The organism is Peribacillus sp. YIM B13472 (assembly GCF_042788005.1).
Taxonomy (GTDB): Bacteria; Bacillota; Bacilli; order Bacillales; family DSM-1321; genus Peribacillus; species Peribacillus simplex_E.
Genome location: NZ_JBHZPG010000013.1, coordinates 57,672 through 115,342 on the forward strand (window position 1 = coordinate 57,672; position 57,671 = coordinate 115,342).

Genomic DNA, 57,671 nt, shown 5'->3' on the forward strand with positions numbered 1-57,671 from the left:
AACGCTAAAGAAAGATCCAACCCCTTTGGATCATAAAGGGAACCTTTCATAACATCAGAAATAGCAACGATTTTTGCATCAAAGTTAAACCCACTACGTAGTGACTCACCTTTATCTTGTAAAATTTCAGCTAACCCTTGACCAACTACACCAAATCCAAGTAATGCTATCTTATGTGTCATATTTCAATACCTCTTCCATTAGTAATATTTTATGCTTTCAACTACAGCTAACAGGGTAATTGGATTCTAAGTAAGAAAAAGCTTGCTCTAAATCTGCTATAAGATCTTCTGTATCTTCGATACCTACAGAGATACGAACTAAACCTTCTGGGATACCAAGGGCTTTACGCTCTTCAATAGTACATTCAACATGGCTAGTCGTTCTTGCAGGCCCATATATAGTTTCAACGGCTCCAAGGTTCCCAGCTTTGTTTGCATATTTTAATTTTGATAATAAAATTTTGATAGCTTTCATTTCATCTTTTAATACAAAACTTAATATCCCACCGAACCCTCTCATTTGTTTCTTTGCGATATCATGATGTGAATGCGCTTCCAATCCTGGGTAATATACTGCGTCAACAAGCTTTTTCTTTTGAAGATACTTTGCAATTTCCATTGCACTTTTTTCTTGTTGCCGTACACGAAGCTTTAACGTTTTCATCCCTCTTAAAATAAGGTAGGCTGACCACGGGTCCATAGTTGCTCCATTAATTTCACGAAAATGATAGACTTTTTTCATTAATTTTTTAGAGCCACATACTATTCCACCTAATGCATCTGCATGTCCACTTAAGAATTTAGTTGCACTATGGACTACAATATCAACTCCTAATTGAAGAGGATTTTGATTAATTGGAGTAGCAAACGTATTATCTATGATAACTAATGCACCCACTGATTTTCCGACTCTTGCTAGCCTCTCAATATCAGTAACTTTCATAGTAGGGTTAGTAGGAGACTCTAAATATAGTACTTTACACCCTTTTACCACTTCAGCTTCAATTTCTTTATGGTTTCCGGTATTACACAATGTCACATCGACATCAAGATTGGGCAAGAATTCAGTAAAAATTTTATTGGTTCCTCCATAAGTATCTTTAACTGATACAACCCGATCTCCCGGTCTTAGAAATGTATATAATGTACTACTAATAGCAGCCATTCCTGAAGAAAAACCTACAGCTTCCTCTGCCCCCTCGAGTATCCTCAATTTTTCTTCCAGGGCTTGAACAGTCGGATTTGCCATTCGATTATAGGTATAACCAGGTTTATTTCCAAGGGCAACTTCTTGCCATTCATCCACGTCATCGTAATTGTAGGCTACACTAAGAACTACTGGAACTTGGGTTGCATTATATGCAAGAGATTCTTTTTCTCCTGCCCATACCGCTTTTGTTCCATCTTGCACATCTTTAAAGTTATTCTTACTCATATTTTTCTCACCTCAAATTTTATTATGTATATAATATATTGTATATTTTATACTCCAAAAAAACCCCCTTCCACATTACAGTTTTTACCTAATGTTTTTTTGGGTTTATTTCTTAACATTAAGGTATCTATTAATAAACTTATAACAAATACAAAAATACACTTTATATTGTATATTGTATATAGTACAGAATAGTCTGAAAATATTCTACTTACCGAATTATACAATTAACGAATCTATTTTTCAATGCTTTATTTTTTTATTCTTAAAAATTATTCAAACTGCATTATTTCTAAAGCTATAAGCTACATCAACTTGAATCACTTAAAACAACAATTCATAAAAAAATGGAAGTAGGAATAGTTTTATATCTTAAATATAATAATAAATATAGAGATATTGAAGTCTGTATAAGATGGTGCTAATATAAAAGACAAGAATTTCGATTTATATATTGTGCATAATATATAATATTAATTTTTGTCTTAGGAGGAAATGCTATCAAAAATAGATATCAATCATTAAAAGATCTCGTATATGATTATATAACTGAAAAAATTCAGAACGGAACCTTACTTCCTAAGCATAAGATAAATGAATCAGTATTATGCGAAAAATTAGGAGTAAGTAGAACTCCTGTAAGGGAGGCTTTGATACAACTAGCTTCAGACAATTTGCTCGAGTATCTTCCTAGAAAAGGATTTATTGTAAAAGAACTTGATACCAAAAAAAAGCTAGATGTTTTTCTAATTGTTAGTGTATTGGATTCTTTAGCAGCCTCATTATCTTTAGAGCATATCACAGAAAGTGATATTGAACGTATGGAAGAATTGGTTAAGAAGATTGAATTTTCAATTTCAACAAAAAACTATTTAGATTATCAAAAATACCAAAATCAATTCCATAAAGTATATATTGATAAATGCAAGAATCCTACACTAATAGATCTTCTTGATTCTTTACAAAATAGTTTTGTTAGACAAATTTATTTAAGTAATAATGAAGAAAAGCTTTTTGCCGTATTAGAGCAAATGAATGAAGATCATAAGGAAATTGTCTATTATTTCAAAAAAAGAGATAAAGAGAATTTAGAGCAACTTATAAAGAATAAACATTGGGAAATAACTCATTTAGATATGATATAGTTCTTAGTTAACAAGTTATAGGAAATAAAATACGAAAATGCCCTTTTTTCTTCTATTAAGGGCTTTTTCTTGTTCATAAAGCGAACGGTAGCTAAAATGCTATACTTCCATTTTGGAAATTTTATTCGCTAAGAAAATTCCAACCTAAAAAGTCGATCTCCTTTACGTGAACTGCACCTCAATTGTTAGACACAACTAACAATTGAATGTGCAGTTCATTTTTACTGGTCGACCTTATAATACGAACGCACCCGTTTGTTCAACAAGAATATCGTATTACAAAAATTCATAGTAACTATCTAATAATTCTTCCCATGTGTTTTCTGCTTCTTTCTCATCCATTTCCTTATCTCATTAACCATGCTGCGTAAAATTGCCCATAAAGCATGATTTTTTCCTCTTTCTGAAACTAATACTTCATAATCTCCTGTTGCAATTCTTATGTAAGGTTCAACAGTTTTATCATAAGGTGCAAAAAAAGTAGCACTTGCCAGTTCTCTTGTATCTCTAGTTTTAAGTTGATAATCCGTTTTTGATATACAACAACCCTTACAGAAAATTCCATATATGTCCGTAACCTATTGCATAATTAGCTATCTTACCGAAATTTCCTTCTCCCAAACCTGCCCCGTTAATACCATAAGAAAAAGGCTGCCTCAGCAACCTTCCTTATTGAAGTAAGGGTCGAACATTTTTTAAATGTTTCTATAAGCTAATTTATATCAGAGTATTGATGATAGATGTCTGAATATCTTTCCTATTGTAACAGGAGAGGTCTTTTTCTACCTAGAGTCGTCCCTATATCTATGAAAGGATCATTGTATTAAATGAGTTAGGTTCTAAGATAAGACAATTTGTTGTAAATCGTTTGGCTCAAGACACAGTTCCTCCGTTCTCTATATCCGTCTAAAACCTAAGAAGGGATATAATTTCTTTCAGATAAATAAGAAGAACCACTGCTATTGGCATTGGAAAGGGAGCGCGGATTTCTGAAATCATATTTTTTAATAAAAATCTGCAGGCAAACTCGCTTTTCTTCGGGTTTGCCTATATTCGTGGCGCGATTCTTATTAAAGAATCGCGCCACGAATGTTGAACTTAAATAATATAGAGTGCATTAAAAAAAGGAAAGTGGAATATGATTAAAATGTCAATCTAAGGAAGGGAATGAGAATATATGAAAAAAGCAAAAATTATATATTGGATTTTCACAGGGCTTTTGCTGGCACTAATGGTTTTGGGTTCTATTCCAGATATAATGTCTGTTCCCGATGCAGTCGCTTTATTTAATCATTTAGGTTATCCTACCTACCTCCTACCCTTTATTGGAATAGCAAAATTATTAGGTGTCGTGGCAATACTCATTCCAGGTTTTCCGAGAATTAAGGAATGGGCTTATGCAGGTTTTGTATTTGATTTGACGGGTGCTATGTATTCAAGCATATCAGTGGGCGACCCTGCCAGTGGATGGCTGCTTTTCATTATCGGATATATATTGATAGCCGGCTCTTATATTTACCATCATAAAATATTAAGATCCGCTACATCGAACACTTTGAGCAATAAGGATAGCTTAACAATATAATAAATGAAAATTAAAAGAGTCCAGATAAGGTTTACCTTATCTGGACTCTTTTTTTAGAACATAAAAAGTTGCTTATTATTAACTTATTTTTTTTGAAGACAAGTAAGCGACAAGTATATAGCGTTCAGGTGCCGCCCCGATATAATCAAAGGGATAACAGGTACTTACGGTTAGCGTTGCCCGTGGCTTTGGTACGATTACGGTCCGATCATCCTCATCCACAATTCGAACTTTGTTGACTTTGTATGTGAACTCTCCTGCCGATGTTCTTACAATCAACAAATCTCCTTCTCCAACTTGCCCGAGTTTACGGAATACCGTATCTCTATGACCGGAAAGAACGGAATTGTCATTTTCACCTGGTAGTACACTTCCTGCAAAGTGACCAACGCCTTTTTCCAATTCATCCTCGTTTGTGCCATGGAAAATAGGGAGTTTGGCCTTTAGTTTGGGTATATACAGTTCCCCGATTTCTTCACCCGTTTTAGGGCGGACAGGATATAGCTCTTTCTTTGTTGTTTTTTTACTTATTGGCTCACTACTGGGTGGTTTCTGTACAGTTTCATTCACTTGGCTACTTGGAGTATGAGTCTTGTAAAGAAAGTAGCCTTTTGCAAACTTATACATATTGGATGTGGAAAACCAAACCCCAAATAAAATGATGGCAATTGTACAAGAAAGCAGAAGCAACCGCCTTTTCTTTAATTGTTTCATATTAAGCTTTCCTAATTTTTCGATACATCAAGCTTCCAAACAAGATAATGCATAGTCCTAAAAGGGCATTAGGGATATAATCGGAAGCGGTATTTGGCAGTTTAGCCCCTTTTACGGTTTGGGTTTGATGTTCCGATTTAGTATGAGTGCTGATCTTTTGTTTTACTGGTTTAGCAACCGGTGCCTTTTCAATGGTCTTTTGCACCTCTTTAGCAGATTCCTTTATTTGTCCGCCTGCATTAGTAAGAGTGTCAGAATCCACCATATCACCTGTTATTAAAAGATCAGCCAAGAACTTTCCGTCAGTAGAGTATATTGATATTTTCAGGTTAGCACCCTTCAGTTCTTCCAATTTCATTAAATCCAAAAGTGATACAGGTGATTCCGAGCCACTTTTCACAAGTGAATAGGATACATTAAGCTTAAAGATGGAAAGTAATTCTTCATAGATTGATGCCATTTCAGCTATCTGTTCAGCTGTAAGCTCGGTTGCTACATCAAATTCCCCGAAAGCCATCATGCGGTTGCCCAATTCTTCAAGTCGCTTGACTGTTTCCGGATTGGAAAGATGGTCTTCCAAAGACATCAAGTGGTCTTCAAGCCGCTGTAGTTCCTCTTCTGTTAAACCGAGTTCTTTCTCGAAAATGGGAAGAAGATCTTCGGCAACTTCGCCATCAATCCCACCGCCGGTATGGTTCCAAACAGTTTCTTCAAGATTATCTATGTATATATAATCGTTAATATCTTCACCATTTTCTTCCAACAACTGAAGCAAGGCTTGTTTATCCAATCCATAATTCTCATTAAAATAATCTAAGTTGCTTAGGTCTGCCTTTATGACGTCACCTAAGAATTCGCTTAGCTCATCGACAGATTCGAATTCTTCCGTGCTAAAATCATAGAGTTCCAATGACGCTTCGATATTTTCTTTTGTTACTTCAAAGCCTCTTTCCTTGCTAACCTTGGCTAAATAATTGACAAATTCTTTGTCAAAGTTTGGATCACGTTCAAAATCGCCCTCTTCTGCATAGAAATAAACAGCTTCATCGAGGTCCCAGATAAAGATATAATCGTCTAGTTCTTCGCCATTTTCATGCAATAGTTGAATTAGGCTCTCATTTGTTAGATTATAATCTTCATAAATGGCATCTAAATTACTTAAATCTGCTTTAATAACCTCGCCCAAGGCATCTTTAAGATCATCAATGGATTCAAAGTTATTAATACTTTCATCGTAATAAGAAAGAGACGTTTCAATATCATCCTTCGTCACTTCAAAACCCCTAACAAGGCTTACCTCTTTTAAATACTTTGTAAGTTCTTGCTCAAAATTCTTGCTTGGTGCTGCCGATGCTAATTGGGGAAATAAGCTAATTAACAACGTAAATGAAACTAAAATGGTCCACAGTTTTTTCATACTTTTCTCCTATTCATAACATTTCATATGTTTCTAGAAAATTATAAGGTAATAACAATAATTTAACAATGAAGTTATTTTTTCCAATACGGAAAAATTTCTATCTTAATTACCTTGCTAAGAAACTTTTTAACCGCATATACACCTGTTTGCACTAATAATGAAGTATTACTTCCTATTAAAATATCGATTACAAAAAACACCCCACTTCTGTGCCTCAAAATAAAAGAATTATTAATATCGTATGCCTACTAAACTTAATTAAAGGAGATAATCTAAAATTTTCTTAACAATTAAATTACATACTTCATAAAATTCATCTCTAGTGTATAGTCCCTTCACCTCTGCCTTTAGCTTTTATTACTTACTCTATTATCGCTTGAAAATCATTTGTATCATATTAGCCTGAAGATTTAGAAAAATTTTTCTATCCTAAATTATGACACTTTTTTCAAACAAAAAAAGAGACTGTAAATAACAATCCCGGGTGATGTATGTTTTAAAAGAAAACGAAAAGCTGTTTATTGACGAGTTTCTTCTATATTTTTGAATAGATTAGAGGATATCCTAGACCCAAAAAGTCAAACCCAACTGCTGAAACCCTTACAATTTTGTAGTATCCATGCGATCTAACGACATCTGATAACCACCATTACTCCCATAATTCAATAGTTTATTTACTCTTGATATAGTAGCTGATGCGGCACCAGTTTCTGCCTCAATTCCTTCATATGTAAAGCCTTCCTGAAGCAATCTAGCAACTTCTAGTCTTTGGGTAAAAGCTTTTATCTCATTCATTGTGCACAAGTCATCAAAAAAAGCCATACACTCTTCTTGTGTCTGTAATGAAAGGATAGCCTTAAATAATTGTTTTATGTTTTTCTCAGACAATTTATTTTTGTACATAATCTACCTCCATTATATCTATTAATTATTATATATATTAGAAGAAAATTTATCGTCACAATGGGGATGCGCTCATCTTACCTACCCATGCTACACTAGGAACCAATTTCAACTGACTTGCACTTTGATCACACTTGGAAGCAGGAATGAAGGTCAAATGTTTCCTTCAATGCCTATTCAAAAGGCTCTACAAATAAAAATACAGAAAGGTTCTTTTGCTTTTTTAACCCAAATCTTTCTACCGTTTTAATAATGATTAAGCAGACTCGTCCAATCTTACGGACAGTCTGCCTTCTCACTTTTTACGCACAAGTGCATCCAAATTATTTAAATGATTCCTCTTTTTCGCTTATGTTCTCTTTCTTATATAGAGCACCATTTTTGATATACTGAGATGCTCCTTCTTTTGCCCGCGCTATGTTTTCTGGTGTAAGTTTTCTTATGATCTTAGCGGGAACTCCGGCTACTAATACACCCGGTTCAATTATCTTTCCTTCCGGAACTAGTGCTCCCGCAGCGATTAGAGAGCCTTCTCCGATTACTGCTCCATTTAAAATTGTTGCGCCCATACCAATTAACGCACCATCTTCTACAGTACAGCCATGCAGAACCACATTATGCCCGACAGTAACATTCTCACCGACTTTAATTGGAAAACCTGGATCCACATGAACTATAGCACCGTCTTGAATATTTGATCCTTTTCCTATCGTTATTTTCTCATTATCTCCTCTTAAAATGGCATTGAACCAAACGGACGTATCTTCCTTAAGTTCTATGTTTCCAATTAACTGTGCTCCTGGGGCAATATATGCGCTTGGATGTACATTAGGGTAGTGTCCTTTATATTTATGAATCATTCTTCTTTCCTCCTTTTAAAATATGTTGATTATTCCAGAATAAAACCAAAGTAACCACAATTCGGAACCTTTATTAAACACTATTAATATAGTATAAGAATCTTGAATCTGGCCTCTGTATACAACTGCCACGGTTTGTTCCCTAATATGTCTCCCCATAACTATTAACAGCCACCTATGGAATTTGTCATCCTTCTCTCCAATGATTTTGAATTCTTTTTTAGAAAGAGATTGTCCCTAAAATCACTCCTACAATGATATAAATAAGAAAAATCCCTAAAGACCATTTTGCAGCATATTTATGAAGGTCACCTAGGCTGATTCCAGTTATGTGAATCAATAAATAGACAGATGCTACGAGTGGACCCATAATACCAAAAGGAGTTCCGTATAATGCAGCTGTTCCAATTGATAAAGTATCAATGCCGTAAGTAGAAGCAGTTTCAGACAGGACTGGCAAAATCCCAAAGTAAAATCCATCAGGACCAATCAAGAATATGGCAGGTGCACTAAGAACCGCAGTAATTAAAGCCATATATGGACCAAGGTCTGTAGGGATAATGGAAACAATCGATTGTGCCATGGATTCAGAGATTGGAGTACCTTTGAAAATTCCTGAGAAAATCCCAGCAGCAAAAACCATGGTAACCACTGCTATTGCATTGGGTGCATGAGCGGCGACTCGATCTCGTTGATCATTTAAGACTGGATAATTAATGAGCAGTCCTAGAGCGGTACCAATGATAAAGAGTACGGCAGCAGGTAACCATTCTAGTACAATGGCAATCATAATAACGATTGATAAAAGGAAATTGATCCAAATTAGTTTAGGACGCTTAATGTTTGTGTTTTTTGGTGAGATATTTTCTATTGTAGCGCTTTCAATTGCAGCATCTATTATGCTAGCATCAGGCAATGATAAAGATTGTGTATTTATCTTTTTGTATCTAGCTCGTTCTTTCAAACCGATAAAATAAGCAACGGCAATAACATACAGCAAACTTGCAAGCATTCCTGGCAACATTTGAAGATATAATTCCGTTGGATTAAGATTTAACACACTCGCTACGCGGCCAGCGGGTCCACCCCAAGGAACAAGTGTTGTGATACCAATTTGCATGATTGTAATGGAGGCCAGTATGATAGGACTGATCCCCATTTTTTTATATAGAGGAAGGAAAGCTGTTACAACAATCATCATCGTCGTGGATCCATCACCATCAAATCCTATTATTCCCGCTAACACAGCAGTTCCTACGATAATCTTTAGTGGATCTCCCTTAGCTAACTGTATAATTTTTGAGGTTAAGGGATCAAATAACCCTGTATCTACCATGACACCAAAATACAAAATGGCAAATAACAAAAGGATAGCGGTAGGCGCAACATTTTGAATACCTTCCATTATCAATGTCCCTAATTCTGGTCCAAATCCTCCGATTAAACCAAAAATGATAGGTACAATTGTTAGGCCAATAAACGGAGATATACGTTTTGACATGATCAAAAATAAGAAGGTACAAATCATTGCAAATCCTAAAATAGATAACATAAACTTCCTCCCCAAGGTTCGTTATTGGTACCGCTTTCAAAAATCGCCTGGGATTTTATGTAATAATCTCTTTTTATCTCAGGTCAGAAAAAGAGCATTATAACCCCTAATAGCTTAAAGATTTTCATTCCCTTTCTACCTCTGTAGGCGCCGACAGACAGGCATGAAATTTTAAGATTTATCTAGCAATAATAAAGTACACTATTTTTGCTGATTCAATTTTTTTCCCCCAAGGAGTTCGTCGTTATGTTGTCCCAATTCAGGACCAATCCATTCAATGCTGCCTGGAGTTTCAGATAGTTTTGGTACAATTCCGGGAACCAGTACCTGCTCCCCATCCGGTAAAGTGACCGTCTGAAGCATATCACGTGCTTGATAGTGTTCATCCCTTACAATATCTTCAATATTATAAATTGGCCCAACCGGCACACCAGCCTCATCCAATATTTTTTGCACTTCTTTTTGTGAGTGTTTCCTAGTCCACTCTTCAATGACTTGATCTAGATATTCCGCATTTTCAGCTCTGCCATTATTGGTTAAATAAGTCGGATTTTCCGCAAATTCTGGTCGCCCTATCGCATGCGCAAATCTTTTGAAAATACTATCGCTATTTGCCGCAATGACGATATATTTTCCATCTGCACATATATAGGTATTTGAAGGGGCGATTCCTTCCAAGGTAGCACCAGTTCTTTCTTTTATTATTCCTTTTAAATCATATTCTGGCAGTACGCCTTCCAGCAAAGAAAATACCGCTTCAGTTAGAGCAACATCCACATATTGTCCTCTTTTTAATGGATCATTATCCCTCGCTCTTAATGCCATTAACGTACCATTCACTGCATATAAACCTGCTATGGAATCTCCAATTGCTAAACCAACTCGAACTGGGGGACGATCAGGAAATCCTGTCAGGTATCGGAGACCACCCATTGATTCGGCAACGCTGCCAAATCCTACTTTGTTTCGGTAAGGTCCTGTTTGACCATAACCAGAAATCCTTGTCATTATGATACTGGGATTAATTTTCTTAATATCTTCATAGCCAATTCCCCATTTTTCCAACGTTCCTGGACGGAAATTTTCAATGATTACATCCGCATCTTTTGCTAACTCCCGAACCATCTCCTGCCCCTCTTCTTCACGAAGGTTAAGAGTGATAGATTTTTTATTTCTTGCATGCACGTACCACCACAGGGACGTTCCGTTATGCATCACTCGCCAATTACGTAAAGAATCCCCTTTATTAGGATCCTCAACCTTGATCACTTCAGCACCAAATTCCCCAAAAATCTTCCCAGCAAATGGAGCTGCTACAAAGTTACCTAATTCTAAAACTTTAATGCCCTCTAAAGGTTTTCTCATAGGATTACCACCCTTCAATTATTAACATTTCATACTTGTTTCCGTAATAAGGTAAAATGACATTTTTAAAATTAACAGAATATTCTAATAACGTATACAATTAACTGCGGGGTTCTTTCCATTCCTAATCAATTTATACAGTTTTTTTAAAATTTCTAGTATTATTCAACAGCACAGGGAATGCTTTATCTAAATTCTTTACCTGTTCCAGATCCAAACCTGTTTTGATATTCTGTTTTTCTAAAAATTCTACTACACGACTTGCCTGAATATTCCCTGGAGACCCAGGAGCATATGGACATCCGCCTAGTCCAGCTTGGGCTACATCAACTAAATGAACACCAGCCTGTATCCCGGCCATAACATTTGCCAAACCGTATCCATATGTATCATGCAAATGAAGTCCAATAGGAATGTCCGGAAATTTCTCTGCTAAACGGCTACAATATTCATATACCTGTCTCGGTGTTGCTTTGCCGATTGTATCTCCCAGGCCTAATTCACAAATCCCATTATTAACTAGGAACTCTGCAATCCTTTCCACCTCTGAGTATGGAACGATCCCAGCAAACGGACAAACAAATGCGGTTGAAATTGCACCAATTGTTTTTCTACCCTCTTTAGTGGTTTCTTCAATTAGATCTTTTATTTCAATTAAAGATTCATTGGAACTCTTATTTAAATTTGCCTGGTTATGCTGTGTGCTCGCAGACAGGAAAAAAAGTGCATTGTGTATCTTCGAATTTAGGAATCTGTCTAATCCCCGTCTATTGGGAACCAAAGCTTCATATTCCACTCCACTAGCCATTGGCAGATTTTGTCCTAATTCATCCGCATCTTGCATAGCAGGAACCCACTTTGGATGTACAAAGGACGTGACTTCCAAACGATCAAATCCTGCTTCAATTAAATTTTTAATTTTATTTATCTTTTGATCGGTTTCTACAAAAACAGGTTCATTTTGCAGACCATCTCTCAATGTAACATCACGAATTTTAAGTTTTTCTGGAAAAATCATTTTTTCACTCTCCTTTAATTAATATTCGTCATCCTTAACACCTGAGTACATGGAAACATAAAATTGATAATCACGTTGAATATGTGCCTTCATTAACTCCTCTGCAGCTTTTCCATCCTCATTTTTTATAGCATTCCATATCGCTTTATGTTCGTCGGCACCCTCTTCTATTCTCGTAGGGATATTCAATACAGCATTTCGATAAAAAGAAATTAAGGAATTTAACTGATTCATCATTTTCATCAAATAAGGATTACCACTGGCCGCCACGATCAGGTAGTGAAATTGGCTGCTTAGGATCTTTAATTTTTCAAGCTCTTTCTTATCAACCATGAGGTTCATTTTATCAACTGAATCTGACAATTGTTTACGCTGTTTTTCATTCATACGTGAAGCGGCATAAAAAGCAGCTGTAGGTTCCAGGCTTAACCGGCATTCGTAAAGATATTTAAAATCTGAAAAGGTTGCGCGGTACACTCTTACTCCGCCTCTTGGACTGACGGATACTAATCCTTCACTGTTTAACCTGCGGATCGCTTCTCGGATTGGACTTCTGCTGACACCCGTTTCCTGAGAAACTTTTCCTTCCACAATTCGTTGTCCAGGTGGTATGTTCCCGCTTACAATTTGTTCATGTAAATATTCATATACTTGATTTTGAAGAGTTTGCGACTGTACTGTTTTTAACTTCATTTTTATCACATCCATAGTCATAATTTTCAGATAATGTATACAAAAAAATATATGTCTACCTCATCATAAATCAATTTGTTATTTTTGACTACAGTGTAATATTTATTTTGGCAACTTCATAACAGATACTCTTTTTTTATCCACCTACCCTTCACTGTGAAAATAGTGTAATTAGAGCAATTTCCTCACTAATTTTACAATTATTCTAAATATTATTATAAGTTTCCCCCTCCTGCAAGCTTATACATTAAAGCAGACATTCTGCAAAACAGCTATCTTTTACCGCGTTAAAGTTAAATAGTCTTCTCGATTCTTCACATAAAAGAGTCTGCGGAGAGCAACATGTCTACTTGTTTTAGCAATCAAGATTCTTTTGGTTAATCTTAATAATTCCATCCTCATCAACGTCAATCTCAAATAAGCCGTTTGGGGTTAAGAATAAAGAATACGTAGCCTTACTAACCTTTTCATTGTTTATCTGACGGATGGCTGAAGAAAATTTATTGATAAAATAATTCATATCTGTTCTGGTGTCATCCACTTCATTTATTAAATAATTCCGAAGATACATCATTTCTGTATTCGGAAACGTTTTATAAAAAAAATCGAGAGGATTGCCCTTTTGAAAATCATCATCTGAAGAGAAGTAAGTGACACGAGGTATACCATCAGCTGTAACCCCTGCCAATATATAAACAGTTGCATAATCCTGTTCGGGATATAACTTCTTGAACATCTCCAATGAATTTATAAAAATTCTTTGTGATTGAGCCCCGATTTCTTCAATTGAATTTGTTCCAAGTGAAAACATTTTTAGTTCTTCTATATATATATCGATGATATTTTTAACACCCGCAAAGGCAAAGATCACATTTTGATTTAGTGCTATTACTTTTTTTTCATCATCACTAAAGTTTTCGGTCCCTCTGTAGGTTATTCTTTTATCAGCTATAATAAAAACACCATTTTTAAACTTTTTACCAATTAATGCAGTCATAATTAATTTCCCTTCAGAATAAAAATAAGGCCCTACTATCATGCAATTTGGAGTAGGGCTAACTTATATTTTATCATATATATTGATCCCTTCTGAAGGCCTCAAGTTTCCGGATGGTAACAATCCTAAATATATAATTCTCAATCAAAACATCTATCAATTATCATTTTCTTATTCTTCGTTTTTACACGGTTTCCCCCAGTTTAATGTTAGCCATATATTGATTGATTTTTTTATAAAGTTCATCCGGATCGTCCGCAACAATATTTTCACCATTTATAAGTGCAAATGGGTCCATCAAACATTGACCGCAATATAACAAGCACTTATCCTCAATAACCTCCACATCGCTGCGTTCAAATAACTTTCCCTTTATAGTTTCCAACTCGTCTTCGAAATTACATGGACAGAACTTTACGTTTATTTTCATGGTTAACTCCCCTTCGATTTTGTTGCCAACATTTTAATTGGAATAACCAAAAGTTTGCAAGAGTACACTCAAACGCATATTCGCTTTAACGGTTTAAAAGACTGTTGCCATAAATACTAAACGCGTTAAAACACATATTTGCGCGTTGGATTTTTATAGATTAAGATGTGAAACATTACAGAAACTGAATTTTGAAATTTCTGTTTGTTGAAAATTAAAGATGAAAAAGGAGAGGTTAACATGGCCGAAAAAATGGTAGCATCACCTAAAGCAAAAAAAGAAGAGTTGTTCCCGGTAAAGAGTGTTCATTACGTAGAAATCTATACAGGAAACGCAAAACAGTCAGCTTATTACTATGCAAAATCTTTTGGTTTCAAACTTGTAGCATATAAAGGATTAGAAACAGGTTCCCGTGACCGTGTATCTTACGTGATGGAACAGGGCGCTATCCGATTGATTTTAACAGGCACCCTATCAGACAATACAGACGTTGCCGAGTTTATTAAACTTCATGGCGAGGGTGTAAAAGATATCGCCCTCCTCGTAAAAGATCTGGAAAAAACATATGCTGGTGCGATTGAACGAGGTGGCATCGCTCTTCGGGAACCATGGGTGGAAGAAGATGAAAACGGCAAGGTGAAAAAAGCGATTCTAGGTACATATGGGGATACAATTCATACGCTTGTTGAACCAATCGATTATAAAGGCGTATTTATGCCAGGGTTTGAATCTCGCGATAACACCCTTGCCTCTCAACCAACCGGCTTAATTGGTGTTGACCATCTTGTCGGTAATGTGGAAGTTATGGAAGAATGGACAAACTATTATGAAAATGCATTCGGTTTTACAGTTCTGAAGCATTTTGATGATGAAGACATTTCGACCGAGTACTCTGCTCTGATGTCAAAAGTCATGATGAATGGAACAGGACGCATAAAGTTCCCAATTAATGAGCCTGCGGAAGGAAAGCGCAAGTCTCAAATTCAAGAATACCTAGATTACTATAATGGACCAGGTGTTCAGCATCTTGCCCTGTTGACAAACGATATCATCGGCACAGTGGCGGCCCTCAAAGGAAATGGTGTGGAATTTTTAAATACCCCTGAGACTTATTATAAAGAACTCGCCAATCGGGTAGGAGATATTGATGAAGATGTGAAACGGCTTCAAGAACTTAATATTTTGGTAGATCGTGATGATGAAGGCTACTTGCTACAAATCTTTACTAAACCACTTGTTGATCGTCCGACGCTGTTTATCGAAGTCATTCAGCGTAAAGGTGCACTTGGATTCGGCGATGGAAATTTTAAAGCATTGTTTGAATCGATTGAACGCGAGCAAGAACTTCGCGGAAATATTTAATTTGGAACGGTCATACCGTTGTCTCTCGCGGTATGGCCTCCTTTAATAGGAGGTGTGAGATTGTTGTTAACTAAAGTAAATGTAAGGTGGAGGGAAGAAGCGGTCAGTCATTTTATGACCGAACTTATTGATTATGCAGGACTATTTCCACCGGCCGCGCTTCCGCTTCCAGAAGCTATTTCAAATTTTCATGCATACATCCATGATTTGGACAGCTGGATGCTCGGCCCGTTCGTTATTCCTGCTTCACGATTGGGTGAACTTAAACCATTTAAAGCCCAGTTCAATGATAAATATCCACTTAGGTTATCTGTAATTTTAACGAAATCCGAAGAAATCGAAACCGAAATGAAAGCTATTCACCTTTTTTTAGAAACATATAAAATAGCGGGAACGATAGAAGCAATCGAGTTCCCGCTTCCACCACAGATTAATTCTTCCTTCTTAGAGAATCTAGAAAAACAAACAGGGAATTATCCCTTATATTGTGAAATGACAGGAACGAATGATCAACTTCTAAACACATTGGATACTATCCATTCGATTAACCAAAAATCTCCGAAACGTATAGGTATCAAAATGCGCATGGGTGGGATCACGGCTAATTTGTTTCCTTCTGTCAATCAAGCAGCATTCGTTATTCACGAATGCCAGAAACGAGAACTGCCACTTAAATTCACTGCTGGACTGCACCATCCGATACGCCAGTACCGAACAGAAGTGAAAACACTCATGCATGGTTTTGTTAACGTATTTACCGCTTCTATTATGGCATATAGCCGTTCGGTCAATACATCAGCCATTCAAGCCATTTTGCTTGATGAAGACCCAACAAATTTTTCATTTACAACAGACTCGCTTTCCTGGCGCGATTTGACAGTCAGTTCGGCCGATATCATCAAAGCGCGCAGTTTCTTTGCAGCTTCATATGGAAGCTGTAGCTTTAATAAGCCTCGGGAAGAACTAGGAGAGCTTACTATTTTTCATGGGGAGGCAGTGCGATGAAACATTCCTTTATCGAGACAACGCCAGAATCACATTTTCCAATTCAAAACTTGCCATACGGCATTTTCCAAAAAAAAGGTCAAAGCCCCCGTGCCGGTATAGCCATCGGTGATTATGTTCTTGATTTATCTGTAATCGAGGAAGTTGGATTGCTAAGTGGGACCGGTGCAGAAGAAAAAAATGTCTTTACCTCTTCCTCACTTAATCAATTTATGTCACTTGGACGTCCGGTCTGGACTGCTGTACGTACCAAACTTCAATACCTTTTGGATTCGAAAACGCCTGATTTACGTGATAATGAAGAGCTGCGTTTGAAGGCGTTTCACCCATTGACAGATGTAGAGATGCTTCTTCCTGCAGATATTGGAGACTATACAGATTTCTATGCCTCAAAAGAGCATGCGACCAATGTGGGGACAATTTTCAGAGGGAAAGACAATGCCCTCATGTCTAACTGGACACACTTGCCGATTGGATATCATGGACGGGCCAGTTCCATCGTTCCAAGTGGTACCCAGGTGCGGCGCCCTTCTGGACAACGCAAACCAAAGGATGCAGATTATCCGGTATTTGGACCTTCCATACAACTTGATTTCGAACTTGAAATGGGCTGGTTCATTGGACCTAGCAACCCTCTTGGAGAACCAATTCCAGTTAACCAGGCTGAAGATCATGTTTTCGGGCTCGTTCTCGTAAATGACTGGAGTGCACGTGATATCCAAGCATGGGAGTACCAGCCTCTTGGCCCTTTTCTTTCAAAAAACTTTGCTACATCCATTTCTCCATGGGTTGTGCCGCTAGAAGCGCTGGAACCTTTCCGTACTGCTGGACCTCAACAGGATCCAGAGCCTTTTCCCTACTTGCAGCAAACAAAGGATGGAGCATTTAATATTAACCTTGAAGTTCATTTGACACCAAAAAATACAGAACAAGCAACCCTAATTTCGAAGACCAACTTTAGCTATATGTATTGGTCAATCGCTCAGCAAGTGGCTCACCACACCATTACAGGCTGTAATATACGTCCTGGTGACATGCATGGTTCTGGAACTATCAGCGGTCCAAGCCGTGAAGAACGAGGCAGCCTCCTTGAACTTTCATGGCGCGGCACAGAACCGCTTCAACTAAACGGCGGCGGCGAACGAAGCTGGATTGAAGATGGGGACAAGTTGTCTATCAGCGGGTGGTGTCAAGGAAATGGGTACAGAATTGGATTTGGAGAAGTAAGCGGTCAAGTTTTGCCAGCCCTTTCGGAGGCACAGATTTTAGGTACTCAAAAAGTGAAGATGTGAGCAACAAATATACGTAAAAGACAGTCAATGGAAGGAGTTTAGGCAATGACACATTATGTTAAAATGGGCCGCATTCCCCATAAACGTCATACTCAGTTTCGTCAGGAGGACGGAAGCCTATATTATGAGCAATTGATGGGCACGAAAGGTTTCTCGAGTATTCAGTCACTCATTTATCATATCAATCAACCAACACAAGTAAAAAAAGCACAAAAAATTCGTGATGTTCGTTATGAATATGAAGAAAAAGATGCATTAAAACATCGTCATTTCCGGACATGGAATACGGAAGTTGGCGGCGATTTTCTTGAAGCACGCAAAATTTTCATGGCAAACGATGATGTAGCAATTGGCGTTGCTCGCCCTAACCAGCAAATGGATTACTTTTACCGAAACGGTGAAGGTGATGAAATGTTGTTTGTCCATGAAGGTCGAGGCAAAATCGAAAGTATTTTCGGTGAACTAAGCTTTGGGCCAGGTGACTATCTCATCATTCCGATTGGCACCACGTATCGCGTCGTCTTGGAATCAGAAGAAGCTCGCTTTTTCATCCTTGAATCAAATTCATCAATTGTACCACCAAAACGCTATCGCAATGAGTTTGGCCAACTTCTTGAACACTCACCTTATTGCGAGCGTGATTTCAGGACACCAGAAAAACTGGAGCCTAAAGATGAAAAAGGAGAATATGAAATCAGAGTGCGGGCACAAGGCATGATCACATCCTATACGTATGATTTTCATCCGCTTGATGCGGTTGGATGGGATGGTTACCTCTTCCCTTATGCATTCAGCATTCATGATTTTGAACCAATAACCGGACGCGTTCATCAGCCACCGCCAGTACATCAGACGTTTGAAGCACATAATTATGTTGTATGTTCATTTGTACCACGTATGTATGACTATCATCCGGAAGCCATCCCCGCTCCTTATGTCCACAGCAATGTGGAAAGTGATGAAGTGCTATATTATGTGGATGGAGACTTCATGAGCCGCCGCGGCATTGAAACCGGATCGATTACCCTTCATCCAAGCGGCTTACCTCATGGACCACATCCAGGTAAAATTGAAGCAAGTATCGGTAAAAAAGAAACACGTGAATTAGCAGTCATGGTCGATACATTCCGTCCGCTGTATATTGTTAAAGAAGCACACCCTATAGAAGATGATGCATATATGAGCAGCTGGCTGCCAATATAATGGCTGAGGTTTCCAATACATTTTTTTATAACAAACCGTGAACGATTTTCTCCCTTTTGGCAGGTCAGTTCCTCTCAATATCATTCATGAAATAAAGCCGGAGCCAGAATCCCACTAGCTCCGGCAACTTTAAGTGTCTTAATAGTTCTTCAGCAATTAAGCCAGTTTTCCTCTGGTTCTTTATTTTCTAAAAATCCTTCCTGGAATGGGCTTTCTCTATATCTCAAAACCGTTATTTGGCTAAATCCAGGAACAACTTTCCTCATTTTTATTTCACGAATATCCAATGAAGGAGTTTATTAATTGAGGCAACTAGCAACTCTTTGGCCGACGTTCCTTGTAATTTTTCCTTTCATTGATTAGCTCAATCGATTTAACCAATATCAAAGGATCAGGGCTGATTTTTTCTCCTATCCCTGGAATGGATTGGATCACTTATATTTCATCTACGATTAAAACTACCAGGATAACTTAAAAGTTTCTTCACCCGTTTTCTTTTCCTTAAATTAAAATTAAAGTTATTCTACCTTAACTTTAATTTGATCAATGGCATTATACCCATAACCTTTTTTATTCCAAAAAGGTAAGTTAGGTTGAATTTGACCAAATGAATCTGTTGCTCTGGATCTAATCGTATACTCACCTTTTTCTAATATAGTCCATTCAAATGACCAACTAACCCATCCATAACCAATATTCTTACCAGGTATATATCAGCTTTTCCCTGAGTATAGCCATCATCAATACTAATTTCTAACTTGGTTATTACTCCTTTTCCAGTCCATGCAATTCCTTTTATTAAATGCTTACCAGTATTTATAATTTCCATATCCAGCGGTTTTTGAATAGTAGAATTGATATTCATTGGACTAGCCGGCACTAATCAAAAAGAGATGGTAATAAGAAGTCTGGTTGATCGGTATTTAAATTGCGTACATGCAAAAAACTACACCTTAATTCGTTTTGATATTATTCAAGGACTTAGGAATTTGTTTAATGAAATTAAAGATGAAGAAATAAAGCAAATCGCACTCGATTTAGTTGAAAAAGAAGAGGATGCAAAATATCAAAAAAAGTATGCAACTGTATGGAAAAATGCGTAGAGAACGCCAACGCTGTATCATTATTAAATTATGCTGAACAACCATCGATTGCTTTTATTGAATAAAAAGGAGAATACATATCGTACGTTTATAATATGAATTCTCCTATTACTTCTTGTTAGACAAAGCACCATTATGGATGCATTAATCTTTAGGATATTAATCCAATTGCATTTTTTAGTACTTTCGGTGCCTTTTTAATTCCTTCCGTTCCAATAAAGCTGCTCGCACTTGCTATTATTATGCTGGAAGAAATGAATTTGACCACATAAAAAATTCCAGATCCAATAATTAGATCTAGGATTAAAAACCTTTTAATTGTTGAACCTTTTATTATATAAATAACGATTTGGTCGTTTTTCTTCATACTTAGAATTGTCACACCCTTATCTTTTTCTAAACTTTATGACATAGAGGGGTTGTCATATTCTTCTGCAACTTGTCTTTACTATTTAATAAAAACTGATTTCTGTTAGTGTCGGGCATAACAAGCTTCTAAAAAACATATTTTTTTGCTGCAATTTGTGACGACTCCTAAAACAATCCAGTTCTCAATCTAATGGATATCAAAATCGTCAAAAGGCCGATATGAATGTCTTTCATTTCACCAACCTAAATATCCTTTACGAACTGAATGGGTTCGCCAGATGGACCCTCTTCTTCTAATTTGTTCAGAATTATGTTTTATTGACAATTAAGACCTTTCGTTATATTTCTTAATACAAGAAACGCTCCAAAAAAGCCTCTGGATTGCTGATCGTTCTATGATTTTTGAAGAAAAAAACAAAGTGAACAAAACTACTCTACCTACCCAAGTTAATAAAGAAGAGCTATACTTATGGATCATACTTTTAACTATCATTGGCTCAATTTATATTGTCTTATTGCTCCTTATCATTCACTAGAGGAAACTAATATTATCGATGTAAGCATTAATGCTATAGTCGAAATTGTTATGAATATTATGTTTGTCCAATACTTTTAGAAGATATATAACTAGGAAGCACCTATTTTGGTGCTTTTTTTAATTTGACTTCACAATTTCACTTCTTCCTAACAGCTTCATTCGTAATTTATAGGTATCACATTTCATTCCTATTAAATAAACAAACGAGAATCAGAAATGAAAAAATTTTGCCCTCTTATCACGTTCTTAGTACTAATCTCTTTTTCTCCTAATAAACTTAATAAACTAACTATTTAGGAGGGGTATAATGTTTAATCAAAAGCTGGATAGTAATAGTTCACTTATTTATAAAATTAATGACGTCACTTACCAAAAGTACAAACTATATAAGAAACCATACAATCGGGAAGTATTCGTCATAAAAGATTACGGTGAAGACCGCGGTATTACCAATAAAAGTATTGCATTATTCGAAGCAGTCAAGGATCATTTTGACCGTTTTAAAATTGCCAAAATTACTAAAGAAATTAAAAAAGATAATATTTTGCTCGATAGCGACCTCATCCTTATAGACAAAAAAGGAAATGAGCTACACCTTTCTGGTTGTAGTTGCGGGTATGCTGGAACTGGTTCACATGGGACAGTTGAAATTTTGAATAAGGCTGGATTCGAGATAGATAGAAGGTTTGTGTTTTGTTCTAAAGGCTTCACTCTTTTTCATCCAAATGAAGAAAAAGAACTTTATGGCGAACGTTTATAAATAGACAACTGTTTATATCTATCACTACCTAATCTCCTCAGCAAGATATAATATGGAAAGATATGAAATAATAATAAAAAAGCCTTGGGAACTGAGAAATCAGCAATACCAAGGCTTTAAAGCTATCAATACATTGAAATTAATGGGAGATTACCAACAAAACTCGGAATATATCTCCGAAAACAGCACTATATACATTTCACTGTTATTTACAAAACCTGTTATTCCTCAAGCATGCCCTTCACTCGCTTTACTTTGTCTTCCATCCTGCGTTCTTTATCACGACGGTCATCGATTCGGATATTCGTACAAACTCTAGCAAGACCATTTTCAAAAGGTACTTCATGCATCGCTTGGATTACTTCAAACAATTTAGGCAGGTCGCCTTCAATGATTGTATTCATGGGTGTCAGTTGAAAGCGGATTTCTCCCTTATCTTCATATTGCTTTAATACTCTTTGAATATCCGCCACATAGCTGCTAACACTTGGAGTTTGTGTACCGACAGGAATTACCGTAACATCAACTATTGCCATTCTTATTCACCAATCCTTTATATGTATTTCAATCAAGAAGCTTAAAATTATCCATCCTATATTACTGATGTTTTTTACTATTATAACTCAAACTTCGCACCTGTGAAATTTGATATGGGCTTTGTAGCTTGCGATTCGTAAATCAAAGCACTTCTACTGGCAAGAAAATTACTGTAAAATCGGTCAAATAAAAAAGAATTATTGATTTTTGACACTTGTCCTGCTGACTAGGTCATTAGCTGCTTTTGTTATACATCCCTTATATGCGTACGAGTAGAATTGGTATTTCCAGTAAACAAATCCACCTCTATTTTAAAAGAGGTGGATTTATTTTTAAATAGATTTATTATGCCTTATCTTTTCATTTATATAATCCTTATAAACTAACACAGCAACCACAATAAAACTTAGACTAACAAACCTGAAGATCATCTCTAAACTGATCCATTCAGCTAAAATACCTAATACAAATGCGCTAACTCCAACACCAACGTCAAAACTGGAAAAAAAGGTTGCGTTGGCTGATCCCCTTTTTTCTTCACTTACCTTTTGAACAGTCCATGTTTGTAAACATGGCATAACAGTTCCATAACCTGCCCCAAATAAAATCGCCGCAATGATAAGTTGAGATTCATTTGACGTATATGACAGGATAACAAGTGAAAAGAATCCTAACACAGCTGACATAATGATAATAGACCAAGGTCCTTTTTTGTCATACCATTTTCCGGTAAACGGACGCAGTAAAGTTGAGACAGTTGCATTGATAAGGAAGAATAGAAAAATATGATCTACTTCTCTTTGCTTTCCAAAAAGAACCAAAAATGTGATGATAGCCCCAAAACCTAGTGTTGTAATAACCGTAAGTAACGCTTGGAACCATACGTCTTTTTCAAAAATCATATCCAAAAAGCGAAATGGTTTCTTCTCACGCTTTACAATAGTAGGTGAATTGGCAAATTGAAGTGAAATTACTGCCAATAAGCTCAATACTGCTGATGACCATACCAAAATATCGAAGGAAAAAGAGTCATAGATAAGGATACCTATACTCGGTGCAACGATAGCCCCGACCGTTGTGGATATAGAAAAATACCCTATTCCTTCTCCTAAGCGTGTCTTAGGAATAAAATCCACTACCATTGTACTATTAGCTGTGGTAGATACCCCCCAGGCTGCACCATGGAAAAGCCGTAACAATAGAAGAAGCCATATCATATTAAGAAACGGATATAGAATGGTAATGACCATTAAAGCTGCACTTGCACAAATGGCCAGACTTTTCCTCTGGTTATCAATTAAATAGTAACCTACAAAAGGCCTGATTAAAACAGCACCTATCGTAAATAATGATGTGACTAGACCAACTTGAATGGAAGATGCATTCATGCTTAACAAATAGGCAGGCAAAATAGGAAGCAACATTTCAAACCCAATAAAAACTAAAAAGTTGCTTATAAATAAAAAAAGAAATGATTTATTAAAGATTCTTTGATTTTTCATATAATTATTCCTCGCTTCTAAATTATTTTTCTAAGTTAGAAGCGTTTGGAACACCGAAACGTTTTTCAATTGCCTAAGGTTATTAGTCAATCGACTCACCCTCTCTGAACCCCTTAAAAAATTTATCAAACAATCATATCAGAACCTACCCTTATAAACAAGCTCTCTTTTTAACAACTTTATATTAAGGAATTAAGGGAGGGACAAGTTAAAATCATTTATGGAATATGCATAATTATTCTAAAGAATTATTGTGGTTATTTAGGATGTGACGGGAAAAACCCGACACTTTCTAAATGAGTAAAAAGTTATTTGGAGTAATATGTTTTTTTCTACTGTCAATTAAAGCAATACAGTGAGCCAATCGCTCTACCCCTAGTTTAATTTGACTCTCGTTCACTTGAGAGATGCATAATCGAATGAGATTTTCCTTTTTATATTCTGCTAAAAACATCCTTGAGGCATCATCAACATATATATGATGCTCGTTTAACATATGAACCACCTGTTTTGCTTTCACATTTTCGGGCAAACTGATGGAAAGATAGAATCCGGAAGTCGGTTTTGAAAAAGAAGTATTGGCCGGCAGCAATAATTGACATGCTTCTTGAAGGATTTGCATTTTAGTCCTATATACCTCTTTGACTTTTTTGAGATGGCTATTAAACATACCGCTTTTTAAATAGATTTCTAGCGCACCTTGAGAAAGTGCTGAACTATTAAAATCCGAACTAAATTTATATCGTATGAAATTGTTAATCATTAATGCAGGAAGAACGATAGTACCAATTCTTAACCCAGGGAGAAAAATTTTCGAAAGGCTTTTAATATAGATCACTCTCCCAGAAGGATCAAAAGAAAATAAAGGATCTGATTTTGGATTTGGATCAAGGTCTCCTAATATATCATCCTCCACAATATATACATCGTATTTTTTAGCTAACTCCACGATTTTTTTCTTTTCGCTATTCGTATAACAATGTCCAAGTGGATTGTGAAATCTCGGGATAATATAGAAAAATTTTATATCATTATTTCGAAAAATGTATTCCAGACGATCAAGATCAATCCCTTCCATTGATAATTCAATTCCAAAAGTAGTAGTTTGATGCAGATTGATCGACTCAATGAATCCAAAATAAGTAGGCTGTTCAATTAGAATATTGTTTTTTCCATTTGGAAATGGCATAGACACTAATAAATTAAGGGCTTGCTGCGAGCCAGATACAACGACTATTCTTTCTGGTTGAGTGAAAACCTGTAAATTTTGCAGATATTTCACCAACTGTACTCGTAGTGAGTAAAGCCCTTGTTGATCAGAGTATGTAAAAAGCTCTTCTTTATAATGGTCAATTGCTTGATTCATACAATGTTGAAATTCCACATAAGGCATAACATTTTTATCTGGACCGGCAGACAAAAAATCAATCACCTCATTTTCTTCCGTCGCTTTTTGGTATTCATTCACAACATAGTAGCCGCTTTTAGGAACAGAATAAATTAAATGCTCTTTTTCAAGTTCTACGTATGCTTTAATGACCGTATTTTTGCTACATGAAAAATACTCAGATAACTGACGAACAGAAGGCAATTTACTGCCTGCAATTAGCGAACCATCTTCTAGTCGAAACTTTATGTCTTCCATTATCTTAATATATTTTGAATTCATTTAATGATCCCCCTCCAACTGTACCAGGACAGATAGGTGAAAAAATGGTTTATTTTTATTGAATGTACTCATAGTATGTTAATTATATCAAAACTGTTTTTAAGATAAGAAAAAAAACGGTACAGATGTGGTACAAAGTATAAATGGGGGTCAGAAAAGATGCAGGGAGAAACAAGAGAAAAATTCGGGTTATTTTTAGGATTAGTGGGGGTCATTTGTTTTAGCTTAACACTCCCTTCTACAAGTATTGCTGTAGAATATTTTGGGACTATGATCGTTGGTTTAGGAAGAACAGTCGTAGCCGCTATTTTAGTAGCCGTGATACTAATTGTTCGAAAGGAAAAACTACCGTCTCTTCGCCAATTCAAACGTCTACTCATTGTTGCTTTTGGTGCAGTTTTAGGATTTCCTCTCCTCACTTCTTGGGCAATGGAATCCTTGCCTGTTTCGCATGGAGCTGTGGAATTAGCTCTGTTACCGTTAGCGACAGCCGGATTTGCTATATTTAGGGCAGGTGAAATCCCATCTCCAAAATTCTGGATTTCAAGTATAATCAGCTCTTTAGCGGTAATTATGTATGCACTCCATCTTGGATTCGGCCAATTGCAATTTGCCGATTTAGCTTTACTGGCAGCAGTGGTCATTCTGGGACTTAGTTACGCAGAGGGGGGAGAATTAGCGAAAGAATTAGGTAGCTGGCAAGTGATTGCTTGGGCAATTATGATCGGTGCTCCATTTTTCATTATTCCAGTTGGGCTAAACCTGACAACTGAAATGCTTCATGCCCCAATACATGCTTGGATTAGTTTCATTTATCTCGCAGTGGTTAGTCAATTTCTAGCATATGTTGCTTGGTATAGCGGAATGGCTATGGGCGGGATAGCAAGAGTTAGTCAGATTCAATATTTACAACCATTTTTGATGATTCTTTTTGCAACAGTATTTCTAGATGAATCCATTACAATTTTCACTCTTGTAATAGCAGTGATTGTTGTCTTTTCTGTTATATTAGGCAAAAATGCTCCCGTATCAAAAAACGGAGCTGTATCAGAGAAAAGCTAACTGCATGAAAGTTAGCTTTTTAGAAGACTAAATTGTATAGATGAGAAGTTGTCATGACTATAGATTTAACCTAGAAATACATCAAAAATCAAACCGTCTTAGCTATTTTTCATGGCCTGCATTGTTGTATCTCTCGATCTTGGTATGAGTCGGATAAAGCAGTACCAACTTGGAATTATGTGACCGTTCATGTATACGGAGAAGTCGAACTGCAATAGGATTAACATGAGTTAATTAGCGCCCTACATGAAATGGTATCAAAGTACGAAGCTCCTGACAGTTCATACAGTTTGCAAGATGTAGATGCTGAGTTTCTCGCTTGTATGAACAAAGGAGTTCAAGGATTCAAAATAAAAATAAACAAAATAACAGGGAAAGCAAAGTTAAGTCAATATCATCCATTGCAAAGACAAGAGTTAATTGTCATTCAACTGGAACAAATTTCAAATGCGGATAAGCAACAGATTTAACTATTAATGAAATCACACCTAAAAAAATAACATGAATGTTACTGCACTTACGGGAGTGTTGATCAACTAAGGATTAACTCTCTTTTTTTTGCACATTAGGAATCTTTTGGCTTAAACCTCATATTGTAAAATACTTATTTGTAAAAGCATTCATATTCATTGGTCTTCCAGATTTCTACGACTTAGATTCACTGGCTTCTTAACCGGTTTCTTTTTCTCATCATGGTTCATCGTTCTCACCCCAATAAAAAAAGCACCCAAATTAATGGATGCCTTCTCCTTTTATTCATCAATTTTGACTTCTTTCAATAGATCATTTCTATACGAAATTGCATCTCGTTCAAAAACTTTTTTAAACCTATCTTCGTACTCTTCGCGTGTTATAAGTCCTTTTTCACCCAGTAATTCTACTATAGCTCTAACCCTTACTCTACTCGACACTAATTCGTTTGTCATATTGGATAATAAAATACTGATTTTCTCATAATCATCATTCATTTTTTCATCCCCTTTGTTTAACTAATTTGACAAAAGGGATTAATTCCCTGCAAAGAAAAGCACCCAAAATAATAGATGCTTGTTTTCCAATTGGTAATATATATAAAATAAGGGTGTGCTGTTAGTTCCTCTTTTACACCCTCATAACTATAAGCCATACCATCATAGCACCCTACCACAATCACACCCGATTATGGAAAACTTTTTGGGTTCACTTCATTTTTTATGGTCTCCTTTATTGCATTCTATGTATGCAACTGTAACTTTAAGTACACTACTTAACATCTTTGCTACATTAAATTATGAATTCATGTTAGGAGTTAAGAGATTATCCTATTCAATTGCCTTAACCTTATATCTTAAAACGGTTTTTAATTTTGCAGGGTCAACTTTTCTAATATCTGAAAGATATATTTCTCTATGTTGTAATGAAGTTCTTTCAAGATTATTATTTTTTATGAATTCATTCATTAATTTAAAACTTTGAGGTTCATCATCATATGGACCTACATGAAGCATTTGGACAGATAAAAAATGGGAGGATGCCGTCCTTACCTCGGTTGCCAATTAAGTAGTCCGAAACTACTTGCTATAATGAAAGTATTCAATTACAAGGTTCCAATAAGAAGATCGGCTTTCTTCTTTAACTTCGTGAAGAAACATACGTAAATTAAACTGATCTTAGTGCCTGGAAAAACCAAACAGGGGCATAATCCATTTGGTTCAATGCCCCCGTTTGTTTATGTTTATTACTTCAAATTCTCGGTAAAGAATGATTCCAACTTGTCGAAAGGAATGAAATCTGTCTTGTCGTACAAATCAACATGTCCTGCATTTGGAACGATGTACAGCTCTTTTGGTTCTTCAGCCAATTCGTACGCATCTTCACTAAAGTATCGTGAGTGAGCGTGCTCGCCAATGATAAACAAAATCGGGCGCTGCGAAATCGATTTGATGTGTGTAAGCAGAGGGAAGTTCATAAAGGACATGCTGCTTGTTACGGTAAATTGAGTAATTGAGTTCGGGTGATACCCACGTGGCGAAGAATAGAATTCGCCAAACTCGCGACCAATAGGGTCTGTATTTTCGTCAAACCCAATAGGTGCTCCTCGCTGGGCGAGCGTTGGCTGGCCTGCCTCAAAATCCACGTAACGTTGCTCGGCAATTGCATCCAGTATACTGTTGCGATCTTCTTCAGTAAATGAATCCTTCCAGCCGTTGGCTGCTACACGGGATATATCATACATGCTGACTGTGGCTATTGCCTTAATGCGTCTATCTACCTGCCCTGCACTGATTGCAAAACCACCGCTACCACACATACCTATTGCTCCAATTTGATTCTTATTTACAAATGGACGTGTACCTAAATAATCAACGGCTGCACTGAAATCTTCTACGAATAAATCTGGAGAAGAAATGTGTCGTGGTTCACCACCACTGTATCCGTTGTATGATGGGTCAAATGTAAGAGCTACAAAACCACGCTCAGCCATGTTTTGAGCATAAATACCAGAACCTTGCTCTTTTACACCGCCATAAGGCGCGCCTATAATAATACCTCCGTGTTTCTTTGTCTCATCAAAATCCTTTGGCATGTAAAGATCTGCTGCAATTTTGATTCCAAACCTGTTTTTGTATGAAACAGACTTTCTAGTTACTTTATTACTTAACTCAAAAATATAGTTATCTGTTTGTGACATTTTTTTCATCGCCTTCTTCTTCAAAAATTTTTTAGAGATACCACAAACACCCATGACTTAAAATCCAGCTATTTCAATAGTGGAATAACGCCCCTTACTGTGTATTTTTTCGCCTTCCTAATAAAAGAACTCGTTAATTTTCAGGATATAGATGCTGGTTATTAGCCCCATGCTAACTATAAAGTTCGCTTGATAAGGAGTATTGCTAATCTATTTTTTATATAATCCGCCTATAGCTGTGCTATTATTGTTCTTTCGCTGTCTTACAGGCAGTTTAGATCGTAATTTAGCAACTTAGATTGTACTAGTGTCAATAACAAATCGATACTTTACATCTGATGCTAAGACACGCTCATATGCTTCATCAATTTGATCAGCAGAGATTACTTCAATCTTAGGAACAATATTATGTTTTGCACAGAAATCCAACATTTCCTGAGTTTCACGTATGCCACCAATCGCGGAACCTGCAAATGAACGACGATGACCGATAAGGGATATCACGTTTAGGGACAATGGCTCTCCAGGAGCACCGACATTCACCATAGTGCCATCAAGGGTGAGTAAGGAGAAATACGCATCAAGATCAATCTTTGCACTTACTGTGTTGATGATTAGATCAAAAGATCCTGCAAGCTTCTCAAATGTATCTCGGTCGCTAGTAGCATAGTAGTTGTCTGCGCCAAACTGCAAGCCGTCCTCTTTTTTATTCAATGTTTGTGATAGAACGGTAACATTTGCACCCATAGCATGTGCAATCTTGACTGCCATATGGCCAAGACCTCCCAAACCAACAACCGCTACTTTCTTGCCTGGACCAGCTCCCCAATGGTTTAGTGGTGAGTAGGTTGTAATGCCTGCGCAAAGTAATGGTGCAGCGACGTCAAGTTCAATGTTATCAGGTATTCTTACAACAAAGCCCTCGGTTACGACGATATGTGTAGAATAACCACCTTGTGTAGGCTCACCATATTTGTCGACACCAGCGTAAGTTGGAACATGTCCTTTAAGGCAGTATTGTTCTTCCCCTTTAAGGCAGTTCTCACATTTTCCACATGAGTCAACCATACATCCGACTCCTACTCGGTCACCGACTTTATACTTTGTTACCTCGGCTCCAACATCGGTAACGATTCCCGCAATCTCGTGTCCTGGTACAAGTGGGTAGTTAACGGGACCCCATTCGCCGTGCGCAGCATGGATGTCTGAGTGACATATGCCTGCAAATTTAATCTCAATTAAAACATCATGTAAATCTAGGTCACGTCTTTTAATTTCTGCTGCTCGAAAAGGTCTGTCAGGACCGTCGACAGCTCTTGCTTTAGCAGTTACCATTTAAAACCCTCCAATTGAATATATTTTTCAAGAGAATGCCTTTGTAACTAGAGGAAAAATGAAAAATTAGGTTTGAAAGCTCTCATTCCTTCATTTCTAACCCTCCTCTTTTCTCTTGCAAAACAATGTTAATCCTTATAGTTAACTCTAAGTCAAGTGATATTATTTATATTTATTCTCATTCGCCTAGCTGGCACATTTATGTAGTTATATCTCCATCAATTTAAAGGTGATTTTGACACTCAGCAATACCCATGATAAAATCGCTTCAAGCCTTAGAGTTAACTCGAAATTTATGTTTGAGGAGAATAGGAGTGAACACAATGAACAAATATTCTATTAGTGAAGCTGCTAAAGAATTGAACCTTACAACATATACCTTACGTTACTACGACAAGGAGGGACTTTTGCCTTTTGTAGAACGAACACCTAACGGAACACGACTGTTTAAGGAATCCGATATTAATGCTTTAAAAATCATTGAATGTCTTAAATCCACCGGGATGCCTATTAAAGAAATTAAAAATTTCATTGATTGGTGTACTGATGGGGATTCCACCTTACAGCAAAGATATGACATGTTCTTAGAACGTAAAGCTGCTGTAGAAGCACAGTTGGAAGAAATGAACAAGACTATGGAACTAATAAATCTTAAATGTAACTATTATAAAACTGCCTTGGAGGCTGGAACGGAAGATATTCATAAAAACGATAAAATTGGGAATTTTAATTAACATAGAGCAACCGATCCTTCAAACCTAATTTGTAGGATCGGTTGCTCTATTTGTGATATTCACTATGCACATAAAGCTAAGCTTTTCCAAAACCACTGCATTTGCTAATTTCTACTCCTACTTTTGCAAATTTCTTCTTTTTTCTTAAAATTTTACTTCCTCACTCCTTCATCTAACGATACAAAGTGTCTTAATCTAAAGTTAACAATAAGCCAATAAAAAAATTAATTATTATTTATAAAATTCTCCCTTGAATTAGAGTCCACTCTAACCCTTATACTAAGTCATGTAACCAATTATAATTACTACGAAGTGTGCTAAATGGAAATTCTTAAAGATTCTAACAGAAGCTAGTCGGGGAATAGGGCTGATTCCTTCATTTAAATTTAGATTGTACAAAAGTCTACTCTTGCCTATGATTAGCAGCAAAAAGGAGGATATTGGAAAATGACAAAGGGTACAAAAGTTGCACTTGTCACTGGCGGTAATCGAGGGATTGGATATGAGCTGGTCAAACAATTGGCTTTGGAAGGTTTTAAGGTCATCTTGACGAGTCGAGATTCAATAATGGGTCATAAAATTGCCAAAAAACTTAAGAAGTCAGATTTAGACGTATCATTTCTGGTAATGGATGTAGACAATCAAGAAAGCATTTTTCAGGCCTCGATCACTGTAAATGAGCAATATGGAAGATTAGATGTATTGATTAAAAATGCAGGCGTGTATTTGGATGAGGATAAAAAGTTAGTGACTATGGACCCTTCCATTCTGGAGAAAACAATGGAAACCAATTTCTTTGGAGTTTACCATGTAATCCGTTCCTTTATTCCCATCATGGAAAAACAAGGCTATGGCAGAATTATTAATGTTTCCTCAGAATATGGCGGGATGAGCCAAATGTCATATCCAGGAGTAGGAGCATATAAGTTGTCTAAGCTTGCCTTAAACGGATTGACACAATTGCTTGCTGGAGAAGTCAAAGGTGATATTAAAATAAACGCTGTCGATCCAGGATGGGTAAGCTCAGAGATGGGGGGACCTTCTGCTCCAAGGACACCTAAGCAAGCAGCTGAGTCTTTCTTATGGTTAGCAACAATTGGATCTGAAGGACCGAACGGAAAGTTTTTCAGAGGTGGAAAACTAATTGATTGGTAACAATACAGTCTAAGAAATAGAATATTAATTGTTTAGCTGTGTTGGATGAAACCATCCGCAATTGATGCTGACCTCATTGCTGGTGCAATTGCCTTTCCTATTGGGCAACTATCTGATATAGCCATTAATGAAATGATAATTCGATCAACTGTTCAAGTTGGTTAATAAAAAAATGAAGGTATTGGAGGCAGTAAAATGGCAAAACATGAAGAAATAAAAAATGGCGTTATTTTCCCAGTCGGCGAAAAAAATGAAGCATATGCTCAATTTTTTGTCGGACAAAGTTATCTTAAGACATTAATTGCAGATCCTAAAGTAAATGTTGGTGTTGGGAATGTAACCTTTGAACCAGGATGCAGAAATAACTGGCATATTCATCGTAATGGGTTTCAACTTTTATTAGTAACTGGTGGCGAAGGTTGGTATCAAGAAGAAGGAAAACCTGCTCAATTCTTAAAAGCCGGTGATGTTATTGTCACCCATGATGGTGTAAAACACTGGCATGGTGCTACAAAAGAAAGCTGGTTTGAACACATTGCAATTACTGCAGGTACGCCGGAATGGTTGGAACCAGTAACAGATGAGGAATATAACAGTTTAAAATAATACAGTTCCAATCCTCTAAAATCCTGTGCTCTTGCGACATGATTGTGCTTGGCGATATCTACTCCGCTATTAAGGTTTCAGAAGTAATTTGAGTGATTTTATGATTTTGGTTTTAATTCATTGTGAGACCTCCAAATAGATGTATTTGTCCTTTTTAGCTGACCAGCTTAGGACACATTCATCTATTTGGAGGTCTTTTTCCGTTCAAATCTCATTTTCAGCTATTACAGGAATGCTGTCCCGATAGTTCCATAAGACAAAGCCGACTTAAAGACGGCTCCGATTTTAAGCTAATGCACCCGTTTGTGAAATTAAGGACTAATTACGTTTGTTATTTGCCAGAACCCAAGCTGTAAAGGCTTCAATGCCATGCACGACTGCTTCTGTACGTATGGAGTGATACAAATCAAAATTGTGCTCAGCACCAGGAAGTTCGACATAAACAACCGGATTAGATGAGGAATCACGTAGGTGCTCCGCGAAGTGTCGGGCATTTTTCACTGGCACTAACCTGTCCTGATCACCATGCGCCACGAAGAATGGCGGTGCTTCTTTTCCACTGTAAGCCATAGGAGATGAGAAAAATCCAGGTTTTGTATCGATATAACCGTAATAGCCGTATAGGCAAATGGCGGCAGTTACCGACGTGTCAACAGACTCAAAACCCGGCTGGAATGCAGGGGAATTTGGTGTCAGTGCAGCCATAGCAGTCAAATGAGCCCCCGCTGAATTACCAGCTAAAAATATCGTCGTATGGTCAGCTCCGTACTCGGACCCGTGCTTGCGTACCCAAGCAATTACTTTCTTAATGTCAATCAACTGGTCGGGAAATTCCACGTCAGGACTTAAGCGGTAGTTCGCACTGATGCACACCACCCCCTTGCTCGCGAGCTGGTAAATAAGAGGGAGAGATTGGCTGTTCTTTTTACCGCCTACAAATCCTCCACCGTGCAAATGCACCAACGTGGGGCAGCCCGTCGGATGAGAGCGATGGCGATAAACATCCAGTTGATTCCTCATACCTGCATTACCGTAGTGGATGTTTGAAACCCTCTCTATATCGTATCGTCGTTTAAAGAATGGACCGAGTAAAGCTTTGGCACTAAATTTCTTGTGTAATCGACGCTCAATCTTAGGGTTAATAGTAGTACGCCACATTTCCTCCAGACCATCATCCATGGCTTGACTGACCACAGGAGAAGTTTGTAATCCCCGATGGATAATCACTACGAGTGTTCCCACTGCCAAAATTGTTATTCCAAAAGCCATCCACCCAACCGGAGAATGAATGTCGCCTTCAATAAAGGCTAACGAAGTTGAACAAATCAACCAGAAAAGTGCAAAGAATGGTAGCTCATTTATTACGCTGAAGTAAGGCCCTAAAGAATTAAAAATTCTAGGTAAATTAGGCGGTGCCACTACGAAATACGTGCACCAAGCGACAAAAAGCACAGTAATAAGGTAACCGAATGGTATGCTCGATATAGTCATCACTCCCTTTAGGAGATATACAATAGCATTAAATGGTTTTAACTTTGAGAGGCGTCGCAGAAGTCACTGCGGTTACTCTAGTAGCTGAAATTGGACAGTTTTCTCGCTTTTCTAACCATAGACAATTGATGTCTTATGCTGGACTTGTTCCTAAAGAATACTCTAGTGGATCAACTCGTTGGCAAGGTTCCATTACGAAAACAGGAAATTCTCAAGTTCGTCGTTCCATTGTAGAAGTCTGTTGGTCTTACCGGCACCGGCCATCTCTTAAAGGTGAATTACTTAAACGTCAAGAAAATCAGGATCCAGAGGCAAAACGGATTGCTTGGAAAGCACAACACCGTCTTCATATGAAATATCATCGCATCTCTGCTAAAGGAAAAGGTGGAAAAGTTGCTGTGGTTGCTGTTGCTAGAGAGTTGCTTGGATTTATATGGGCTATTGCCTGTGAAATTGAGAATTAGCAAGTAAGTCAATCAAATGTTGCTTAAACAGATTGAAAGTAAGACTATGTAATAAATGTGGTTTTATCGAAAAAGTAATGAAAATTGAAGATTTGGCTCGAAGGCAAACTCCCGGAAAGGAGAACCCTCATGTTCAACTATGCACTAGGTCTAAGTACTGAACGTGCGCAGTTAGTCCTAGGCATCTCCGTGACGGATGGAGTGAAATATGGTACCCAACCCACGCATATCAGTTTGTATACCACCGTCAACGTTTTTGCCTTCGTGCCAAGTTTTTAAGTTATCCTTATTCAACTTTTAAGATGGTATTTTGGTTTATAAGTTGAACAAGGAATATCTCTATTCATTGCTGAATGTAACACCATTTAAAACATTTGGGCGTGGTGGGTTGACAGTTTCGTTCATATCAGTTGATTAAGCGATAAATATTAGTAATAGCCCATATTATAATTAAGCCCCAAATCAATACTATTATTGAGCCGACTATCCAATTCTTCGGCTTACCCTTTTTCATCATTTCTTCTGCCTTAACTTCACAGTTGGTTAATACACTCTTTGGTATCATCTTTAATGCAATCATTACCCCTATTGGAACGAGAATTACATCGTCTACGTAACCAAGAATGGGTATAAAATCAGGTATTAGGTCAATCGGACTGAATGCATAAGCTACGACACAAGCCGTAAATACTTTTGCATACCAAGGCACCCGTTCATCTTTACAAGCAAAGTAAAGGATAAAGATCTGTCGTTTTAATTTTCTCGCCCAAGTCTTAATTTTGTTAAACATTTTATCTCCTAATAATATTTAAGATTTTATTTCCATTATAACAAAATAAAATTTACTAAGGATTGTTATGGCACTAACCTGCCCCCTTCGTATTATAAGGTCAGCCAGAAAACATTTCTAGTTGACCATTTTTTATATGATTTTATTATAACGGTAGCCGGGGCAAAACGTACCTGCTCGTGGGGATAGACCCCGTCAACTAAACAGTTTGCCCCCTACTTGTAGAATTATGATTAGGCTGGTTGGGACATAGATCTCGTATAACAAGCGAAGCTGTGACACTGCAAGGAGAAATAGGGGTACCGGTAATCCACTAGATTAGGAGGAGATTTAGAATGAATCCAGTCGTTGGTCTGGATATTTCAAAAGGGGAAAGTCAGGTTCAAGCATTTTTGGATAAAGGTAAACCTTATCAAAAGAGTTTTAAAATGACTCATTCTGTTAGGGGCAGCCCCCCTTGCAAAGGCTTTTTTTGACGAGTTTCTTCTATTCTTAAGATGAGTATTGGTGTCTAGCTCCACGGACAGAACGTGCTTGCGTTTATTTATTAATCACACCGATATTTCTTTTGATATGTGTTTTGAAGCGTTGGGAACTTTTCGGGTCTCATAATTAATCATATCTGAAGAATAAACCGCGATGCTCACAATTCCTCCGTGTGTTGTAGCTCGGATTAGGATAGGTTGATTGTACTTGTTTTTAAAGCTAAAATCAGGACCATCCCAGCTTACTGTAGCATCCCGACCAGATGGAACATAAGGAACGCTCCTAGTATGGGAATAGCGCTGAATAGTTTGCAATCCTGCATTGTCGATAGCGTTAAACAGGGTGGATGACACCTGACAGATCCCTCCACCGATCCCTTCAGAAAACTCTCCTTCGACAATGACCCGAGCGGGCATATACCCTTTGTCTCCTGTCCTCTTGCCAACGGCTTGGTTAAAAGAAAAAGTCTCTCCTGGAAACACGACATAATTATTAATTGCTTTTGTAGCAAGCAAGATATTATTTGAACGATTTTTATTGTTCTGATTAAAATAGGTTCTATATTCACCTATTTTTTTCACACGAATCTGAGCAAGCAATTCGATGTCAACTTTTGGATAAATAGCAAGCAAAGGCACTTCCAATTTGTATGCTTTACTACTATACAAAAAGGAATAAAATTGCTCATTAAACGCCTGACGGTAAAGCTTATAACCTACCCGCCCAGGTAGAATATTACCATGTTTATCAATAGTGGCATTTACAGGTTTTTGATACACTTGGCGGTCTAGTTTTTCAATAAACAGATTGTATTTATCCAGGTCCATCATAGGAACATTTAGTATGGGCATAGTAACATCAGCACGGTTTACAGTCGCAATGGTTTGCCCATGTTGAGTTACCGATAAGCTTTCAGAGATATTCACTTGTTGAACGAATAGTAAAATTCCGGCAATCCATGTTAATCTCAATTGAATGCACCTCCACACTAATATAGTTAGGATTAATCATTTCAATACCTAACTTCACAAATCCTATTTTAAGTCTTCATGGAGCGAATCTTGATCAATAAACCAACGATCAGTCAAACTTTCCCTCCGGATCATAAAATGCATTACCTTTTTTTCTTTGCCTTCTCTCTTCTTATAAATAGCTACTTGAACGGGTACATCCACGAGAAATAGCCCATTTAGTTGTTCCGACGGTTGTCTTAAAGGATCATCAACTCCAAAATATGTAATATCTTTAACAATTTTATTGACACGATTAGGATGTCCCGGATTTGATAAGGTCATTGTTAATAATTTCTGATCTCCTTGATTAACGGCAATGGTAAAAATACGTATAAGTTCATAGGGACTTACCGTTTGTATATAATCATCAAGCTTACCAGCCGCTTTCAATACCATTAATTTATGAGAAAGATCTTCGTTTTTCAAACGATGCGTAATGCTTCCAGAGAAATGAACACAGAAATGACCCGAAAAACCATTTTGTAGAGCACCGGCACCATGTGGCATTCCGTGCATAGATGCAGCAATCATTTGATTATTGATTAATACAATAATGGCTTTTCTATTCCAACTCCATTTATTATTATAAATTTTCTTCATGATTTGAGTATCTTCTTTGGTTAGTGGCTGTACATCGGCATGATGGCTTCCTGCTCTTCGCTGTACCTTAAATGATAAACCAGTTTCAATATCAATAATGGTGAAAATAGTTTTATTAGGAATAATGTTGTTCACAATCTCCCAAGGTAACATCTCAATTTTAAAGCTTATGGGTCCTTCTTCATCTTCCCATTCCACTGCATAGACCGAATGATCGACCATTAAGACAAGTATAAAAATAGCGATAATTACTTGATAAAATTTATTGTTTTTCATTTGGTTTCTCCCGCATTTTTTCTTAGTATTTCAGAACTTTATCAGTTGAATACCTTCGAATATTTGGAAATTTAACTCCTCCTTGTTCATTTATGTTCTAAACACTGAGTTTTGGGGAATCAGCTATAAAGGCTTAAAAAGGCTCAGTCATATTCGTGTTGATGGTCCAATAAGTACTTTTGATATCCCTATTCTAAATAACTTGGAAACTGCACAAGAGCGGCGGCGGTCATGGATATGGCGGCTTCTGCTGTATATGAAAAATCCGACCTTAATTGGTCGGGCTTTTTTTTGTCATAAACACTCTTTAAGGAACCCATAAAAAATAAAACCCCTTGGCGGCCAAGGGGTTTTCTCCGTTTATGCATTGAAACAAAATTTTTTCATTTTCATGTTCCTTAAAAAATTAACGCAACCTTTAATTGAACACTAGTGCATGTATGTAGTAAATTAAGTTCTCATTATATGTAATCGACTTCGAAATGAGGGGATATTAATTCCATGCTTTGTAAATCCCATTCAAAGGTAAGTATAGCTGATTGTTTTGATTTATGTGTTAGGAGGGGTACACCATTTTTTATGATCATGCTTTCTGCATCCCAAAAACGGACAGTTTCGTCTTCACCAGTACGATTACAGACAATTACAGGCAGTCCTGTTTCTAATGACCTTTGTTCCCATTCTCCCTCTGGACCATGTAATCCGGGACCCCAGGAAGATGGTGCAATTAATATTTCTGCTCCTTTTTCAAATAAGTTGCTAGCAATATCGTTGGTATATGCGTCAGCACAAATCATAATACCAACCTCAACATTGTCTGTTTTTATTGGCTCTATTACATCCCCCGAAGCTGACCAATCATCAATAACACTGATTTTTCTCTGTTTACCTAATAAATGACCTTTTTTATCTATGACAAACACAGAATTATACAACTCTCCGTTACTGCCTTTTTCAGGGCAACCTAAAAATACAGTGGTTTTTAAATTCTTTAGTTTACGGCTCAAATTACTCATCCAAGCATCAGGTTGCCTGTTAATCCATCCAGTGCCAATCTTATGATTGAATTGAAGTCCGCTGACACATAGTTCGGGTGTTATAATCCATTCGGCATTATTATTTGATGCTATATGAATGGCTTGTTCAATTAGTTTTTGGTTATACTCCACATCACCAGCGATAGGCAATAGGTGTAATAAAGCTATTTTTATTTTTCCCATAGTGATCTCCCAAACATCAACTTATATTAATGGCATGCTTGTAGTAATGATTGTAGCATAGACATTAGCTTTCCATAATGGAAAGCCCCCGAATTTTTCGTAAAGTTTGATTTAAACAACATTTCCTAATCCATTGTTTTTACTTTAGTGAATTTCTTTTTATCAAGTTAAATGAAGAAATAAGCTAAAGCATTTTATGTGTTCGTTTTAATTCATTTGTTAACCGGAAAAACTCTACCTTATTTCGGTTTTTCAATGAGTCATCGATTTGTTTTTCAATTTGGGCTTTCCTGTAATCCTCAAGGGCTCTTTTTAGCACCATTTCAGCGATCACTTTAGGTTCCAGTAGCGTTTCAGGCAATTGCTTTTCCATAAGAAACCAACTCCTTAACCTTTCTTTTATTATACTGAGTACCTTGAGGATTATTATTATTTATTAAGTGCTTGCCTTGTTCCTTTTTCAATTTTGCTGGGAATTATCAATCGGTGGCGTTTAACTTTAAGGGAGTCGTATCTAACTTTCACGAAGGAAATAATCCAAGCATCTACTGGGCGTTGCTTGCTGCCAGGAAACCCGCATTGAATATGGGTTTGGGTGTAGAAATGTCCCAAATTTTCACACCGACAAATAATAACCAAGGATTCTCTCCATCATGTCTTCGACGAATACCTCTCCCCTTAAAAACTCAAAGTAGGGTACCTCAATTTGCAGATATCAATGTTTAGGCAAAAAGTAATCAAAAAAACCCTTTTTTTCCTTCGTCCCATAAAGCAGCTTGTTCGATAAAAGGTTGAATTGACTATAGGATTTCTTCAATGGGACCACCTCTTTCTAACCAGGCAATGGCATGATGGAACATGCAATAGGCAACCCTCCGATCGGACAGGTCCTTCAAGATGGCAACTTCATGCAATCCCTCCCTTTCGCCGTATTCCGTTTCCAGCAAGTAGGTATGCATATATTCCTTCGTGTCAGTGTAGGGAATGTTATAATCCACATCCTTCCTCTTTATCAAGCCGAACCTTAGCAATAAGGTATTGCAGGTCGTTTGCGTCAAGGATTTCCCCGTTTTTTGCTTATATATCGGATTTAACGTTTTGCAAAGCGTCCGGAGCTTGACCTTCATGACATAATCGACAGGGAACTTAATGTCATGCCGTCTTAGCTTCCTGCCGGAAAGGTTCGGGTGTCCTAGCGGCTGGGAGGTTAGCCGGCCTGCGCTGTTTTACGATTCGGAAGGCAAAGGGAAAAAATAATAAAAAAAGCAGCCGCCCGGCTGCTATCCTTGTGACCTTTTATTCTACTAATCTTTAATCCATAATTCTTACGGTTTCCTGCTCATTCGGTATGGCGGCAGTAGCCCTTAATGGTACAGAATTTAGGCGAAGCATTAGTGGTACAGTAACTTCGTTATCAAAACATTAAATGCCGAAGCGACATGTACAGAATGTTGTAGAAACGCCCCATTTATTTGCATCGTTCAAGTCGGGTAATTATGAATTATTTATTCCATCATTTTCCTCATATTCTGTATCTAGAATAATATAAGTGAAAAACGATAAACACGATGGCTCCCAAGGGGTTTATTTTGGTGTAACTTCCTCTAAAGGAGATGTGATTTATTAAAAAAATAATTTAATCGATAAGAGAGAATTGCTATGACTATATTGTGGAGGTTGGTATGACGTAAAGATGACCTCACTATATGAACGGGGAAAGATTTATGTTGCCTAATATTGTGAGGGATGTTTCCCGCCTGTGAAAAATAACGTGGCAAAGCTTCCAACATCTCGCTATTTTCCTTGGGAAGTAAAGGTAGCCAAACAAAATAAAACCCCCGCACCAACTTTTCAGGCTGATACAAGGGCAATAGTCGCGTTTTATTGATTAAAGGAATTTTTTGGGTGCAAAAAGAGTCTTTAGCCTTTACAAATCAATCCCAGGTCTTTTTTTCATTCAGTTAGTGAATTAATCATAAAAGATTAAATGCATATCACTGTTAGTCCTTGATTTCGCAAAAAATTCCGCTTCATTTCCTCCATCAACAAAGTTACCAATACCCCGGAAAATACCACATTCGCCTCGATCTAAATATCTTACCCCTACATAATCATTATAACTATCAGGATCGTACTCCCACAATTCAACTTTTAACTTACCAGCTGGACCCACGTAAGAATCCCGACAAATCTTATAATCACCACCAGTAGAGGCAAACACATCACTTTCAGCACCATTAGAATAAAGAGATTGTTCTCCTAAGTAATCCCAACCACTTGCAAATGTAGAAGAAGGGAACAACAACACAGCGACCAATGCAACAGCACTCATTTTAAACATTTTCATGCTCATACCTCCTCACCCGTTTTGACTTGAAACATGTTATTCTCTATAATTTTAATCAATATTTTTTATATTATCATCTATCCAAAGATTCAATTTTTCAGGAAGCGTTTTTGTAGTATTTCACTACTTCATGCGCTACATATGAAATTAGAGAAAAAAGTGAAATGTGCTCGTCATTCAATTTTTTGAAATATATTTCTGAATCATCTTTAAACTTTTAAGCCTTCCCGGATCAAGTAAACGAATTACCTCTCAATCCACCATTTGTGTAAAGACGTCTCGATTTCTAATACTAGCAATCAGCAGCATAGTTGTGGCTACACTGGCGCTACAATCCATTGAATAAGCCAAAGCTGACTTTCTTTCATGATCCCAAGCTTGGAATCTTAAATGAAGCCTTTCCTTCTGAATGATATTCCTCTTTTGAATTCCCTCTGCTTCAAGGTCTCCTAAAAATCGTATTATCGTTCCTAGAATCTCTTTTGAAATACATAGGCAAGTTCTCAATGCATTCCCTCGTATTAATGGCAGCCATTATTATTTTAAACCCTATATCCTTTATAGGGTTTAAAATATCCAACAGAAAAATATTGAATCTTTCACACAACGTTCAAATATAAATGAAAGCGCTTGCATTTTTTAGTGTATACTATAGTTATACTACCAATTGTTTCACTAAGTTTTCTTACTAATCATCATAAATAAATGGTTTCTAGCATAAAAGTAACTTTAATAAAGCCAGACAGGAAGGAGATGATCAGATGATATTAAAATCATTAAAAAAAAATGGGATAATGACAATCACTTATTTTAAAGATGGGTTTTTAGAAACGTGTAAAGGCAGTATGTATAAACTTAACCTTAATGAACAAACCCTATCCATAAAGGATAATAATCAAAAAATCTTCTCCATTCGTTTATCTCACATTATGGAAATACATTAACTTAGCTTGAAACGGCCTTAGAAATCGAGGCTTTCAAGAAAATCCATCTTTATATTGATGCTTACAGAGCTAGATCAATGTCAAACTCCTCCGATATGGACTTCCCCATCTTACCAGATGGGGAAACATCCATACTTACTAATTCTTCGGTGTGTTGGTTTCAACCCTACAATCTCACTGAGGCAGGAATCTATTTTTTCGGTTTAACTTCATCTCTTCCCATATATCAGCAAATTCCATTTGCTAATGCGCACTTTTTAATTCCTTCTTTAAAAACTAATTCTACCGTACATAAAAAGAACGATTGGATACAAAACCGCCCTTCACTTTCCCGAAATGATTTTGTGCAATTTTCATATAAGCTGCGAGTTCGGGTGCAAATATGACTTATTAAAGAAATACAAACCCTGAACAACAGGGCTCGCAGCTTTTTCCGTCCCCTCTTTGTGATGGTTGTTTTCCCCTTATGCTTACCAGAGGTATTTTCTTTTAAGCTTAAGCCGGCCAGCTTAATAATTTGTCGGGGATGAGTATATTCCTTAAGGTCACCAACTTCTGCAAAGAAGCCGGCAACAGTGTCTCTACCAACACCTTTTATCGCTAACATTTGTGGTACACCTGGTATTTCATCAAGTAAACAATCTATTTTTGTATCCAATTCTTCGAATTTTAAGTGGATTAATTCATATTTAGCCAGAAGCGTTTTCAGCTCCAGTTTTGCCATTTCGGAGCCTTGTCGAAGTCCGATGGACCTACTGGCTGCTTGCTTTAACTTACGAATTTTGCTTAGACCTACACTTCGGGTCACGGTTTTTCTTAAGTGGGCTAACAGTTCGTGTTCAGTGAAATTTACTATTTCATGTGGTAAAGCATAGACCTTTTAGAATTGTAATGCTGCTTTTCCCTCCCACTTCTTAAATACCGTTAGAAATTCTGGAAAGTACCGATCAATCCAGTTATGGACCTGGCCTTGGACCGTCTGAAGATCCTCTGTTAAAAGATCACGAATTTTCTTCGCCACCCGTAGTTCGGCATACACTCCTTGTGGTATCGTTGGTTCGCCGTATCTTCCGTCTTTGACCAACTGTGCAATGACTTTAGCATCTTTCACATCATTTTTAGTAGGAGAATTATCATCAAGCTCCTTGCTTTTCTTGACGTGCAAAGGGTTTACAGCCACAAACTTAATTTCATTTTCTTTTAACATATGAGCTAGGTTGAACCAATAATGCCCTGTCGGTTCCATCCCAACTATCACATTCTCCATACATTGTTCTTTCTTGATTTCCATAATCCAATTAAGAAAATGCTCGAATCCCTCTTTTGTATTCTCAAAATAACAAGGTGATCCAAACTCCATTCCTCTAAAGTCTTGAGCACGTGCCACATGCTTGAATTTAGCAATAGAGTTTTGTCCTTTTCTCCGCCGAGCTTCAGGACTCTCTCATTCTACCAAGAGGTTATTTTTTTGTTCAAACTTCAATTTCACTGATTACAGGGAATGCTGCCCCGATAGTTCCATAAAGAAAGAGCTGCCTTAAAGACAGCTCCGATCTTCAACTAACGCACCCGTTAGTTCATTAAGAATTGAGTTAATAAATATATCTAAATGTCTCATATTTTACATACTTGATAACATTTCTAAATTCTTCTCCACCATTTTTATCCTTTAACAAAGCATCCATCTTATCATCTTTAATATTGTAATGTCTCTTATTCAGAAAGCCTACACTTCGGATTGTTGGATGGTCTAAAATTGGTGATAAGTCACCATCTAACACATAGTATCAACAAATCTAAAGTCAATTAGGTTAGGAAATTGATTTAAAAAACAAATTCTCAAGATTACCGAAAGAATTAAGGCACAGGACCCGAAGATTTTTCAGAGAGAATAATTCTTCATTTGCTTGGCTCTCCTTCAACAAATCACCTCCCCATGTATATAAGACAATCGAAACACCTTTCTAATAAAAAATTACCTTACATAACTTTTCCTTTAAACCTTAATCTTGTTCAACAAACCTGCACCGTTACTTCAATAACATGCAGTGGTATGCGGTGAATCTTTCTCATTTAGCAGGTTAATAATTCTTCTTTTGAAACAATACGCCATTCATGTGCTACAAATTTTTCTATATAGTCATTGATACTAATTTCCTCTAATTCATTTGCAAGTGGATGTAGAGATACATAACATTCATTTGTCTCATAATTTAGGGTAACTTTTACAACCTCATATCCATTATGAAATCTTGAATCAAAATCTGGGTCATCAATAATATCTCCTTTAACAGGAACAAGAAAAAGCTACTATTGGATCTATTAATACGGACCTTTTTATAGTATCTTCTTGTGGAGAGTGGGTGGTTCCTTTGTTCTTCTAGATGGCAACTTACTCGTTCGAGAAAAGTTGCTAGGGATAGAGTATTGGACAAGTAGTCTCATGGGACAAGGGAGCTGTCCCCTTATTCGGGGGAACCATTGAAGTAAAAGGAAATGACAAAAGTATATTCAAGTACAAAGCGGTGATTATGCTTGGTCCCCCTATGATCAGAGTTCATATTTACAAGGGGTAGGAGATCAATTAAATTTTAGAAACGTTTTCTGCTTGAGAGCCACGTTGTCCTTTTAGAATATCAAATTGTACGCGTTGCCCTTCATCAAAGGATTTAAAACCATCACCAGTAATCTTTACTATTGTTATGTAAATAAAATAAAAAATGGTCTCCTGGTCTGGAAACCATTTTTGTAGTTGACCATATGGTGTTACCAATTCGTTTTTCTCTTTTACGTAAAGAAGATAAACAATTACTATTCACTGTCTCAGTAGATGTAAAAAATTCTTAAAGATAGAGGTGAGATTGAATGTTTTTTCTTCTAGAAATAATGACTTAAATAATATATTGTATGCCTAAAACAATGAAAGCCCTACCTCTCTTTCATCCTTACGGCTCCTTGTCCGTGCCAGTGTGAATCAGGATTGCAAAAATCAAGTGACTATTTTATCGAGTTATTTGATTAAACTTCAAACGTTCGTAAAAGAAATTTAAATAATAAAAGTGGATTAGATTGTAGAAATAACAAAAGAGGTTAATGCTCTAAAGGTGAGTTGGAGAAGTTGAATGTCTTTGAAGATTTACTTTTAATAATAAACATATTCCCAAAAAATTCAGGATATTTTCGGGAGATGTAATACATTATCTTAAATTAACCTTAACAGAAACTTTTTATTTGATTTTCAGTAATCCCTTTAATTAATCCCAGTTCACTAATCAAAAATTCATGTGCGTTATCTAACATTTTTTTTTCGCTTGTATTAAGTGCTTTTTCTTTCTTCATACGCATTAAATCACGTACAACTTCAGTACATTCTTGTATTTTACCCGTTTTTATTTTGTCCGTGTTCACTTTATACCTTTGTTTCCACGGCAGTAATCTATCTGATTCTCCATGATGAAAAATGTTTATGATGTGTATTAATGCAATTATGTCAGTAACAGGGCGTATACTTGAACTCAATATTTTACCCGTAGGAATCATGACTTGCATATTACCGATTAACATTTTTATGACATAATACTGTTGTTTTTCCCCTGAGATTTCCTTTTCTTCTATGGCTTTAATTATACCTGCTCCGTGCATTGGATAAACAATGTTATCGCCAATTTGAAACAAATAATCCACCTCCATATATGGTAACCTTCTTAACCTTAACATATATATTATTTTTTATCAAATTTTTTAATAATACCATAAATTTATTTTCAGTGTCAACTAATTTTTTCTTTAAATATCAGAAAAAGCAAAAACAATAGGAATCGTGTCGGATTACCAATAAAGGGAAGGTTTATTTTCCCCCGTATATTCTGAAACCTCTACTAACCTTATAAAACCTTCCTGCACAAAAAGCGACTGCCTTGTTCAGCAATCGCTACCCGTTACTTTAAGTGCAATTCATCACAATCTTTATTTTAACATAAATACCCAATACGCCTTGATAGTCCATTAGAATCGAAGCAGAAAATATCCTTCAAGTATCTCATAAAAATAAGAGTCATATTATAAGCCACTCTCATTAAATCAGGATAATCCTTAATTATATGCTACACTTGGTTTACCATTTGATTTACTGTTTTCATGTCCCCTACTCCTTTACGAGTGGGGGTTCTTTGTTTCACAGAAAAAAGAAAAGCAGACTCCCATAAAAGAGCCTGCCTTCCCTGTTTTGTAAAATTAAGCAGCTTTACGTACGTTTGAAGCTTGAGGTCCACGTTGACCTTGCTCCACATCAAAAGTCACTGCTTGACCTTCATCTAAAGTTTTGTAACCTTCGCCTTGAATCGCTGAGAAATGAACGAATACATCGTCTCCACCTTCACGTTCGATGAATCCGAAGCCTTTTTCGCCATTAAACCATTTTACATTACCTTTTTCCATTTGTATTGCCTCCTAGTGTGTAAACACACACAATGTAATACTATCCTTGCTCTCAGTGATCTTCAAGATGAAAAGTTACAAATCCTTTACACCGAACAAAAATAATTCTTTTTAATCATAACATTTTTTGTAAGAAATGTAAAGATACAGAAAAAAACCACAAGCTCACTATTTCTTTATGATAATCATTGCCGTATATTTTGTATCAGGATTCACTCCATATTCTGTGTGCATGCTTACAGCAAGAGGAACAGCTTGTATTTAACATCTATCAGCTTTCCTTCCTCTAATGAGCCAAGAAAATCATTAACTACCCGAATAAGTTCTGCGAAGTCTGTACTTTGAAAACCTTTTGTCTCATACATAAATTTATCCCTCCCTTCATCTTATATTTATACACAAAAGGCATATTCTCCTATAAGAACTCCTATTATTTAAATTCCTTTCACCCGTCTTATTTGTTTGTAATATTTATGTACTTTTGTTTTTCAACTATTCTGCCCCGTTAGTTAAAAACTGCGTTAATGAAAGTTCCGATCTTCAGCTAACGCACTGATATTTCAACAAGGTCTAAATAGTGTTTTATTGAATTAGAACAGTTACTCTATGTAAGGTGTCAACACTTTACCTTTTTCTATAAAGTTCACCTGCTTAAAACAATATGGCGCTCTTCAAAAAAATGGTAATATAAAATACTGGAGGAGGTAGAAAATGAGTAAGTCGCAATTATTTAATCTTTTGGCTGGCTTAGTTATTATTGTTTTTTTGATGTATATCATTGCTACAGGAACTAATTGGGTAGTAGGAGTTGCCAGCATCGTATTATTTGGAGTTTCGTACATATTAGAAAGAAGCAAAGTGACTTTTTTTGCTTGGCTGCCAATTACTTTAGTAGCACTAATTCGGGCTATTTCTCCGTTTATAGGAACATTGGTTTTTGCTCCTTAATTTTTATAATCATCTTTTTAGGAGGACATGCCTTTGTTAAACTTTTAAAAAATCACCGTAGGACTCCTGGTTTTAGGAAATCTTGCTGCTTGTGACAACGAACAAGTCGTAAAAAACGAAAAAGTAGATGCACCAAAACAAAATTAGGTTCAAAATTCTACAAAGACTACTAAACAATCTATTCAAGCATCTTATCAAGCAGATTCAAAAAATTATATATCTGGTGGATGGATGAATGATGAATCCTACATAACAATCATAAGCGATTTTGATGGCGGTAAGGATAAAACCAAGTTTATGCTAGAAAAAATCCCCAAAAAGGGAAAAGAGAAAATTCTAAAACGTTTCCAAGTAACCGATTCATCAACCGGCAATAAGCTAATCGCCATGATATTTAGTAAAGAGTCGAACAGGACTTCTTTTCTAACATTAGAATTAAACAAAGATAAAACTGAAATTACAATCACAAACAATCGTGCCCGTTTTTTGCATCGGCTTTTTATTTTTAATCATTTAAACCAACCCTTACGCCAAAACCATAACATCATTACAGAGCCAACTGATACCATAACTCCCAACACTCCAAAATATCCCCATTGCCAAGTAAGTTCTGGCATATATTCAAAATTCATCCCATATATACTGGCGATAAACGTTAAGGGTATGAAAACTGATGTCATAACAGTTAGTGTCTTCATAATTGTGTTCATTCGGTTTGAATTAAGTGAAATATAGTTGTCTCGTATATCAGCTGTCATTTCTCGATTAGACTCAATCATTTCAGAAAGTCTCAATAAATGGTCGTATATATCCATAAAATAGACTCGTTCATCTTTTGGGACTATCACCCTCTCCGAATTTAAAATTCTATACAGCAATTCTCTCATCGGAAAAATAGTGCGCCTTAACTTAAGTAACTGGTTTCTTATTTCATAAACATTTTCAATTAAATCTTTATTTGTTTTATTCGTTTCTATTTCATTCAATTCATCTTCACTTTTATAAATACTTGGAAAATACTCATCTACAATTTTATCCATTATTGAATAAAAAATGTGGAGAACCCCTTTATTAATAGTACTTTTATCCTCTATTACTCTTTTTCGAACCATTCCTATTTCACTTGAAGGTGATGAATGGAAAGTAACAATAAAATTGTGTCCGACAAATATATCTAATTCTTCAGGTGCAAGGGAGAATTGGTTTAAAGTGTGCAGAACAAAAAAATTATAACCATCATAATAATCAAGTTTTGGACGCTGTAGAAAATGTAAGCAGTCTTCAATTGCTAGTGGATGGAAATCAAAATGAGTTTTTAAAAGCAGTGCTTCTTCATCATTAGGTGAATCGAAATCTACCCAAAACCATTTAATATCTGAATCATCTAAACGTTTTAATGGTATATCAGTTATTAGTTTTAAATCCTTTGTTACCGCAAAAGTATGAATCATATGTATCGCTTCCTCTTTTATTTGTAAAATAAACACTACCTCTTTGTGTCAGATACAAATTATTATTAATAACATAAAGAATTGGTCTAATATATTATAACTCCTTGTTCAACTATCCTACCCCTATAGTTCCATAAGAAAAACGGTTAAACTTTTTTCAAATCGGTACGACTTTATTGTAAATTAAACACCCATAAAGTAAGCCTACGATCCTTGCTATTTAAGGAAGTAGGCTTTCTTTTATTTCAGTTATTTTTTGGGCTTTTCTCTATTTTTTAAATGGAATTTGTGGTTCTTTGTCTTTATATCGAGAATAACTCGTTCCTGCGCTTTCCATTTCTGAGCATTGTTCATTACTGCAAGCAAACAGATAGGTTTGTATGTCAGTACGGACGCTTACTCCAAAATAGTGGGGAACATTCCACCTTTATTTTTATCCATGTTTGCATCAATATAATATTCTCTTTTTCTGCTAACTTTATATACTCTTTACTCTCAACTGTTTTCTGCACCATTTCACTTAAAATAGCCTGTTCACTTTCGGATGGTTCATACGCTTGTTCAAAAATAAACCATCTTCCAAATAAAAACAAATTAATCCCTATCTGATTATCAATACTGTAACTAAAATCTAATTCTTCATATATCCCCATCCCAATATGGGATACTGATTAAGATAACACATCATTACGGTACATGGGGAAGAAACTCATAAAAGATTAGCATCATTATTCCAAGTTCATTATACGTTTAATAGAAAGACTCATTTTTATGCATAAAAAGTGGTACTTAAATATCTAAAAAGGGCCAGCCAACGCACACTTCACCCCATTAACTTTGTATGGGTTTTTTCTTGCCCAATTCATAGGTTTCAGTCACAATGACTTTAAGAACAAGCTTGGAGGAAACAGTAAATGAAGATCGTTACACGTGTTTTTGTGAGGTTTTTCGCTGAGCGTTTTTTTGATGAAGCTGCACTAACAGCTTATTATCTTCTTTTATCGGTATTTCCATTCCTGCTATTTATCCTGTCACTTATTAGCTTTTTTCCAGTAGATGCACAGCAAATCTTAGATTTCTTGAGACCTTTTGCTCCTGGTGATTCTTTTGCACTCATTGAAGACAATGTAACGAATATATTAGCAACGGACAAAGGGCAAGTCTTGTCACTCAGTTTAATTGCAGCATTTTGGATATCATCCATGGCCGTGCAAGCACTTGCACGCACATTAAATGAAGCAAATGGAATGAAAAGCACACTCCCTTATTGGAAAAGTTTACTTCGAGATCTTGGAGTAACGCTTTTGTTTATGACACTTGTACCGCTATCCTTATTTTTACCGTTTATAGAAAGTGGATTGCACTGGGCGGTATCGCTAGCAGGTTCTGTTGATGATTGGCAAGGGTGGATATATATTTGGCTAGTCGTCAGATGGGGTCTAGGTTCAGTGTTTTTATTCCTATTTTTCCTTCTCTTCTTTAAAATTTTACCAAATGAAAGACTTACATTACGGGAAGTATCGCCAGGTGCACTATTATCAGCAATCGGTTGGCAAGTCGTTTCGTTACTTTTTGCTGACTACGTATCGAATGTGAATTACACGAGATTGTATGGTCAGCTCGCCGGAATCATTGTACTTGTCTTATGGTTTTACTTAACCGCTGTGGTCATTTTAATGTCTGGGTTACTTATTGCAGAAGTTAGGAATGTTCAAATGCTGCAAGCTAAAAGAAAGAGGTGAACAAATGCGCACGATTTTATTAGTACCCCAATGAGTAGAAATTCCATTAACGTTTGAAAGTTCCATACACATCCCCCACTATAAAGCATAATTAAATATTCTCTTTTAAGGGGGATAAACCTTTAGTATGTTGAAGAATAAAAGCGATCCCCATTTTTTCAAGCATTGAGCCCAGCTCGATTTCCGAAGATCAAATAGCTTAAATTAATTGGAACTTCCATGTATGTGGTTTTTCGAGAAGCTACTCGCTATATCCAATATAATTACAAACCTAGTCGTAGGTAATAAACCATCTATGATAATGTCTGAATTGGGTTTTACTTTCCGATTTGCAACCCAATGACGGAGATGATCCACTTGGCGTTGACCGGCATGCAGCTATGACAAAAACGGAAATCCGTTCGTCAAAAGAGCAACTAACAAGAAAGCAATCTCTTCAACCCTCCCGCTTCCCAAAAGGAAGTCGGGAGGGCATATTGGTATTCCGGGACATTTCCACGGTCCGCGGGGAAACTGTCCATCATACGGAATGCCGTTCAGGCGCACCTCGTGTGCTAACGAACTTCTTTTTCTTGTTGCTCCGAAGGTCTATAAAGACCAGATCGTCTTTTAAACCATTGGAATAAATGAGTAACAATCACTTTCAGGACCGCATAGCCTGGAACCGCTAGGATAATTCCTACCAATCCAAACAGATTACCCGCCGTTAAAATAATGAAAATGATTGTGATTGGGTGAATATGAAGCGATTTCCCCATAATTTGCGGAGAAATAAACTTGCCTTCGATCAATTGGACGATCGTCCATACGATAATCATCTTAAACAGCATAGCTGGCGAGGTAACGGTTGCCACAATCAATGCCGGAGTAATGGCTATCGCCGGCCCCAAATATGGAACAATGCTTGTGAAAGCTGCTGCGATCGCAAGAACCAAAGAATATTTCAGGCCAATAATCAAATAGCCTATATATAACAAGAGTCCGATGCAAAAACTAACGATGACTTGTCCCCGGATATAAGAACTGATTTGATGATTCATTTCCTCCATCACCTCGAAGGATTGAGGACGAAGTTTGGTCGGAATGAGATTCAGAATGTAATGTGGCAGCCTTCTGCCATCTAACAACAAATAAAACAAAATGAATGGGACGACGACAATGGCTAGAACCATTTCCGATATAGCTCCTACTACGCTCCTCCAGCTACTCCCCAACCGATTGATAAACGATGTCAGTTGGCCTATAACCGTATTTGTCCAATCCGTGGAGCTATATCCGGTCGTATGCTGAAACCGGTTAAAAAACGCGCCTCCGATTAGTTTTTTAAACCAAAGCTTGGCCTCTTCGCTGTAGGCCGGAAAATTATTGATGAGACTCATGACTTGAATACGTATAACCGGAATGACAGCAAAAATTAGAAGCGTAATGATTGCGATGATCAATAAATAAAGGATGATAATGGAATAGACACGCTTAATTCTCCTCTTTTCAAGCTGATTGACAATCGGATTCGTTAAATAATACACAACCCCCGTTAAAATCAACGGTAGCAATATCGTCTGAACCAGAACGATAAAAGGCTCGAATACAAAAGAAATCAAGTTAAAGACCCAAATGTTCAAACCAATCAGCAGTAAGATCAACAGAAACAACACAAATTTATTATTCAGAAAGAACTTCTTAAATCTTCCTCCCCCGGTCTCGAGAGTTGACATGTGATCTCCTCCAATCCTAATCCTAACTTGTCGGTGGACAAACTTTACACCGCATTTTACAGTGACCTTGCCCAGATTATTGTTGTTCCCCAATCACGATCTCCTTGCGTCGAAAGCAGGGATTTCTGGAAATTAAGCATAAAATAAAAAAACCACCGTTAATTATGGTTGTCGTGCATAAATAATGTTCGGATTAATAAAAACAGATTCTGTTCTGTCAATGATTTTGTGTAACCGCCTGAATGACAAATCTTAACTGATATGTATAACACTTTTATCCTTACTGAATTAAGTGCTATTCGACTAAGAGAGACCCTTTAAGACGTTACTCTATCATTAGACTCTTTGATATAATCCTTCAGTCTGTAAAGAACTGTCTAACCTTTATCTGAGTAATGTGACCATCTCAATTTAAATTAGAATACGTTTCGCACAACAATCTGGCCCAATTATTGAATCATGTGACTGGCATTATTAAGTGACAACTTCATCGTCTGTAACAAAAATATGTAACAATATTATTCGTAACAATATGAGCCATACGACTGTTTGATGTACTACAAGTGTTGCCATATGAGGGATATCCCTTAACATCTTGTCTTCTTGAAATGTAAATTATTTTTTACCGATTGAAAACAGAATTCGAATAAGCTTGTTACACAAGGCTATTAGAGATTGCATTTTCTTTAAGGGATTGTGAGAACGTGTTGTGTAATATATATGAAGAGCTTTAAAAGCCTTGTTCTTTGCCACCAGTATCATGGCTGCCCGGAATAAGAGAGCCCTCAATTTCTTTCGTCCCCGTTTGGTAATCTTGGTCTGACCTTTGTGCTTTCCGGATGTGTTTTCTTTTAAACTTAAACCTGCTAATTTTACGATTTGGCGAGGATGTTGATAATCTCTGAGGTCGCCGGCCTCTGCGAAAAACCCTGCTACTGTATCTCGACCGATTCCTGACACCTCTAACATCTGTGTGACACCTGGGATATGGTAAAATAACTGATCTAATTGATGATCTAATTCTTCGAATTTCATTTGAATAAAATCATACTTCTCTAGTAAAGCTCTCCACTCTAATTTCGCCATAGCTGTCCCTTGACGAATGCCAATCGAACGATTGGCTGCTTCTTTGAGTGCTCGTATCTTCTTTAAGCCTATACGCGTTTTACCACTTGTCTTAAGGAAAGTAAGAGCTCTTCTTCCGTATAATTTACAAGTTCATGTGGCAAGGCTTCTAGCTTTAGAAAATGAATAGCTGCCTTGCCTTCCCAACTTTTGAACACTGTCAAAAATTCGGGAAAGTAACGATCAAGCCAGTTATGAACTTGTCCCTAAACGACCTGTAAGTCAACGTTGAGAAGATCGCGAAGTTTTTTGGCCGCTCGGAATTCTGCATAAATTCCTTGTGGAATGGTTGGTTCGGTGTATCTTCCGTCTTTGACTAATTGTGCGATGATTTTGCATCTTTCACGTCATTCTTTGTAGGTGAATTATCGTCTAATTCTTTACTTCGTTTAACATGTAGTGGATTGACAGATACGAACTTAATATTATTCTCTTTTAGAAGATGAGCTAGATTTAACCAGTAGTGACCAGTTGGCTCCATGCCTACAATCACTTGATTTAACTTACACTCTTTAACAAGTTGGTTAATCCAATCTAGAAACGAATGAAATCCTGCATTCGTATTTTCAAAGAAAAACGTTTTTCCCAGTTCCAATCCTCTAAAATCCTGTGCTCTCGCGACATGATTGTGCTTGGCTATATCTATTCCGACAATTAAGGTTTCAGAAGTAATTTGAGTGATTTTATGATTTTGGTTATAATTCATTGTGAGACCTCCAAATAGATGTTTTGTCCTTTTTTAGCTGGCCAGCTTAGGACACATTCATCTTATCAAGAGGTCTTTTTTCGTTCAAACCTCATTTTCAGTTATTACAGGAATGCTGCCCCGATAGTTCCATAAAAAAAAGCTGCCTTAAAGACAGCTCCGATCTTCAGCTAACGCACCCGTTAGTTTAAGTACATTTCTTCACATTCTTCGCTTTACACTTTAACATATATATCCATTTTAATTAAGTGTTCAAAGGTCATTACATATTATATATGACCAATATGTAATGACCTCTAATTCAACAAAAGCCCCCGATTGTTTAAGTGTATTCATTCACAATCTTTTATCATAAGAAAAAACTGCCGTTGGATTATTCATCCATCCTTACTTTTCTAGACACTCATTCACCTGCATTCTACTGTTAAGTACAAAAAAATGTACTAAGGCAATTTTTATTGCCTTCTTCAAAAAAATGAGAATTGGTTGCATTCTAGTATATGTAACAAAATACTCAATAGGTTTTTATTATCTAATGAGATGGATTGATAAAGAATATTTATTATTTATTCAGATAAAAATATCATTGTTAACTTTAAGCAGAATAATTCTTTGATATACACATTCTTAGGAGGAACAATAATGAGATTTGGAATTATAGGTGCAGGAACTATCGGGTCAATTATTTCTAAAAAATTAGTTAAGACTGGACATGATGTCAAAATTGCAGATGCACGAGGAATTGAACATTTAGAAGGAAAAGAGCTTGCTGGAACACCTGTGAGTTTAGAAGATGTAATAACAAATATTGATGTTCTTATAATATCTCTCCCTTCTCATGTAATGCCAAGCATTCGTAACATTGTAGATAAAATTGGAGAGGAAGTAATCGTTGTAGACACTTCAAATTATTATCCTTTTAGAGACAATAAGATTGAAGAAATTGAGAACGGGATGGTTGAAAGTGTATGGGTTTCAAATCAATTAGGTAGACCTGTCATTAAAGCTTTCACCAACCAATTAGCTTATACGTTAGAAAATAAAGGAACCCCCGAAGGTGCTAGTGGTCGCATTGCCATGGTGATTGCCGGTAATGACCAAACACATAAACAAGTAATCATGGATGTAGTAAACGAACTAGGCTTTGATGCAGTGGATAGTGGCTCTTTAAGTGATTCGTGGAGACAACAACCAGGAACTCCTGCATACTGCACAGAACTAACAAAAGAAGAACTAACAAAAGCATTGAAAAAAGCAAATAAAGAAAAAGCCCCATTCCTACGGGATAAGGTAATAGAGAAGTTATCAGCTGAATTATCTCATGAAGATATTGTAAATCTAAACAGAGAAACATATAATTCATAATTTAGGAAACCCATATTGATGATTGCTCTAGTATTAAATTTTAGATTGAATAGAAGACATAGAAAATTTGGAACCAAAAATAGTGATCAAAATAACTTTGATCACTATTTCCGCATATTTTAAATCTTTTAATGTAAACACTGTTCATATACATTAGTTTTAGGTAAACCGCTTATTAAAAATACTAAACCTGAGATGATAAAGAATTTATCCTTTTCCCATTATCCTGCCAGGTTATTTCCAAATGAAACTAAAATACAAGAGGGCATTAATCATTTTTAGATCAATGCCCCGATGTTTAAGTGTAGTCTTCAAAATTACATTATTTTTGTGGGAAACATTTTAATATCAGCTATTTTTTTGCAAATCCTTGTTTGTTTAAATACTTGAGCATGAATGGCTGTTTGCTTCTTTCAAGATGATCCTCAATATGATCTTTCCAACCCTTTACTTTCTTAACGGTGAATGGCGCTCTAACAGTACGATTTCGGTAATATTCACGCATCTGTTGGTCATAATCTGCTAATTTTTGTCCATCTAGAGATTGGTACTGATTATTAAACATTACCATCGATTGAGGTAAACGTGGTTTTAGTCCTGGTTTCTCTTCAGCAGGATGGCCTATGCATAGTCCTACTAAAGGAACCACATATTTTGGTAAGCTTAATAACTCAGTTAATTCATTAATATTACTTCTTACTCCACCGATATATACACCACCGAGTCCCATTGATTCAGCTGCAGTTAAAGCACTTTGAGCCATTAGCCCAGCATCAAATGAACCTATTAAAAGGTATTCAATATAATCAAGGTCCACCATTGGAGCTATCTGATGATTTCGGTTAAAATCAGCACAAAAAATCCAAAACTCTGCTGCTTCTTCAATATATGGCTGATTTACAGATAGTTGCATCACCTTTTTTCGAAGAACTGGATCAGTAATTCTAATGATAGAAACTACCTGTAATAGACTAAAAGATGATGTTTGATTAGCTGCCTTAAATATTGCAACCCTTTGTTCTTCTGTCAGTGGTTGATTTGTAAAAGAGCGAATGGATGTATGATTATTAAGCAATTTAATGGTTTCATTCATTTGTATCCTCTTCTCTTTTGATTATTTTAATTGTCAGAATGCAAACGCCAAACCTACTTGATTCCTATCCACAGAGTTTACCGATAGTGGTAAACCAGTCATGAAACCAAGTATACTTACCTAGTTGGAATTTACTTGAGATTAAAAGCTAACCTTTACCCAATTGAACGAACAATTTCTTCAACCACTTCTTGACATGTTAGAATTTGTTTAATGCCTCCGGCTGATTCAGATACACTTACGGTCCCATTAACAAGGTCTCCGTCTAACATCCCTATTTTGAACCCTTCTCCATAATATTTATATGCTTCCTTAGGTTTACCTTGGTTGATTAATTCTAGTGCCTTTTTACCCGCTTCTGTCGGTATCGTTCTCAAATGTCCCGTACCCGATTTAAATTCAATAAACTCCTCGCTCTTTACATTAATAATAGCGT

At 36.5% G+C, this 57,671-nt stretch carries 56 protein-coding genes and 3 pseudogenes (2 of these 59 cut by a window edge); 18 read left to right on the plus strand and 41 right to left on the minus strand.

Annotated features, from left to right (window positions below; all coding sequences use genetic code 11):
* Both ACFX4I_RS12350 and ACFX4I_RS12355 read right to left on the minus strand, forming a co-directional pair.
* On the minus strand, positions 1-182 hold the beginning of the coding sequence (locus tag ACFX4I_RS12350; protein ID WP_230301941.1) for a homoserine dehydrogenase. 859 nt of this gene lie to the left of the window's left edge; 182 of the gene's 1,041 nt are visible here — the first part of the coding sequence; it begins with the start codon at positions 180-182; the stop codon falls past the left edge of the window.
* Positions 183-219: 37 nt separating this feature from the next.
* On the minus strand, positions 220-1,437 hold the full coding sequence (locus ACFX4I_RS12355; RefSeq protein ID WP_230301940.1) for a cystathionine gamma-synthase family protein: 1,218 nt from the start codon (positions 1,435-1,437) through the stop codon (positions 220-222).
* A gap of 500 nt (positions 1,438-1,937) precedes the next feature.
* Here ACFX4I_RS12355 and ACFX4I_RS12360 point away from each other — a divergent pair, with 500 nt between their 5' ends.
* Both ACFX4I_RS12360 and ACFX4I_RS12365 read left to right on the plus strand, forming a co-directional pair.
* A complete protein-coding gene (locus ACFX4I_RS12360; RefSeq protein WP_377421013.1) occupies positions 1,938-2,582 on the plus strand; it encodes a GntR family transcriptional regulator in 645 nt (214 codons plus the stop codon).
* A 1,177-nt stretch (positions 2,583-3,759) separates the two neighbouring features.
* Complete coding sequence (locus ACFX4I_RS12365; protein WP_377420929.1) at positions 3,760-4,167, plus strand: DoxX family protein; 408 nt, start codon at positions 3,760-3,762, stop codon at positions 4,165-4,167.
* Between the two features lie 78 nt (positions 4,168-4,245).
* On the opposite strand, the gene ACFX4I_RS12370 is transcribed toward ACFX4I_RS12365, so the two are convergent.
* The 10 genes from ACFX4I_RS12370 to ACFX4I_RS12415 form a co-directional block, all read right to left on the minus strand.
* A complete protein-coding gene (locus ACFX4I_RS12370) occupies positions 4,246-4,881 on the minus strand; it encodes a class D sortase (protein WP_377420931.1) in 636 nt (211 codons plus the stop codon).
* A gap of 1 nt (position 4,882) precedes the next feature.
* Complete coding sequence (locus ACFX4I_RS12375; RefSeq protein WP_377420933.1) at positions 4,883-6,298, minus strand: processed acidic surface protein; 1,416 nt, start codon at positions 6,296-6,298, stop codon at positions 4,883-4,885.
* Between the two features lie 603 nt (positions 6,299-6,901).
* Positions 6,902-7,204: a YerC/YecD family TrpR-related protein gene (locus ACFX4I_RS12380; RefSeq protein ID WP_377420935.1), complete on the minus strand. Its 303-nt coding sequence runs from the start codon at positions 7,202-7,204 to the stop codon at positions 6,902-6,904.
* A 323-nt stretch (positions 7,205-7,527) separates the two neighbouring features.
* A complete protein-coding gene (locus ACFX4I_RS12385) occupies positions 7,528-8,064 on the minus strand; it encodes a gamma carbonic anhydrase family protein (RefSeq protein WP_377420937.1) in 537 nt (178 codons plus the stop codon).
* Between the two features lie 220 nt (positions 8,065-8,284).
* A complete protein-coding gene (locus tag ACFX4I_RS12390; RefSeq protein ID WP_377420938.1) occupies positions 8,285-9,616 on the minus strand; it encodes a CitMHS family transporter in 1,332 nt (443 codons plus the stop codon).
* Between the two features lie 201 nt (positions 9,617-9,817).
* On the minus strand, positions 9,818-10,981 hold the full coding sequence (locus ACFX4I_RS12395; RefSeq protein WP_377420939.1) for a CaiB/BaiF CoA transferase family protein: 1,164 nt from the start codon (positions 10,979-10,981) through the stop codon (positions 9,818-9,820).
* Between the two features lie 133 nt (positions 10,982-11,114).
* Positions 11,115-11,999 carry a hydroxymethylglutaryl-CoA lyase gene (locus ACFX4I_RS12400; RefSeq protein WP_377420940.1) on the minus strand — a complete coding sequence of 295 codons (885 nt, stop codon included), beginning with the start codon at positions 11,997-11,999 and terminating at the stop codon, positions 11,115-11,117.
* A gap of 18 nt (positions 12,000-12,017) precedes the next feature.
* Positions 12,018-12,692, minus strand: coding sequence for a GntR family transcriptional regulator (locus ACFX4I_RS12405; RefSeq protein WP_377420941.1), 675 nt, complete (start codon positions 12,690-12,692; stop codon positions 12,018-12,020).
* Between the two features lie 355 nt (positions 12,693-13,047).
* Complete coding sequence (locus ACFX4I_RS12410; RefSeq protein WP_377420942.1) at positions 13,048-13,689, minus strand: hypothetical protein; 642 nt, start codon at positions 13,687-13,689, stop codon at positions 13,048-13,050.
* Positions 13,690-13,873: 184 nt separating this feature from the next.
* Positions 13,874-14,119: a DUF1450 domain-containing protein gene (locus ACFX4I_RS12415; protein ID WP_377420943.1), complete on the minus strand. Its 246-nt coding sequence runs from the start codon at positions 14,117-14,119 to the stop codon at positions 13,874-13,876.
* Between the two features lie 240 nt (positions 14,120-14,359).
* On the opposite strand from ACFX4I_RS12415, the gene hppD reads away from it, so the two are divergent.
* The 4 genes from hppD to ACFX4I_RS12435 are packed head-to-tail and all read left to right on the plus strand — an operon-like array spanning position 14,360 to position 18,981.
* Complete coding sequence (gene hppD, locus ACFX4I_RS12420) at positions 14,360-15,481, plus strand: 4-hydroxyphenylpyruvate dioxygenase (RefSeq protein ID WP_377420944.1); 1,122 nt, start codon at positions 14,360-14,362, stop codon at positions 15,479-15,481.
* 60 nt (positions 15,482-15,541) lie between these two features.
* Entirely contained in the window at positions 15,542-16,486 is a 945-nt protein-coding gene (locus ACFX4I_RS12425) for a hypothetical protein (RefSeq protein ID WP_377420946.1), read from the plus strand.
* Complete coding sequence (fahA, locus tag ACFX4I_RS12430) at positions 16,483-17,778, plus strand: fumarylacetoacetase (protein ID WP_377420948.1); 1,296 nt, start codon at positions 16,483-16,485, stop codon at positions 17,776-17,778. Before ACFX4I_RS12425 ends, fahA begins: the two co-directional genes overlap by 4 nt.
* Positions 17,779-17,823: 45 nt before the next feature.
* A complete protein-coding gene (locus ACFX4I_RS12435; protein ID WP_377420950.1) occupies positions 17,824-18,981 on the plus strand; it encodes a homogentisate 1,2-dioxygenase in 1,158 nt (385 codons plus the stop codon).
* Positions 18,982-19,499: 518 nt separating this feature from the next.
* On the opposite strand, the gene ACFX4I_RS12440 is transcribed toward ACFX4I_RS12435, so the two are convergent.
* The gene (locus ACFX4I_RS12440; protein ID WP_377421015.1) at positions 19,500-19,691 is read right to left on the minus strand and encodes a hypothetical protein; all 192 of its coding nucleotides are present in this window, start codon (positions 19,689-19,691) and stop codon (positions 19,500-19,502) included.
* Positions 19,631-19,846 (minus strand): hypothetical protein, encoded by a 216-nt coding sequence (locus tag ACFX4I_RS12445; protein WP_377420952.1) that lies wholly within the window; start codon positions 19,844-19,846, stop codon positions 19,631-19,633. The genes ACFX4I_RS12440 and ACFX4I_RS12445 overlap by 61 nt, the downstream gene beginning before the upstream one ends.
* A gap of 1,452 nt (positions 19,847-21,298) precedes the next feature.
* On the opposite strand from ACFX4I_RS12445, the gene ACFX4I_RS12450 reads away from it, so the two are divergent.
* The gene (locus tag ACFX4I_RS12450) at positions 21,299-21,751 is read left to right on the plus strand and encodes a hypothetical protein (RefSeq protein ID WP_377420954.1); all 453 of its coding nucleotides are present in this window, start codon (positions 21,299-21,301) and stop codon (positions 21,749-21,751) included.
* 221 nt (positions 21,752-21,972) lie between these two features.
* Here ACFX4I_RS12450 and ACFX4I_RS12455 read toward each other — a convergent pair whose 3' ends face one another.
* The 3 genes from ACFX4I_RS12455 to ACFX4I_RS12465 all read right to left on the minus strand — a co-directional run bounded on the left by ACFX4I_RS12455 (position 21,973) and on the right by ACFX4I_RS12465 (position 25,459).
* Complete coding sequence (locus tag ACFX4I_RS12455) at positions 21,973-22,287, minus strand: MTH1187 family thiamine-binding protein (RefSeq protein WP_230303429.1); 315 nt, start codon at positions 22,285-22,287, stop codon at positions 21,973-21,975.
* 333 nt (positions 22,288-22,620) lie between these two features.
* The gene (locus ACFX4I_RS12460) at positions 22,621-23,790 is read right to left on the minus strand and encodes an MFS transporter (protein ID WP_230303430.1); all 1,170 of its coding nucleotides are present in this window, start codon (positions 23,788-23,790) and stop codon (positions 22,621-22,623) included.
* A 292-nt stretch (positions 23,791-24,082) separates the two neighbouring features.
* Positions 24,083-25,459: an aminotransferase-like domain-containing protein gene (locus ACFX4I_RS12465; RefSeq protein WP_377420957.1), complete on the minus strand. Its 1,377-nt coding sequence runs from the start codon at positions 25,457-25,459 to the stop codon at positions 24,083-24,085.
* 159 nt (positions 25,460-25,618) lie between these two features.
* Here ACFX4I_RS12465 and ACFX4I_RS12470 point away from each other — a divergent pair, with 159 nt between their 5' ends.
* Together ACFX4I_RS12470 and ACFX4I_RS12475 are read left to right on the plus strand one after the other, a co-directional pair.
* Positions 25,619-26,521 (plus strand): DMT family transporter, encoded by a 903-nt coding sequence (locus ACFX4I_RS12470; protein WP_377420959.1) that lies wholly within the window; start codon positions 25,619-25,621, stop codon positions 26,519-26,521.
* Between the two features lie 74 nt (positions 26,522-26,595).
* Positions 26,596-26,991: pseudogene (locus tag ACFX4I_RS12475) on the plus strand (FMN-binding negative transcriptional regulator); the annotation flags it as partial.
* Positions 26,992-27,273: 282 nt separating this feature from the next.
* Here the strand turns inward: ACFX4I_RS12475 and ACFX4I_RS12480 are convergent.
* The 4 genes from ACFX4I_RS12480 to ACFX4I_RS12495 all read right to left on the minus strand — a co-directional run bounded on the left by ACFX4I_RS12480 (position 27,274) and on the right by ACFX4I_RS12495 (position 30,527).
* Positions 27,274-27,489: a hypothetical protein gene (locus ACFX4I_RS12480; protein ID WP_230303433.1), complete on the minus strand. Its 216-nt coding sequence runs from the start codon at positions 27,487-27,489 to the stop codon at positions 27,274-27,276.
* A 333-nt stretch (positions 27,490-27,822) separates the two neighbouring features.
* Positions 27,823-28,056 (minus strand): GyrI-like domain-containing protein, encoded by a 234-nt coding sequence (locus ACFX4I_RS12485; RefSeq protein WP_377420961.1) that lies wholly within the window; start codon positions 28,054-28,056, stop codon positions 27,823-27,825.
* A 182-nt stretch (positions 28,057-28,238) separates the two neighbouring features.
* On the minus strand, positions 28,239-29,246 hold the full coding sequence (locus tag ACFX4I_RS12490; RefSeq protein WP_377420963.1) for an alpha/beta hydrolase: 1,008 nt from the start codon (positions 29,244-29,246) through the stop codon (positions 28,239-28,241).
* 240 nt (positions 29,247-29,486) lie between these two features.
* Positions 29,487-30,527 carry an NAD(P)-dependent alcohol dehydrogenase gene (locus ACFX4I_RS12495; protein ID WP_230303435.1) on the minus strand — a complete coding sequence of 347 codons (1,041 nt, stop codon included), beginning with the start codon at positions 30,525-30,527 and terminating at the stop codon, positions 29,487-29,489.
* Between the two features lie 323 nt (positions 30,528-30,850).
* Between ACFX4I_RS12495 and ACFX4I_RS12500 the strand changes: the two genes are divergently transcribed.
* From ACFX4I_RS12500 to ACFX4I_RS12510, 3 genes are all read left to right on the plus strand, one after another.
* Positions 30,851-31,261 carry a MerR family transcriptional regulator gene (locus ACFX4I_RS12500; RefSeq protein ID WP_076368622.1) on the plus strand — a complete coding sequence of 137 codons (411 nt, stop codon included), beginning with the start codon at positions 30,851-30,853 and terminating at the stop codon, positions 31,259-31,261.
* Positions 31,262-31,708: 447 nt separating this feature from the next.
* The gene (locus ACFX4I_RS12505; RefSeq protein WP_377420965.1) at positions 31,709-32,416 is read left to right on the plus strand and encodes an SDR family NAD(P)-dependent oxidoreductase; all 708 of its coding nucleotides are present in this window, start codon (positions 31,709-31,711) and stop codon (positions 32,414-32,416) included.
* Positions 32,417-32,611: 195 nt separating this feature from the next.
* Entirely contained in the window at positions 32,612-33,022 is a 411-nt protein-coding gene (locus ACFX4I_RS12510) for a cupin domain-containing protein (RefSeq protein ID WP_377420967.1), read from the plus strand.
* 318 nt (positions 33,023-33,340) lie between these two features.
* On the opposite strand, the gene ACFX4I_RS12515 is transcribed toward ACFX4I_RS12510, so the two are convergent.
* A complete protein-coding gene (locus ACFX4I_RS12515) occupies positions 33,341-34,513 on the minus strand; it encodes an alpha/beta hydrolase (protein ID WP_377420969.1) in 1,173 nt (390 codons plus the stop codon).
* Between the two features lie 44 nt (positions 34,514-34,557).
* Between ACFX4I_RS12515 and ACFX4I_RS12520 the strand changes: the two genes are divergently transcribed.
* A complete protein-coding gene (locus ACFX4I_RS12520) occupies positions 34,558-34,977 on the plus strand; it encodes a transposase (RefSeq protein ID WP_377420971.1) in 420 nt (139 codons plus the stop codon).
* Between the two features lie 406 nt (positions 34,978-35,383).
* Here ACFX4I_RS12520 and ACFX4I_RS12525 read toward each other — a convergent pair whose 3' ends face one another.
* On the minus strand, positions 35,384-35,767 hold the full coding sequence (locus ACFX4I_RS12525) for a YkvA family protein (protein WP_377420973.1): 384 nt from the start codon (positions 35,765-35,767) through the stop codon (positions 35,384-35,386).
* A gap of 335 nt (positions 35,768-36,102) precedes the next feature.
* On the opposite strand from ACFX4I_RS12525, the gene ACFX4I_RS12530 reads away from it, so the two are divergent.
* Positions 36,103-36,243, plus strand: coding sequence for a hypothetical protein (locus tag ACFX4I_RS12530; protein WP_377421017.1), 141 nt, complete (start codon positions 36,103-36,105; stop codon positions 36,241-36,243).
* A gap of 75 nt (positions 36,244-36,318) precedes the next feature.
* On the opposite strand, the gene ACFX4I_RS12535 is transcribed toward ACFX4I_RS12530, so the two are convergent.
* The 8 genes from ACFX4I_RS12535 to ACFX4I_RS12570 form a co-directional block, all read right to left on the minus strand.
* Positions 36,319-37,224, minus strand: a complete 906-nt coding sequence (locus ACFX4I_RS12535; protein ID WP_377420975.1) for a VanW family protein — start codon at positions 37,222-37,224, stop codon at positions 36,319-36,321.
* A 63-nt stretch (positions 37,225-37,287) separates the two neighbouring features.
* A complete protein-coding gene (locus ACFX4I_RS12540; protein ID WP_377420977.1) occupies positions 37,288-38,142 on the minus strand; it encodes a hypothetical protein in 855 nt (284 codons plus the stop codon).
* Between the two features lie 188 nt (positions 38,143-38,330).
* Positions 38,331-38,462 carry a hypothetical protein gene (locus tag ACFX4I_RS12545; RefSeq protein WP_377420979.1) on the minus strand — a complete coding sequence of 44 codons (132 nt, stop codon included), beginning with the start codon at positions 38,460-38,462 and terminating at the stop codon, positions 38,331-38,333.
* Between the two features lie 141 nt (positions 38,463-38,603).
* Positions 38,604-39,362 (minus strand): carbon-nitrogen hydrolase family protein, encoded by a 759-nt coding sequence (locus ACFX4I_RS12550; protein ID WP_377420981.1) that lies wholly within the window; start codon positions 39,360-39,362, stop codon positions 38,604-38,606.
* Between the two features lie 184 nt (positions 39,363-39,546).
* Positions 39,547-39,735: an IDEAL domain-containing protein gene (locus ACFX4I_RS12555; protein WP_230303706.1), complete on the minus strand. Its 189-nt coding sequence runs from the start codon at positions 39,733-39,735 to the stop codon at positions 39,547-39,549.
* A gap of 427 nt (positions 39,736-40,162) precedes the next feature.
* Positions 40,163-40,360 carry a hypothetical protein gene (locus ACFX4I_RS12560; protein ID WP_377420983.1) on the minus strand — a complete coding sequence of 66 codons (198 nt, stop codon included), beginning with the start codon at positions 40,358-40,360 and terminating at the stop codon, positions 40,163-40,165.
* 971 nt (positions 40,361-41,331) lie between these two features.
* Positions 41,332-41,709, minus strand: a complete 378-nt coding sequence (locus tag ACFX4I_RS12565) for a hypothetical protein (RefSeq protein WP_377420985.1) — start codon at positions 41,707-41,709, stop codon at positions 41,332-41,334.
* A gap of 252 nt (positions 41,710-41,961) precedes the next feature.
* A complete protein-coding gene (locus ACFX4I_RS12570) occupies positions 41,962-42,216 on the minus strand; it encodes a hypothetical protein (protein ID WP_377420987.1) in 255 nt (84 codons plus the stop codon).
* A gap of 254 nt (positions 42,217-42,470) precedes the next feature.
* Between ACFX4I_RS12570 and ACFX4I_RS12575 the strand changes: the two genes are divergently transcribed.
* On the plus strand, positions 42,471-42,653 hold the full coding sequence (locus ACFX4I_RS12575; RefSeq protein WP_230303702.1) for a YolD-like family protein: 183 nt from the start codon (positions 42,471-42,473) through the stop codon (positions 42,651-42,653).
* Between the two features lie 385 nt (positions 42,654-43,038).
* Here the strand turns inward: ACFX4I_RS12575 and ACFX4I_RS12580 are convergent.
* From ACFX4I_RS12580 to ACFX4I_RS12600, 5 genes and pseudogenes are all read right to left on the minus strand, one after another.
* Positions 43,039-44,058: pseudogene (locus ACFX4I_RS12580) on the minus strand (IS110 family RNA-guided transposase); the annotation flags it as partial.
* Positions 44,059-45,237: 1,179 nt separating this feature from the next.
* A complete protein-coding gene (locus ACFX4I_RS12585; protein ID WP_283933059.1) occupies positions 45,238-45,375 on the minus strand; it encodes a cold shock domain-containing protein in 138 nt (45 codons plus the stop codon).
* A gap of 491 nt (positions 45,376-45,866) precedes the next feature.
* Entirely contained in the window at positions 45,867-46,343 is a 477-nt protein-coding gene (locus tag ACFX4I_RS12590; RefSeq protein WP_377420989.1) for a CarD family transcriptional regulator, read from the minus strand.
* 543 nt (positions 46,344-46,886) lie between these two features.
* A complete protein-coding gene (locus tag ACFX4I_RS12595; RefSeq protein ID WP_096340629.1) occupies positions 46,887-47,090 on the minus strand; it encodes a cold-shock protein in 204 nt (67 codons plus the stop codon).
* A 236-nt stretch (positions 47,091-47,326) separates the two neighbouring features.
* On the minus strand, positions 47,327-47,455 hold the full coding sequence (locus ACFX4I_RS12600) for a sporulation protein Cse60 (protein ID WP_377420991.1): 129 nt from the start codon (positions 47,453-47,455) through the stop codon (positions 47,327-47,329).
* A 346-nt stretch (positions 47,456-47,801) separates the two neighbouring features.
* On the opposite strand from ACFX4I_RS12600, the gene ACFX4I_RS12605 reads away from it, so the two are divergent.
* Positions 47,802-48,038 carry a hypothetical protein gene (locus tag ACFX4I_RS12605; protein ID WP_230303699.1) on the plus strand — a complete coding sequence of 79 codons (237 nt, stop codon included), beginning with the start codon at positions 47,802-47,804 and terminating at the stop codon, positions 48,036-48,038.
* A 509-nt stretch (positions 48,039-48,547) separates the two neighbouring features.
* Here ACFX4I_RS12605 and corA read toward each other — a convergent pair.
* Entirely contained in the window at positions 48,548-49,489 is a 942-nt protein-coding gene (gene corA, locus ACFX4I_RS12610) for a magnesium/cobalt transporter CorA (RefSeq protein ID WP_377420993.1), read from the minus strand.
* Positions 49,490-50,403: 914 nt separating this feature from the next.
* Here corA and ACFX4I_RS12615 point away from each other — a divergent pair.
* Positions 50,404-51,231: a YihY/virulence factor BrkB family protein gene (locus ACFX4I_RS12615; protein ID WP_377420995.1), complete on the plus strand. Its 828-nt coding sequence runs from the start codon at positions 50,404-50,406 to the stop codon at positions 51,229-51,231.
* 554 nt (positions 51,232-51,785) lie between these two features.
* Here ACFX4I_RS12615 and ACFX4I_RS12620 read toward each other — a convergent pair.
* Complete coding sequence (locus ACFX4I_RS12620; protein ID WP_377420997.1) at positions 51,786-52,946, minus strand: AI-2E family transporter; 1,161 nt, start codon at positions 52,944-52,946, stop codon at positions 51,786-51,788.
* Positions 52,947-53,564: 618 nt separating this feature from the next.
* Positions 53,565-54,777, minus strand: a pseudogene (locus ACFX4I_RS12625) (IS110 family RNA-guided transposase); the annotation flags it as partial.
* A 642-nt stretch (positions 54,778-55,419) separates the two neighbouring features.
* Between ACFX4I_RS12625 and ACFX4I_RS12630 the strand changes: the two are divergent.
* Complete coding sequence (locus ACFX4I_RS12630) at positions 55,420-56,142, plus strand: NADPH-dependent F420 reductase (protein ID WP_377420999.1); 723 nt, start codon at positions 55,420-55,422, stop codon at positions 56,140-56,142.
* A 352-nt stretch (positions 56,143-56,494) separates the two neighbouring features.
* On the opposite strand, the gene nfsA is transcribed toward ACFX4I_RS12630, so the two are convergent.
* Complete coding sequence (gene nfsA, locus ACFX4I_RS12635; protein WP_377421001.1) at positions 56,495-57,235, minus strand: oxygen-insensitive NADPH nitroreductase; 741 nt, start codon at positions 57,233-57,235, stop codon at positions 56,495-56,497.
* A gap of 155 nt (positions 57,236-57,390) precedes the next feature.
* Positions 57,391-57,671, minus strand: the 3' portion of a protein-coding gene (locus ACFX4I_RS12640; protein ID WP_377421003.1) for an NAD(P)H-dependent flavin oxidoreductase. Its footprint extends 688 nt past the window's final position; 281 of the gene's 969 nt are visible here — the last part of the coding sequence; its start codon lies beyond the right edge, outside the window — the gene reads right to left on this strand; its stop codon occupies positions 57,391-57,393.

Coding starts and splice junctions, on each gene's coding strand:
- ACFX4I_RS12355 (WP_230301940.1), bottom strand. CDS start 1,437: ATGAGTAAGAATAACTTTAAAGATGTGCAAGATGGAACAAAAGCGGTA.
- ACFX4I_RS12365 (WP_377420929.1), top strand. CDS start 3,760: ATGAAAAAAGCAAAAATTATATATTGGATTTTCACAGGGCTTTTGCTG.
- ACFX4I_RS12370 (WP_377420931.1), bottom strand. CDS start 4,881: ATGAAACAATTAAAGAAAAGGCGGTTGCTTCTGCTTTCTTGTACAATT.
- ACFX4I_RS12375 (WP_377420933.1), bottom strand. CDS start 6,298: ATGAAAAAACTGTGGACCATTTTAGTTTCATTTACGTTGTTAATTAGC.
- ACFX4I_RS12380 (WP_377420935.1), bottom strand. CDS start 7,204: ATGTACAAAAATAAATTGTCTGAGAAAAACATAAAACAATTATTTAAG.
- ACFX4I_RS12385 (WP_377420937.1), bottom strand. CDS start 8,064: ATGATTCATAAATATAAAGGACACTACCCTAATGTACATCCAAGCGCA.
- ACFX4I_RS12390 (WP_377420938.1), bottom strand. CDS start 9,616: ATGTTATCTATTTTAGGATTTGCAATGATTTGTACCTTCTTATTTTTG.
- ACFX4I_RS12395 (WP_377420939.1), bottom strand. CDS start 10,981: ATGAGAAAACCTTTAGAGGGCATTAAAGTTTTAGAATTAGGTAACTTT.
- ACFX4I_RS12400 (WP_377420940.1), bottom strand. CDS start 11,999: ATGATTTTTCCAGAAAAACTTAAAATTCGTGATGTTACATTGAGAGAT.
- ACFX4I_RS12405 (WP_377420941.1), bottom strand. CDS start 12,692: ATGAAGTTAAAAACAGTACAGTCGCAAACTCTTCAAAATCAAGTATAT.
- ACFX4I_RS12410 (WP_377420942.1), bottom strand. CDS start 13,689: ATGACTGCATTAATTGGTAAAAAGTTTAAAAATGGTGTTTTTATTATA.
- ACFX4I_RS12415 (WP_377420943.1), bottom strand. CDS start 14,119: ATGAAAATAAACGTAAAGTTCTGTCCATGTAATTTCGAAGACGAGTTG.
- hppD (WP_377420944.1), top strand. CDS start 14,360: ATGGCCGAAAAAATGGTAGCATCACCTAAAGCAAAAAAAGAAGAGTTG.
- fahA (WP_377420948.1), top strand. CDS start 16,483: ATGAAACATTCCTTTATCGAGACAACGCCAGAATCACATTTTCCAATT.
- ACFX4I_RS12435 (WP_377420950.1), top strand. CDS start 17,824: ATGACACATTATGTTAAAATGGGCCGCATTCCCCATAAACGTCATACT.
- ACFX4I_RS12445 (WP_377420952.1), bottom strand. CDS start 19,846: ATGAATATCAATTCTACTATTCAAAAACCGCTGGATATGGAAATTATA.
- ACFX4I_RS12450 (WP_377420954.1), top strand. CDS start 21,299: ATGTTTAATCAAAAGCTGGATAGTAATAGTTCACTTATTTATAAAATT.
- ACFX4I_RS12455 (WP_230303429.1), bottom strand. CDS start 22,287: ATGGCAATAGTTGATGTTACGGTAATTCCTGTCGGTACACAAACTCCA.
- ACFX4I_RS12460 (WP_230303430.1), bottom strand. CDS start 23,790: ATGAAAAATCAAAGAATCTTTAATAAATCATTTCTTTTTTTATTTATA.
- ACFX4I_RS12465 (WP_377420957.1), bottom strand. CDS start 25,459: ATGAATTCAAAATATATTAAGATAATGGAAGACATAAAGTTTCGACTA.
- ACFX4I_RS12470 (WP_377420959.1), top strand. CDS start 25,619: ATGCAGGGAGAAACAAGAGAAAAATTCGGGTTATTTTTAGGATTAGTG.
- ACFX4I_RS12480 (WP_230303433.1), bottom strand. CDS start 27,489: ATGAATGATGATTATGAGAAAATCAGTATTTTATTATCCAATATGACA.
- ACFX4I_RS12490 (WP_377420963.1), bottom strand. CDS start 29,246: ATGGGTGTTTGTGGTATCTCTAAAAAATTTTTGAAGAAGAAGGCGATG.
- ACFX4I_RS12495 (WP_230303435.1), bottom strand. CDS start 30,527: ATGGTAACTGCTAAAGCAAGAGCTGTCGACGGTCCTGACAGACCTTTT.
- ACFX4I_RS12500 (WP_076368622.1), top strand. CDS start 30,851: ATGAACAAATATTCTATTAGTGAAGCTGCTAAAGAATTGAACCTTACA.
- ACFX4I_RS12505 (WP_377420965.1), top strand. CDS start 31,709: ATGACAAAGGGTACAAAAGTTGCACTTGTCACTGGCGGTAATCGAGGG.
- ACFX4I_RS12510 (WP_377420967.1), top strand. CDS start 32,612: ATGGCAAAACATGAAGAAATAAAAAATGGCGTTATTTTCCCAGTCGGC.
- ACFX4I_RS12515 (WP_377420969.1), bottom strand. CDS start 34,513: ATGACTATATCGAGCATACCATTCGGTTACCTTATTACTGTGCTTTTT.
- ACFX4I_RS12525 (WP_377420973.1), bottom strand. CDS start 35,767: ATGTTTAACAAAATTAAGACTTGGGCGAGAAAATTAAAACGACAGATC.
- ACFX4I_RS12530 (WP_377421017.1), top strand. CDS start 36,103: ATGAATCCAGTCGTTGGTCTGGATATTTCAAAAGGGGAAAGTCAGGTT.
- ACFX4I_RS12540 (WP_377420977.1), bottom strand. CDS start 38,142: ATGAAAAACAATAAATTTTATCAAGTAATTATCGCTATTTTTATACTT.
- ACFX4I_RS12545 (WP_377420979.1), bottom strand. CDS start 38,462: ATGGGTTCCTTAAAGAGTGTTTATGACAAAAAAAAGCCCGACCAATTA.
- ACFX4I_RS12550 (WP_377420981.1), bottom strand. CDS start 39,362: ATGGGAAAAATAAAAATAGCTTTATTACACCTATTGCCTATCGCTGGT.
- ACFX4I_RS12555 (WP_230303706.1), bottom strand. CDS start 39,735: ATGGAAAAGCAATTGCCTGAAACGCTACTGGAACCTAAAGTGATCGCT.
- ACFX4I_RS12565 (WP_377420985.1), bottom strand. CDS start 41,709: ATGAAAATGTTTAAAATGAGTGCTGTTGCATTGGTCGCTGTGTTGTTG.
- ACFX4I_RS12575 (WP_230303702.1), top strand. CDS start 42,471: ATGATATTAAAATCATTAAAAAAAAATGGGATAATGACAATCACTTAT.
- ACFX4I_RS12590 (WP_377420989.1), bottom strand. CDS start 46,343: ATGGAGGTGGATTATTTGTTTCAAATTGGCGATAACATTGTTTATCCA.
- ACFX4I_RS12595 (WP_096340629.1), bottom strand. CDS start 47,090: ATGGAAAAAGGTAATGTAAAATGGTTTAATGGCGAAAAAGGCTTCGGA.
- ACFX4I_RS12600 (WP_377420991.1), bottom strand. CDS start 47,455: ATGTATGAGACAAAAGGTTTTCAAAGTACAGACTTCGCAGAACTTATT.
- ACFX4I_RS12605 (WP_230303699.1), top strand. CDS start 47,802: ATGAGTAAGTCGCAATTATTTAATCTTTTGGCTGGCTTAGTTATTATT.
- corA (WP_377420993.1), bottom strand. CDS start 49,489: ATGATTCATACTTTTGCGGTAACAAAGGATTTAAAACTAATAACTGAT.
- ACFX4I_RS12615 (WP_377420995.1), top strand. CDS start 50,404: ATGAAGATCGTTACACGTGTTTTTGTGAGGTTTTTCGCTGAGCGTTTT.
- ACFX4I_RS12620 (WP_377420997.1), bottom strand. CDS start 52,946: ATGTCAACTCTCGAGACCGGGGGAGGAAGATTTAAGAAGTTCTTTCTG.
- ACFX4I_RS12630 (WP_377420999.1), top strand. CDS start 55,420: ATGAGATTTGGAATTATAGGTGCAGGAACTATCGGGTCAATTATTTCT.
- nfsA (WP_377421001.1), bottom strand. CDS start 57,235: ATGAATGAAACCATTAAATTGCTTAATAATCATACATCCATTCGCTCT.